Origin of the sequence: Massilia solisilvae (assembly GCF_024753215.1) — a bacterium.
Lineage (GTDB): Bacteria > Pseudomonadota > Gammaproteobacteria > Burkholderiales > Burkholderiaceae_D > Telluria > Telluria solisilvae.
Window position 1 is genome coordinate 55,524 of the sequence record NZ_JANUGV010000004.1, and the last position, 56,426, is coordinate 111,949.

Genomic DNA, 56,426 nt, shown 5'->3' on the forward strand with positions numbered 1-56,426 from the left:
CGGCGCGGCCGGCAGGTCGGGCAGCCGGTCCGGCAGCGCGTAGCTGGCGTTCTCGCCCCACAGGCCCAGGAGGCGCGTGAGCCGTTCGCGCGCCCCCAGGGCCTGGCGTTCGGCGCGCACCACGGCAGCCGCGGCCTCGGCCTGGAAGGCCTGCTCGCGGGCCAGGTCGAGCTGGCTGGCATTGCCGGCTTGCGCCATGCGGGCGGACAGCTCGGCACTGGCTTCGGCCGCCTTGTTTACCTGGCGCGCGTACGCCACGCCCTGCTGGGCAGCGACCGCCTCGTACCAGGCGCGGCGTGTCTCGGCGGCCTGGCGTTCGATCGCGGCGCCGACCAGCAGCCTGACCTGCTCGTAGCGCCGGCTCTCCAGTCGCGATGCCAGCGGCAGGGTCAGCGCGCCGATCAGGTTGACGGTGAAGGTGCGTTCGATTTCGATGTCGCCGCCGGCCCGGGTGCGCTTGAAGTCGAGCGACGGGTTCGGCAAGCGGCTTGCCTGGGCCAGGTCGGCCTGCGCGATACCAACTTCCCAGTAGGTGGTTTGCAGGCCGGGATTGTTCAATAGCGCAATGCGCACGGCATCGTTGGCGCCAAGCGGCTGGCGCAGGATCGACTGGACTGTATTGGCGATGTCGCGCTTGTCATCGTCGGTGCGCACGATGCGCGGTTCGTGGCCGATGCGCGCCTTGGTGGTCGCGGCCACCTGGCCAAAGCCGCCATCCGGCGTAACGCTGGCACAGCCGGAAAGAACGGCAAGCACGGCGGCGGCAGCAAGCGGTCGCAGCAGGATCTTGGTCATTGCTTCATTCCTTCGTGGTGCTGATGGTGTTGGTGGGCGGGCTGCGGCGCGGCCGGCTCGGGGGCGCCCATCGTCAACATCATCGAGTTGAGCGCGCCAACGCTCTGGTTCAGCGCCTTCCAGTTCTTGTCAGGGCTTGCCGCCGGCGCTTGCGGCTTGCCGGTTGGGACCGCGCTCACATAGGGCGTCGGCGGGACAGGCGCGTTCGGGTTGGCCGGATCGGGCTGTTTGTTGCCGTCGGCGGCATGGGCCAGCGTGGCGACGCCGAAAGCGACGCAAGCGGCCGCGCGGCCAAAGGTAGTAAAGGATGTCATGGAATCCTCGGTTCAAATGCGACACTGAAACCGGCCGCACCAAGGCAGGCCGGGACGAATCAGGCGCGCGCGAACCGGGGAGGTCGTTCGGGGTGTTCGGGGTCGACCGTCGGCACGTGGCCGTCGGCGAAGGGAATCGCGGTGGTCACCGGCGCGTGAGGCGCGGCGGTGGACAAGGCTTGGGCGGCGAGGGCGGCGCCCACACAGCAGAAGGAACAATTGCTGCACTTGCCGTCGTGGTGGGCGGTCTTGCCCTTGCAGTCTTGCGACGCCGCTTTGCCCGCCTCGCCATGATGGGCGGCCATCTTGCAGTCGGCGTGGCCCTGCATGGCATGCGTGGCGGGTGAAGAATGGCCCGACGAATGCGCGCACGGCATCATCGTTGCCGAGGCGAAGCCCTGGAAGGGCACCGCCAGCAACGCCAGCCACAGTATCAGCGATCGCAGGATTACATTCACTAGATCATTTTAGCATGGGCGCGACTGTGGTAGCACTAGCCGGCCCCCAGTCCTGCCGATTTGAAGTAGATGTGCTGGATGGCCGGATAGACGTCGCGCACCTTGGCTTCCAGCCGCTCGATCGCGTCCTCCACCTCGTCGATGGTCATGCCGCGCTTGAACTGCACGGCCGCGTTGAGCAAGACCTCGTCCGGGCCAAGTTGCATGGTCAGCAATCTGCCAACGGTCATGATGCTGGGGTCGGTGCGGAAGATCTCGCGCAATTTTCCGGTCTGCTCGCGCCCGATGCCTTCGCCGACCAGCAGGCCGCCGGTCTCGCGTGCCAGGGTGACGGCCGCGCCGAGCAGCAGCAGGCCCACCGCCACCGAGGCGGCCGGGTCAAGCCACGGGGTGTTAAGGAGCTGGCTGAGCGCAATGCCGGTCGCGGCAATGGCAAGGCCAGCCAGCGCCGCGGTATCCTCGATGAAGACGGTGAACACCGACGCATTCTTGCTCGACCGAACCGTTTGCCACAGGCTCGCGCCCGGGCGGCGCACTTCGTTCAGTTCCTTGCGCGAGACATTCCAGCTGTACGCTTCGAAGCCGGCCGCGATGGCCAGCACCACGTAGTTCCAGAACGGGTCGCCGATCGGCTCCGGATGGCGCAGCGCGTGCACGCCGTGGTAGATCGACAGGCCGCCGCCGAGCGTGAAGACGGACAGCGCCACGATCAGCGCCCAGAAATAGATGGCCTTGCCATAACCGAAGGGATGGCGCGGCGTGGGTGGCAGCGTGCTCATTTTTTCACCGACGAGCAGCAATAGTTCGTTGCCGGTGTCCACGGCCGAGTGAATGCCTTCGGCCAGCATCGCCGCGCTGCCGGTCACCAGGGCCACGACGAATTTGGCGGCAGCGATTCCCAGGTTCGCCAAAATTGCCGCGTAGATAACCTTGCGCGAGCCTTCCTTGGCGTCGGTTGGTTGCCCGTTCTCGTCCTGCATCACCCATTCCAGTTCTTGATTGCCCAGGTGCTAGTGTAGCTAAATCGGCAAGCGTCGATTGCACAAATGGGGGGCCACATGCCGGCTGGCGTAGAATGTAGGAAATTATAAAAAATCAAGAATATGAAGGCGGGAAAAATTTGCTTGGCGGCTGGCATCTGGCTGGCTGCATCCGCAGGGGGAGCGGCGCGGGCCGGCAATTACAACATCGGCGAAGGCTACACGGCCGGGCCGGTCAATATTGCAGGATATCTCAACCTGGTCGGGGAGAACGTGCGCGGCGGCGAGCGCCAGCTGGTCGTGGACGACATCAGCCTGTTCATGGGGGCGCGGTTGAACCGCTACCTCAACCCCTTCTTTGAAGCCGAATTCAGCGGCGCGACGCTCTGGAAGGAGCATGGCCACCTGCTGGGCGACAACCACCCGCGTTTCGTGCTCGAGCGCCTCTACAACGACATCCACCTGACGCCGGAGCTGACGCTGCGCGCCGGCAAAATGTTGAGTCCGGTCGGAGAGTGGAACAGCATCCACGCCGCGCCGCTCGTTCCCACGGTGACGCGGCCGTTGACGACACGGCGCGGCTTTCCCGAGTACACGTCCGGCGCGGCACTCCAGTACGCGCCCAACGATGAGAACAAGCCCGAGGTCAACCTCTACTGGCAACCCGGCGGCGAACTGCGTCCACGCCCGAGCGAGCGCGAATACCAGGACGTGGCCGGCGTCCACCTCAATTGGGCGACCGGGCTGACCGACAAGATCGGCCTGTCGGTGCAGCACGCGCGCGTGCGCAATACGGGCGATGCGCAATGGCTGGCCGGCGTCAATGCGCGCCAGACCTTGGGGCGACTGCAGCTCGAGACCGAGGCAACCCATATCCGGATCAGCGGCGTCAACCCGGCGCGCGTGCGAGACCGCGAGTGGGGCGCCTACCTGCTCGGCAGCTATGCGCTGGACGAACGCTGGTCGGTGCTGGCGCGTTACGAGCATTTCGCCGATCGCGGTGTGCGCTCCGGCTCGCGCAATGCGCTGGCCGGCATCTCCTTCCGCCAGCAACCATCGGTCGTCTGGAAGCTGGAGTATGTCAAGCAGTCCGGTGCGGTGCTCGACCTGCGCACCGGGGTGCAGGCATCGCTGGCGGTTCTGTTCTAGGAGGCGCCATGCGACGCTTCCTGTGCCTCTTTCTCGCGCTGCTCGGCGCTGGCGCCAGTGCCGACGAACTGCTGGTGATCGCGCATCCGAACGTGCCGGTATCGACCCTGAGCTTCGAGGCGCTGTCCGCCATCTACCTGCTCAAGACGCCCGAATGGCGCGGCGGCGACATCATCGTTCCGGTCAACCGCGAGGCGCAAAGCGCCGAGCGCATGCGGTTCTCCGCCACCGTGCTGCGGCAGAGCCCCAACGCACTGGCGGCATTCTGGAACCAGATGCACTTCAAGGGCAAGGTGCCGCCCATCGTTCAGGAGTCCGACCAGGCGGTGCTCGCTTTCGTGCAGAAGGTGCCGGGCGCGGTCGGCTACATCAGCGCGACCGTCGCGCCGAAGAACGTCAAGGTGCTGGCGCGCGTCCCATGATGAACTGGCTCTCCTGGTCGATCGGACGCAAGCTGCTGGCCTCGTTCGCGGGCATTTTTTTCGTCACATATCTGCTGACGGCAGTCGTCGTGTTCACCAGCGTGCGCACGGCGATGATGCAGGCCGAGGCCGCGGCCCTGACGCGCCTGGCGGACCAGAAGGTTGAACTGGCGGCCAACCACCTGCAAGCGGTCGCGACCAACCTGCAGGCATGGTCCCATCTCGAGGTGATGAACGACCTGGTCTCGGGCGACGTGGACAAGCGCGTGACGCGCACGCTTGAAAGTCTCAAGTCGCAATACGGCCTGGCCGGGGACATCTACGCGTTTGACTCGCAGGACCGGCTGGTGGCGGCATCCGCGCCGGTTCACCCCGAGGCGGCCCTGCCGCAGGTATGGCGCCCGCGCGCAAGCGAGCCGGCGCTGATCGACGCGCACCGCGACCCGCTGGGGCAAGGGCGGGTGCTGGCATTGAGCGTGCCGATCAAGGCCAGCTTCGCATCCAACTTCAAGCTCGGCACGCTGGTGGTGACCCTGCCATGGTCCGCCATCGAGACGATGCTCGCGGCCAGCGGCCACGCCATCGTGCTCTACAAGGCGGCGCCGCCGTCCCTGCTGTACGCGGGCGGGCTGGCACTCGACGAAGCGGCGCTGGCGCGCCTGGCGCAGCGGCCGGCGCAGGTCCAGGCCGGCGCCGGGCGCTTTGTCGCCGGCTATTCATCCGGGGCGAGCAAGCTGCTCAACGACTGGCGCGTCGCCGCGCTCAAGGACGGGGACGTCGCCGAGCAGCCGATCCGGGCGGTCGCCGTCAAGCTGGTTGTCCTGGGCTTGCTGCTGGCGTTGCCGATCATGCTGGCGGTACGCTGGTTGTCGCGCCGCCTCACCGAACCGGTCCAGTCGCTCACCAGCGTCGTATCGCAGATCACCAGTTCGGGCGACCTGTCGGCGCGGGCGCAGGTGAGCGGTCGCGACGAACTGGGGACGCTCGCGGTGTCCTTCAACGCCATGGCGGGCAACCTGCAACGCATCTCGAGCGAGCGCGAGCGCGCCCTTGCGGAGCTGGGCATGCTGAACAAGACGCTGGAACAGCGCGTCAGCGAACGCACCGCCGCGCTGGAGGCGGCCAACCTGGAGCTCAGTAGCGCGCTCGCCAACCTGAAGGCGACGCAGGGGCAGCTGGTGCAATCGGAGAAGATGGCGTCGCTGGGCCAGCTGGTGGCTGGCGTGGCCCATGAGCTGAACAATCCGATCGGCTTCATTTACGCGAACTTCCCGCACCTGGAGGAATACACCGGCGAGCTGCTGGCGCTGATCGATACGATGCGGCAGGCAGCGGACCCGGCGCAAAAGGCCATGGTCGAGGAGCGGATCAGGGCTGCCGACCTGGACTTCATCAGGGAGGACACCGTCAAGATCATCCGTAGCGGTAAGTCCGGCGCCGCGCGCATCAAGGAGATCGTCAGCTCGCTGCGCAGCTTCTCGCGCCTGGACGAGGCGGAACTGAAAAGCGTGCGGCTGGAGGACGGCATCGACGATACGCTGGCGCTGCTGCATCACCAGATCAAGAACCGCATCGCCGTCAGCAAGAACTATCGCTTGAACGAACCGGTCTTGTGCTTCGCGGGCCAGATCAACCAGGTGTTCATGAACGTCATCTACAACGCCTTGCAGGCGATGGACGGGCCGGGCACGCTGCACATCGCCACCTGGCGCGATGGCGATTTCGCTCGCGTGAGCATCGCCGACAGCGGCAAAGGCATACCGCCGGACCTGATCGACAAGATATTCGACCCTTTCTTCACCACGAAAAAGGTCGGGGAAGGGACGGGGCTGGGTTTGTCGATCTCGTACGGGATCGTCGAGAAGCACGGCGGGCGCATCGACGTGCGCAGCGAGCCGGGCACGGGCACCACGTTCACCGTGGCGATCCGCATGCGCCCACTGAAGACCGAAACGATTCACCAGGAGACCCGGAGCCATGGATAACGATAAGTTCAAGCTGCTGTTTGTCGACGACGAGCCGGACATCCTCGACAGCCTGTCGCGCGCATTCCGCCGCGAATACCGCATCTTCACCGCCGCTTCCGGCGCGGCCGGGATCGAACTGCTGCGCACGGAGAAAATCGACCTTGTGATCTCGGACCAGCGCATGCCGGACGTGACCGGCGACGAGGTGCTCAAGTTCGCAATGGAGCAGCAGCCGGAAGCGATCCGCATCCTGCTGACCGGCTATTCGGACATGGAGTCGCTGGTGCGCTGCGTGAACGAAGCGGGCATCTACAAGTACATCACCAAGCCATGGGAGCCCGAGAACCTGCGCCTGACGGTCGTGCGCGCGCTCGAAAGCCTGAGCCTGGGGCGCCGCCTGCAGGACGCCAACCGCAACCTCGAACGCGCCTATCTCGATGCGGTCTCGATGCTGTCGGTGGCCTGCGAGGGCAAGGACCTCGACACCGGCTTTCATGTGCAGCGGGTGCAGTATTTCACGCAGGCGCTGGCCACCGAGCTGGGGCTGGGACAGGACGCGGCGCACCACATGGGCGTCATGAGCATCCTGCACGACGTGGGCAAGCTGTACATCCCCGACGAGATCCTGAAGAAGCCGGGCAAGCTCACCGCCGACGAGTGGGACGTCATGAAGCGCCATCCCGAATATGGCCTGCGCATCCTCGGCGAGAACCCGTTCTACGAGATGGCGCGCGAGATCGCGGTGGGCCACCACGAGAGCATCGACGGCAGCGGCTACCCGAAGGGCTTGAAAGGCGAGCAGATTCCGCTGTCCGCGCGCATCGTGCGCGTCGCCGACATGTTCGACGCGCTGACCTCGCGCCGCCCGTACAAGGAGCCGTGGAGCGTCGAGGCGGCGCTGGAGCTGCTGCGTTCCCAGGCCGGCTCGCACCTCGATCCGGCGGTGGTCGATGCGCTCGGGCGGCTGGCCGAACGCGGCACGATCGGGACCATCATGCGCGAATACAGTCCGCAAGCCGCCGCTTGCGCGCCAGCGCGGCAATTGGCTTAGGGGACGGGATACGCCCGGTCCTCAGCGGCGAAAGCGCACGTCCACGCTCACGACCTGCGCGTCGCCCTTCGGCTTTTTCGGCTTTTTCGGCTTCTTCAGCACCTGGCCGCTGGAATTCGTTTCCGGGACGCGGTGGTCCGGCTCGAAACCGGCTTCCTCGACCCGCTTGAGGGTTTGCTTCGTCAGCTGTTCGATGGCCGCAAGCTGCTGCACCTCGTCGGCGCACACCAGCGACACCGCCTCGCCCGAGGCGCCGGCGCGGCCGGTGCGGCCGGTGCGGTGCACGTAGTCCTCGGCCACGATCGGCAGGTCGAAGTTGACGACCACCGGCAGCTCCTCGATGTCCAGGCCGCGCGCGGCCACGTCGGTCGCCACCAGCACGTTGACCTGGCCGGCCTTGAAGCGCTCGAGTGCGCGCAGGCGCGCCGGCTGCGGCTTGTCGCCGTGGATGGAATCGACGCTGATGCGCTTGGCGGACAGCAGGCCCACCAGCTCATCGACGCCCTTGCGCGTCCTGGCAAAGGCCAGCACCTGCGGCCAGCCGTGCTTTTTCATCAGGTGCAGAAAAAGCTCGGTCTTGCGCTTCTTGTCCACCGGGACCACCCATTGGCGGATCGCCTTGACCGTGGTGTTGCGCGGCGCGGCCTCGACGCTGACCGGGTCGCGCAGCAGTTTGGCGGCCAGCGCGCGGATCGGATCGGAAAAGGTGGCCGAGAACAGCAGGGTCTGGCGTTGTTTCGGCAGCGCCATCAGGATCGCGTCGAGTTCGCGCGCAAAGCCCAGGTCGAGCATGCGGTCGGCTTCGTCCAGCACCAGCGTCTGCACCTGGTTCAGCTTGAGCGCGTTCTTGGCGTGCAGGTCGAGCAGGCGGCCGGGCGTGGCCACCAGCAGGTCCACGCCGCGGCGCAGCTTCATCATCTGCGGGTTGATGCTCACGCCGCCGTAAGCCACCAGGGTGCGCAGCGGCAGGCCGGCGCCGTACGCGCGCACGCTGTCGTGCACCTGTTCGGCCAGCTCGCGCGTGGGCACCAGCACCAGCGCGCGGGTCGCGTTGCTGCTCGCCTGGCCGCCATTCATCACCAGCCGCTGCAAGAGCGGCACGGCAAAGCCGGCGGTCTTGCCGGTGCCGGTCTGGGCGGCAGCCATCACGTCGCGTCCCGCGAGCACGGCGGGAATGGCTTGCGCCTGGACGGCGGTGGGGGCCTTGTAGCCGAGCGATGCGAGGGTGCCGGCGATCTGCTCGATCAGGCCAAGGGAAGCAAACGACATGAGGGTGCCTGGCGCGTAAAAAGGCGACAGTTTACCTTGCTCGGGCGGAAAATGCTGCGGTGTTCAGGCGTGGGCCGATGCGGCCGGCACGGGCACGGTCGGCTTGACCGGCTCGTGCCTGTCCTTGCACCCGGCCGCCAGCAGGCAGGCCAGGGCCAGCGCGCACCACCGCGAAAATGGAAGGATCATGATGGTTCCTCCGGATGAAGAACCATCATAGCCGGGTGGCGCGCGCCGCGGCGCAGCGTTCAGAAACGGTAGGAGATGCTGGCGCGCAGCACCGGGTACACCTTGTACGATGAGGTGTCGCCCGCCAGGCGGGCCTGCTCGGCGGCGACGTCGGAGGCCAGTGCCTTGCACACCGTCTGCGAGGTGGCGCAACCCAGGCTGGCCAAGTGCACGTTGGCCTTGCCCTGGTAGTAGGCGCCCAGGTCGGCGTTGAACTGCAGGCGCTTGTCGGCGGCCAGCGGGTTGCCCCAGCCAATGCCGAGGTAGGGTGCCGCCTTGCGGAACTTGACCGTGCCGTTCAGCACGCCAACGTCCGCTGCCGTGTAGTTTTTGCCGTTGATGGTGAAGCCGCCCAGCGGGTCAGCCTTGGCATGGGCATCGAAATTGGTGCCGTTGTACACCAGGCCGCCGGTCAGGTGGAAGCTGCTGTTCTCGCGCAGGTACCAGTCGAACAGGACGTCGATGGTCTGCAGCTTGCCCTTCAGGTCGTAGTCGATCATGCCCGAACGCTTGGTCATGTCGTGCTTGAAGTAGTTGGCGCCGAAGCGGCCGTTCAGGTAGGTCTCCATCGGCACCACCAGGTGCAGGCCGGCGCCGGTGGTGCCGGCATCGGCGGTCACGGCAACCTGGGCCTGCGCCGAGGCGGCGGTGGCCAGCACGGCGGCCAGGACGAGCGCTTTGTGTTTCGGGAACATCGGTTGACCTTTCAAATGTGAAATATATGACTGTGCGGCATTTTATCCGCAGACCCTGCCTGTGACGATCTTTGTGCAGCAACCTGTGGCGTCCAAGCCGCTTTCGGGGTAAGCCGGGGGCACTTCGTCGGCGCCGGCGGGCCTTTGTCGCACCGGTGCCCACTGCGAAGAAAGGGGTTGCTAAGGTGGAAGCACTCCCACTACATTTGAGTTCATTATGATTTCAGCCACACTTTTCATTTTCCGGCTGCTGCTGTCCTGGATGGTGGCTTACCTGGTCGTTGCCGTCGCGCTGGGCCAAACGGTGTTCCGCTACGCGGTCAACTTCGGCGGCTACGCCGTGCTCGGCGGGTTCGCGCTGGCGCTGGTGGTCGTCTCGGTCGCGTTTTCGCACGTGCGGCGGGTGCGCCTGGTCGCCGGCGCGGTGGACTTCGACAAGCTCGCGGCGCGCCAGCGCCGCCAGATCGAGATCCCGTTCGAGGCCGGCGAGGCGTTCGACCTGGTGGACGCGGCCATTCGCGAACTGCCTGGTTCGCTGGTGATCGACAGCGCGCGCGACAGCCTGCAGGTGCGCGGCAAGATCAAACGCTTCGACCCCTACGGCAACGCGCACAGCGGGCGCAACCAGGTGCTGGTGACGGTGACGCCCAACGGCGACACCGGCACCGCGATGCTGGTGTGCGAACCGGCGCGCGCCGCCTGGACCGACTGGTTCCTGGTCGATCACGGCACCAACCTGGAAAACGCGGAGGCGATCGGCCGCGCGATCACGCGCCGCGTGGCCGAGCGCCGCCGTGGCGAGCAGGCCAGCGTGCGCGACACGGTGGCCGAAAAGGAGATCGCGGTGGCGCGCCTGAACCTGCTGCAGGCCCAGGTCGAGCCGCACTTCCTGTACAACACGCTCGCCAACGCCCAGCTGCTCACGCGCAGCGACCCGCCGCTGGCCGACAAGATGCTCGGCAACCTGATCCAGTACCTGCGCCATTCGCTGCCGCGTGCGGGCGACGGCATGTCCACGCTGGGGCAGGAGCTGGAGCGCACCCAGGCCTACCTGGACATCCTCAAGATCCGCATGGGCGAGCGCCTGAGCGCGCAGGTGCAGGTGGAGGCGACGCTGGCGCGCCATCCGTTCCCGTCGATGATGCTGCAGACGCTGGTGGAAAACGCCATCAAGCACGGGCTGGAGCCAAAACCGGGCGGCGGGACGGTCTGGGTGCTGGCACGGGTGCAGGGCGCAGCGCTGTCGGTGACGGTGGCCGACGACGGCATGGGGCTGACCGGCCACACTGGCGGCAGCGGCATCGGCCTTGCCAACGTGCGCGAGCGCCTGCGGCTGGAATACGGCGAGCGCGCCACCTTTGCCATCGGCTCGAACTTCCCCAGCGGCGTGGCGGCGACCATCACCGTGCCATACCAGATCGCTCAGGAGGCGGCGCATGCTTAAATGCGTGGTAGCGGAGGACGAGGCGCTGCTGCGCGCCGAGCTGGTGGCCCGGCTGCGCGAGGCCGCGCCCGACCTGGACCTGGTGGCCGTGTGCGAGGACGGCGCCAGTGCGCTGGAGGCGATCGCCGAGCACCAGCCGCAGTTCGCCTTCCTCGACATTCGCATGCCTGGCATTTCGGGCCTGGAAGTGGCGGCGGCGCTGGCCGAGGCGAGCCCGCAAACCCAGGTGGTGTTCGTGACCGCGTACGAGCAGCATGCGCTGGACGCGTTCGAGCGCGGCGCGGTGGACTACCTGCTCAAGCCCGTCGCGCCCGAGCGGCTGGCCGCCACGCTCACGCGCCTGCGCGCGCGCATGGGGCAGGGCGGTCCCGATCCCCGGCTGCTCGACACCCTGCTGCGCCAGCTCGGCCATTCGGCCCCGGCCAAGGCGCCGCCGCTGGCATGGATCACCGCCAGCCGGGGACAGGAGACGCGCCTCATCATGGTGGAGGACGTGGTGTACTTCCAGTCCGACGCCAAGTACACGGTCGTGATGACCGCCGACGGCGAAGCGCTGCTGCGCACGCCGCTGCGCGAGTTGCTCGCGGTGCTGGACCCGGCCATGTTCCGCCAGGTGCATCGCTCGACCATCGTGAACATGCGCGCGGTCGCTTCCGTCGCACGAGACGAAGCCGGGCGCGGGCGCATCCGGCTGAAGAGCCGCCCCGAGATGCTGACGGTCAGCCAGGCTTTCATGAGTTTGTTCCGCAACATGTGAATGTGTGTAACAGCGCACGGAATTAAACGTTGCATTTGTTAAACTTCGCGCACATTGTCCTTGTGAGGAAAACATGAAATCCCTGATCGCCGCAGCTGCCCTGGTGGCAGCATCCGTTCCCGCCCTGGCGCAGACCAACGTGAGCGTCACGATCGGCCAGCCTGGCTTCTACGGCCAAATCAACATCGGCGACGCGCCGCCGCCGGCGCTGGTGTACGAGCGCCCGATCATCATCCAGCAGGCGCCGCGCTACGTCGCCCAGCCGGTGTACCTGCGCGTGCCGCCCGGCCACCGTAAGCACTGGTCGCGCTTCTGCGGCCGCTACAACGCCTGCGGGCGCCCGGTGTACTTCGTGACTGACGACTGGTACGAGCGCACCTACGTGCCGCACTACCGCGAAGTGCATTACCGGCCCGAACCGCGCGTGGTGCGTGCGCCGGAATGGCGCGACGATGACCGCGGCGAGTGGCGCGAGGAGCATGGGCGCGGCCACGGCGAGGGCCATGGCAACGGCCACGGAAACGGGCACGGCCGCGGGCACTGAATAGCATCGCAATCCTGAATACGTCGTCCCGGCGCAGGCCGGGCCCCATGCTGAGCGTGCATTCACGCGGCCTCTGGGTCCCGGCTTTCGCCGGGACGACGTTGCTTGGGAGTATCGCGCATCCGGCAGCCGCCCGGGTCCCGGTGTAGACTTGTCCTGTTCGCCCCGGCGGGGTAGTGGAACGGGAGGCAGGTTTGCAGAGCGAGATCGTGATCGTAGGCGGTGGCGCCGGCGGGCTGGAGCTGGCATGCAAGCTCGGGCGCAGGCTCGGGCCGTCGAAGGTGGCGCTGGTCGACAGCCGCCTGTACCACATCTGGAAGCCGTCGCTGCACGAGGTGGCGGCGGGCACCCTCGACATCCACCAGGAGGGCCTGTCGTACCAGATGCTGGGGCATGACAACGGCTTCACCTTCATCCTTGGCGCGATGACCGGCCTGGACAGCGCCGGCAAGCGCATCACCGTCGGCCCCGTCAGTGGCGGGGGCGAGGAAGTGCTGCCGGAGCGGCACATCGGCTACGGCGCGCTGGTGCTGGCAGTGGGCAGCACCTCCAACTACTTCGGCGTGCCGGGCGCACGCGAACACACGATCTCTCTGAACGCCACCGAGGACGCCGAGCGCTTCCGGCTCAAGCTGCTGCGCCTGCTGGCGAGCGCGGACGAGCATCTCGAGGAAGGCCGGAAGAGCGGGCTGGACGTGGTCATCATCGGCGGCGGGGCCACCGGCGTCGAGCTGGCAGCCGAGCTGCGCGAGGCGTCCGGCGTGTACGCGGTGTATGGCTTTTCGCACCTGCAGGCGCGGCGCGACGTGCACATCACGCTGCTCGAAGGGGCGCCGCGCATCCTGGCGCCGCTGCCCGAGCGCGTGTCGAACGCGGCGTTGCGGCTGCTGAAAAAGCGCGCCATCCAGGTGGTGACCGACTGCCGCGTGACTAGCATCGAGAAGGACAAGATACACGACGGGAAGGGCAACACCTATCCCGCCGACCTGTGCGTGTGGGCCGCGGGCATTCGCGCGCCCGAGTTCCTTGGCACGCTGGGCCTGCCGACCAATCGCGGCGGCCAGGTCGAGGTGGACGGGCACCTGCGGGTCAAGGGCGTGCCGGACGTGTACGCGCTGGGCGACTGCGCGGCCTGCGTGGACGGCAATGGCAAGCCGGTGCCGCCGCGCGCGCAGGCGGCGCACCAGCAGGCCGATTACCTGCGCACGACCTTCGTGCGGCGCGCGCAGGGCAAGGCCGCGCAGGAGGCGCCTTACCGTTATCGCGATTACGGCTCGCTGGTCTCGCTCGGGCATACCACCACGGTCGGGAGCCTGATGGGGGCGCTGCGAGGCGCCTCGTGGTTCGTCGAAGGCTTCGTCGCGCGCATGATGTACCTGAGCCTGCACTTGCTGCATCACCAGGCCGTGCTGGGCTCGGTGCGCACCGCGGTGCTGGCGGTGGCGCGCTTCCTGATCCGGCGCACCACGCCGCTGGTCAAGCTGCACTGAGTCGGCTCTGCTAGTAAAACCGTCGTCCCGGCGCAGGCCGGGACCCATGCCGAGTATCCGAATTCGGAAGCGGGTTATGGGTCCCGGCCTTCGCCGGGACGACGCTGTTTGAGGGCGCGGAAATGGCGGCTCAGGCCGTGCGGTCGTGGCAATGTGGCAGCGTTAGCGTCAGCGCGGCGCCGCCATCGGGATGGGCCGCCAGCGTGAGCGTGCCGCCCAACAGGCGGGCGCGCTCGCGCAGCAGGCGCAGGTCGTGGCAGCGAAGGTCGAGCAAGGCGTCCGGGCGCGGGCCGTGGCCGTTGTCGCGCACGGTCAGCATCGCCTGCTCGCCGTCGTCGTCGAGAATCAGCTCGGCCTGGCTCGCGCTGGCGTGGGCGGCCGCGTTGCGCAGCCCTTCCTCGGCGCAGCGCAGCAGGAGCACGCCTTGTTCGCGTGTGCACTGCACATCGTCGTCCGGCAGGCTCGCGCGCGTGGCGATGCCGTGAGCGGCGCCAAAGCCGTTCGCCAGTTCCGTCAGCGCCGCCTTGATGCCGAGGAATTCGAGCTTGTCGTTCCACAGCGCGAGCTGCATCGTGCGGTTCGTTTCGATGATCGTCGTGAGCAGTTGCTTCATCTGCGCGGCGCGGTCGCGTGCCTTGCCTTCGGCCGGCAGCTGCTGCGCGAGCAGGCCCAGGTGCATGGTCAGCGCGGTCATCGACGAGCCGAGGTTGTCGTGCAGCTGGCGCGCGAGCTGGCGCCGCTCTTCATCCCAGCAGTTGGCCAGGTGGCCGAGCAGCTCGGTCAGCTCGGCCACGCGGGCGGCGAGCTGCTGTTCCAGTTCCGTGGTCGGGGCGGGGACGTTGGTCATCGTTCGTCGGTAATGTTTCCGGGATCATACATCAGCTGTCCGGACGGCGGCGCGCGCGCAACTGTGAGTCCGCGCACATACCGCGGCCGCATTTGCCGCCACCCTTGAGCTTGCGCCATTCAATCAACGAAAGCAAGGGAGCTCGTATGACCACCAAAGCCAGCGCCAACCAGGACGCCATTGCCATGCTCACCGCGGAGCACCGTGAAGTGAAGCAGATGTTCGAGCAGTTCGAACAGATGACCGACCGTGCCAAGGTGAGCAAGAAGAAGCTCGCCGACCAGATCTGCGAAGCGCTGATCCTGCACACGGCGATCGAGGAAGAGATTTTCTACCCGGCCGTGCGCGAGGCGGTCGACGAAGCCGAGGACAAGCTGGACGAGGCGCTGGTCGAACACGCCTCGGCCAAGGACCTGATCGCGCAGATTCAGGAGATGGACCCGGGCGACGAGCTGTACGACGCCAAGGTCAAGGTGCTGTCGGAGCAGGTGGAGCACCACGTCGAGGAAGAGGAAAAGGAGATGTTCCCGATGGCCAGGAAGGGCGGCCTGGACCTGGCGGCGCTGGGCGAGGAAATGGCCCAGCGCAAGCAGGAGCTGAAGACGACGCGCTGATGCCTCAGGCAGCCGGGCGCACGCTCGGCCGCGCGGTGGCCTGCTCGCCGAGCGCGTCGAGCAGCAGGCGAATGTCCACCGGCTTGACCAGGTGCAGGTCGAAGCCGGCTTCCAGTACGCGCTTCTGGTCTTCTTCCAGCCCGTAGCCGGTGAGCGCGATCAGGCGCATGTTGCGGGTGGCGGGATGCTCGCGCAGGCGGCGCGCCACTTCATAGCCGTCGATGCCGGGCAGGCCGATGTCCACCAGCGCGACATCGGGCGGCTCGGCGGTGGCGGCGGCCACGCCTTCCAGCCCGTCGCCGGCCTGGCGCACCGGGTAGTGGTAGGCGTCGAGCATGGTGGCCATCATTTCGCGGCCATCCTCGTTATCCTCGATCAGCAGCACGGTCGGCCTGGTGGCCTCGGGCTGGTGACGGCGCGGCGCGGGCGCAGCCTGCACGGCCGCGGCGATGCGCGGCAGCCGGATCTCGAACCTGCTGCCGTTGCTGTTGCCGTCGCTGTGCGCGTTGACGCTGCCGCCGTGCAGCTCGACCAGGCGACGCACCAGCGACAGGCCGATGCCCAGGCCCCCTTGTGCGCGGTCGATCGAGATCGTGCCCTGCACGAACACGTCGAACACATGCGGCAGCAGCTCCGGGCCGATGCCCACGCCGGTGTCGCTGACGGCCAGCACCACGTTGTCCTTGTCGCAGGACACCGCGATGTCGATGCTGCCACCGGCCGGCGTGTACTTGAGCGCGTTGTCGATCAGGTTCGAGGTCACCTGCTCGAGGCGCGTGGCGTCGCCCTCGACCCAGCCCGGTTCCAGCTCGACGTTGATGCGGTAGCCGGCGGTGCGGCCGGTGGCGCGGAAGGTGTCCAGGCAGGTCGAGACCAGCGTGGACAGATCGAGGGCCTTCTTCGACAGCAAAATCTTGCCTGACATGGCGCGCGACAAATCGAGCAGGTCGTCCACGATGCGCGACAGGTGCTGGGTCTGGCGCTGGATGATGACGCGGGCGCGGGCGTTGCTTTCGGCGTGCGAGCCGGGCAGGCCGAGCAGGGCGGCGGCGCTCGAAATGGCCGACAGCGGGTTGCGCAGCTCGTGGCCGAGCATGGCCAGGAATTCGTCCTTGGCGTGGCTTTTGCGCTCGGCCGCGCGGCGCTCTTCCATTTCGCGCACCAGCTGGCGGTTGGTCGCCGTCAGCTCGGAGGTGCGCTGCGACAGCTTGTCGGCCTGGCGCCTGAGCTGCTCGTTCTTGTTGGCCAGCGCAACGAACACCGAGACCTTGGCCTGCAGGATCTGCGGAATCACCGGGGTGAACAGGAAATCGACGGCGCCGCGCTGGTAGGCCTTGAGCCGGTCGATCTCGTCGGCCAAAAAGGCGGTCACGAAGATGATCGGGATGTCGGCCGAGCGCGCGCGCTGGTGGATCGCCTCCGCGGTTTCGAAGCCGTCCATGCCGGGCATGTTCACGTCGAGCAGGATGACGGCAAAGTCGTGCAGCAGCACCTGGCGCAGGGCTTCCTGTCCGGAACGCGCGGACACCACCGTGTAGCCGGTCTCGTCCGCCCATTGGTCGAGGAGGCTGGTCAGGGCCAGCAAGCTCGCGGGGTCATCGTTGACGACGAGGATTTTCGGTTTGTCGGATTTCGGCACGATGTTTCTGCTGAGGCGTAAAAAGTCGCTGGCGTTTTGTGAAAAGCATAGCAGAGCTTTGAAAAATTGCTGAAACAAAACACGCCCGCGTTGCAACAAACCATCATAACACGACAGCGATATTTGCAAAAAAGTTATCGTGCGCGCCCCCGACCGTACGCTGCCGCACATACCCGGCGCGGGCGCTTGTGGGATAGTCGGAACGTGTCCGGTTCGACCGTGTCTATGGAGAACATGGGCCATTCTTGAAAGGACAAAAATGAACATCAATAGCATCGTCAAGGACGAATTTCGCGACAAATGCCTGCGCGACCTCGTCAATTCCCCGCTGACCGCGCTGGACGGCGTGACACTGGAGCAGGCGCAGGCCCTGCGCATGGCGTTCGGGGTGAACACCATCGGTGAACTGGGCGGGCTGAAGATCGTCAAGATGGCGGAAGCGATCAAGCAGCTGGCCGCGTGCGAGATGGAAACGCCGAAGGAGGTGGCCGAGGAAGTGCTGATCGATGACGCGGTCGAGATGACCTTCCCGGCCAGCGATCCGCTGGCGGTGGCCTCGAGCGTGACCCGGATCGAGGTGCCGCCCGAGATGGTGGAGGCCAGCACCGACCACCAGAATGCCGCGGCGATCGAGGCCAACAACGAGGCGGTGGTGGGCGAGCCGGCGCTGCAGCATGCACAGGTGCGCAAGGAAGAGCATTAGGGGTGAGCGGCGCCTGCCCATTTTTTGAGTAAGTCTTGGAACGTCGTCGCGGCGAAGGCCGGGACCCATGGATAAGCTGCGCGGTCGAAATGCAGGCCAACGGTACGCAGCCTCAGCATGGGTCCCGGCCTTCGCCGGGACGACGCTTGTGGCGATGTTGGGCAGCTGGGGGGCGGGGGCACGCTGCCTTCAGCGGTGCGGCGCCAGCTCCTGGCTGCTCGGCTGCGCCAGCTTGGCCGGCTGGCGCGAGGCGGCAGTGGTGCAGAAGCGGTTCTTGCCGCTGCGTTTGGCTTCGTACAGCGCGTAGTCGGCAATGCTGATCAAGGCGTCCACCGTCTCGGCATCGTCCGGGTACAGGCTGATGCCGATCGAGGTTGACAGCCGCAAGGTCAGGTCGTTGATGAAGAACGGCTCATTGAGCACTTCGACCAGCTTGGCGGCCGGTCCCATCGCGTCGGCCAGGCTGTGCACCTCGCCCAGCACCACCATGAACTCGTCGCCGCCCAGCCGTGCCACCGTGTCTTCCTTGCGCGAGGACGACAGCAGGCGCTGCGAGACCATCTTCAGGATCTCGTCGCCGTAGGCGTGGCCATAGGTGTCGTTGATGGCCTTGAAGCCGTCCAGGTCGAGATACATGATCGCCGCCTTGGCGTGGCTGCGCGCGGCGTGCTGCAGGGCTGTTTCGATGCGGTCTTCGAGCAGGCGCCGGTTCGGCAGCCCGGTCAGGGCGTCGTGCAGCGCCAGTTCCTGCTGGGCGCGGCTGTACTGCGCCAGCTCCTTGTACAGCAGGCGCACTTCCAGCATGTTGTGGATGCGCTTGTGCACTTCCAGCAGGTCGAACGGCTTGCTGATGAAGTCGCGCGCGCCCGCTTCCAGCGCGGCGATCTTGAAGCTCGGCTGCGCGGTCAGCGCCAGCACCGGCAGGTAGCCGCCCTGTTCGATTTCCTTGAGCCCCTTCATGACCTGGAACCCGTTCAGGCCCGGCATCTGCAGGTCGAGCAGGATCAGGTCGTAGTTGTGCTCACGGTGCAGCGGGCATACCTGCTCCGGTTCCATGGTCGAGCTGACGCACGTGTAGCCCTCCTCGCGCAATATCTCTTCCATCAGCTCGATATTGTCGGGCGAGTCGTCCACGATGAGGATCTTTGCGTTCAGGATGTCTTGTCTGCTCGGCATGCGATTTCTCTTCCAGGGGTTCGAGTTCCAGGTTGAACCCCGTCTTACCCATCTGCGCTAGTCTAGCAAACGGGGGGGAATTTCTTGTAGGACAGCGCCGCGTGCGGGGGTAGGAACATGAATGACTGCGTCACGCATGCCCTGGCCGCGCCCCGCGCTTGCCGGCGACGAGCGGGGCGGACGGGCCGACGATGCCGGCCACGGCGGCAATCAGCTCGCTCGGTTCGACCGGTTTGGAGATGTGGGCCGAAAATCCCGCTTCAAGCGCACGCAGGCGGTCCTCGGAGTGCGCGAACGCGGTCAATGCAATGGCCGGCAGGTTGCCGCCGTGCTCGCGACCGAGCCCGCGCACCCACTGCAGCAGTTCGAAGCCGTCCACCTCGGGCATGCCCAGGTCGCTGACCAGGATGTCGGGCAGGGCTTGGCCCAGCATGGCGAATGCCTCGCGCGCGCCGGACGCGGTGCGCACCGTGGCGTGGCAGTCGGCCAGGATGCGCGCCATCAGGTCGCGCGCGTCGCGGTCGTCGTCCACCACCAGCACGTCCACGCCGGTCAGGTCGCGCACCGCCATCTCGTGCGCCTGCGGCGCCGGCTGCGGCACCGGGTTGCGCCCGAAGCGCTGGTTCGGCGTCTTTGGCGGCGCCACCGGCAGTTCGATGGTGAAGCGCGCGCCCAGCCCTTCGCCGGCGCTTTCGGCGCGCACCAGCCCGCCGTGCTGCTCGACCAGGTTCTTGACGATGGACAGGCCCAGTCCCAGGCCGCCGTGGCGGCGCGTGGTGGAGGCGTCGGCCTGGCGGAAGCGCTCGAACACGTGGGTGATGAATTCGGGCCTGATGCCAAGGCCGGTGTCGCTGACGCTGATGTCCACGTGGCCGTCGCGGCGAGCCAGGCGCACCGTGACCTGGCCGCCCTTGGGCGTGAACTTGATTGCGTTGGACAAGAGGTTCCACACCACCTGCTGCATGCGCGCCGGATCGCCCGCGACCAGCCCCGCGTCCTTGTCGTAGCGGCGCTCGAGGCGGATGCCCTTGGCCTGGGCCGCCGGGCGCACGGTCTCGATGGCGGCGTCGATGAAGACGGCCGGGTTCAGGGGCTGGATGTCGAGCAGCACCTTGCCCGAGGTGATGCGGCTCATGTCGAGCAGGTCCTCGATCAGCTGGGCCTGGGCGCGCGCGTTGCGCTCGATGGTCTGCAGGCCGCGCTGCAGGTCGGCGCCGTCGCGGCTGGCGCGGCGCAGCACCTGGGCCCAGCCGAGGATCGCCGACAGCGGGGTGCGCAGCTCGTGCGACAGCGTGGCCAGGAATTCGTCCTTCATCTGGCTGGTGCGCTCGGCTTCGGTGCGCGCCTCGCGCTCGCGCTCGAGCAGCACCTTGCGCTCATCCGCCGCTTGCTGCGCGGACTCGTACAGGCGCGTGTTGTCGATGGCGATCGCGGCCTGGGCGGCGATGCCGGCCACGATGCGTTCGGTGCGCTCGCTGAACACGCCCGGCTCGGGGTGGCCGAAGAACATGCTGCCCAGGACCTCGCCCGAGCGCGCGATCACCGGCACGGCCAGGTAGCTGCGCACCGCCGGATGGCCGACCGCCAGGCCGAAATAGGGCTGCTGGCCGGCGTCGCGCGGCTCGTGCGCGATGTCGACCGAGCGTACCGGCCCGGTCGCGGACAGGCTGGGGCCGAACAGCGCGGTGGCCTGGTGCTCGCCGAAGCTCTCGAACCGGGCGGGGGTGGCGCCGGACATGGTGTACAGCGTGAACAGGCGGCCGTCGCCGGCCGGGCCGTGGTAGAAGAAGGCGCCGAAGCGCGCACCGGCGATGCCGGCGGCGGCGTCGGTGGCGGTCTGCAGCAGCGAGCGCAGGTCGCGGGTGGAGGCCAGCGCCGCGCCAGTGCTGTTGAGCAGCTCGAGCACGTGCGACTCCTCGCGCAGCGCGCGCTCGGCGCGCTTGACCTCGTCCACGTCGGTGTCGGTGCCGAACCAGCGCGACACGCGCCCGTGCAGGTCGCGTACCGGGTTGGCGCGCGAGAGAAACCAGCGGTACTGGCCGTCGGCGCCGCGGATCGGGTATTCGATTTCGAACGGTTCGCCGCTGGCAAGGCACGCCTGCCAGTGTTCCAGCACGGCAGGCAGCGCGTCAGGCTCGACCAGCCGCTCCCAGCCCCAGCCGCACACGTCGTCGGGCGAGGTGCCGGTGTATTCGTACCAGCGCTCGTTGAACCAGACCATCGCACCATCGGCGCGCGCCATGAATGCCAGTTGCGGAATCGTGTTGGCCAGCGCGCGCAGCACTTCCTCGCTCTGGCGCAGCGTGTCCTCGGCGTTCTTGCGCACCGTGATGTCCTGCACCACGCCGGTGATGCCGAGCACGTTCTCGCGCGCGGCCGGGTCGTAGTCGGCGCGGCCCACCAGCGCGATCCAGCGCGTGCCGCCGTCCGGGCGCAGCCGGCATTCGAGGTTGACCTCGGAATGGCTGGCGAAGGCGTGCAGGAAGGCGCGCCGCACCTGCTCGCGGTCCGGCTCGTCCAGCCGCTCGCGCAGCGCCGCCCAGGCGATCGAGGTATCGGCCGGCAGGTCGAACATGGCCGCGGCACGCGCGCCCAGCGTCACCTGGTCGGTGGCGGCATCCCAGTGCCAGTCGCCCAGCCCGCCCGCCGACAGGGCCAGCTGCAGGCGCGCATTGCCGTCGATGAGGGCCTGCTGGTCGGCCTTGCGTTGGGTGATGTCCTGTACATAGATTGTCAGGCCTTCGCTGGACGGGAAAATGCGCACGCCCAGCCAGCCGTTGATGCGCGGGTAAAAGAACTCTTCGCTGACCGTTGCGCCGGCCTGCATGGCGCGGCGGCAGGCGGCGCCGAACGGGCCTTGCGCCAGCTCGGGAAATTCGTCCCACAGCGCGCTGCCGAGCAGTGTGGCGCGCGAGGCATCGGGCGCGGCCAGCATCTCGATCGCGCGGCCATTGAGGTAGGTGAGGCGCCAGTCGTGGCCCACCGCGCAGATGCCGTCGGTCAGGCTTTCGAGCATGCCCTCGATGCGGGCGTTGGCGGCGCGCAGCGCCTCCTGGGCGGCAACCACGCCTTGCTCGGCGCGGCGGCGCGCGCCCACCATGCCCTCGGGCTGGTCGGGCCGGGATACCTTGCGTTGCTCGTTCACCCGGGCGCCTCCGTGCACGCGCGCGCGGTGGCAAGTGACGGTGGGGGAGGGGGGCGCGCAACGGCGCCAGTGATCTGTTTTGCGGGCATCGTGCTGTTCTCTGTGGGCGCCGCGGCCCTCCAGCAGGGATGGCGCGGCCGGCGCATTGGCCGATTCTAGCCCAGCACGCCGCTGGCCCCCCACACGGTTGACCGGCTAGCGCGGCGTGCGGCGCGCCCGTTCGACCTGCGCCAACGCGCCCTGCAACTGGTCGATCTCGTAGGGTTTTTGCAGCGACAGGTAGGGAAAGTCGAGGTGGCGCAGCAGGGTGTCGCCGTAGCCGGAGGCAAAGATGACCTGGATGCCGGGCTGGCCGGCGAGCGCCTCGCGCGCCAGCTCGACGCCGGACATGCCGGGCAGGCTGACGTCGGAGAACAGCACGTCGTAATGCCCGGCTGCAAGACGCGCCAGGGCATCGTTCGGGTGGCCGACCCCGTCGGCCTCGTAGCCGAAGGCGCGCAGCATCTCGCACACCAGGTATTGCGCGTCGAGGTTGTCCTCGACGACCAGCACGCGCAGGGCGCCCTCCGGCTCCGGCGCTGCCGGCTCGCCGCTGGCCGGCGCCAGCGTGCACAGCACGCCACCGATGCCGCCCTCGGCGTCGCGCAGCGGCGTGAGATAAAGGTCGCGGGTTTCCTCGGCGCGGCCGCCGGCGCGCACGAATACCAGGGCGGCGCGCGGCTGCAGCGCCGGCTCGCCACGCAGCGCGCGCTCCATTGCCTCGCGCGCGGCGGCCAGCGGCGGCGGCATCACGGGCGGGACGTTGCCGCCCGGCGCCCGGCCGTAGCCGGGGCCGGCCAGCGCGCCATAAGCTTCGTTGAACAGCACCAGCGGCTCCGGCCCCCAGGCCAGCAGCGCCGGCAGGGGAGAGTTGAACAGCAGGTCGGCGGCCACGCGCAGCGGCAGCGGCCAGGCGGCGGGGCTGCCGAGGCGGGTGGACGACCAGTCGTAATCGGTGACGGAGCGGGCGGTGGTGCCGGTTGTGGCCATGTTTCTGTGATGGGAACGTAAAGGGAGGCCAATCCTACACCAAAGCCCGCGCACGGCGCGCGACGCCGCGTTCGTGCCGGCCGCGGCAGCGGGCAAAAAATGGTTCGTCACGGACTGCCGGCAAACGCGGCTTTGATCTTCAGGAAGAAGAACGACGATACGCGGTCACCCGCCCACCCCAGCCAGCGAAAGCAATTTCCCCTCCGCGAAGGGGGGAGTGGTTCCTTCACTCTGAAACTGCCTATTGCAATTACACAAAAGCAACAAACTCACATCATTCACTGAATCATTGTGACGCCGTGTGACAGTTGTCTTGAATTTTGTTGCAATTTCGCGTCCCCCACGTGGCTATCCTCCACTTGTCGTTTGGCACCAATACGGCAACGTCTTTTTCCAGAATTTACATTTTGGCCCGGCGCCGCCGGAGAAGGAGTTGGCATGGTTGTTCGTCAAAAGTTCGCGCAGCCGCACCCTGGCCGTGTGCGGGGAAACGATGCGTAAGACCCTGTTTCGCGCCGAAGCCTTGCAGCAGCCCGAGCAGGGCTGGATGGGCGAAGTGCTGCTGGTGCAGCCGTTGTCCCTGCGCCTGGCCGCGTGGTTCGGGGTCGCGGTCGCGGCAGCCGCGCTGGCCTTCGCGTGCCAGGCCCAGTTCACGCGCCGGGTTGCGGCGGACGGCACGCTGGCGCCGGACGCCGGCCTGCTCAAGGTGCAGTCGCCGCGCGCCGGCGTCGTGCTCCAGCGCCTGGTGCGCGAGGGCGAGCGGGTGCGGGCCGGCCAGCTGCTGTACGTGATCTCGTCCGAGGTCGCTTACCTGCCCGATGCCGGTCCCGGCGCGGCAGGGGTTGCGGCGCGCACGCTGGAAACGGTCAGGGCGCGCGAGCAGCTGCTGGGCCAGGAAGTGCAGGGGACCGCGGCCGCCGCCCGGCAAGAGCGCGCCGGGCTGGCGGCGCGGGTGCGCGGCCTGCAGGACGAGGTGGCGCAACTGGATGCCGAACTGGCCGTCGAGCGCGAACGTCTTGGCGCCCGCGAGGCCCAGTACCAGCGCTACGTGCAGGCGCGCCAGGATGGTTTCCTGTCGCCGATTGGCCTGCAGCAAAAATACGACGAGGTGCTCGACCAGCGCTCCCGGGTGCAATCGCTGCTGCGCACGCGGCTCGGGCTGGAGCGCGACCTCGCCGGCGCCAGGGCCGAGCTGGCGGGTGCAGACAGCCGGGCCGGCGTGGCTCGCTCGCAGCTCGAACGCGAGACGCTGGAGGCGCGCCGCATGCAGGCCGAGCAGGAGGCCACTGGCCACATCGCGGTGATCGCGCCGGCGGCGGCAACGGTTGGCGCGGTGCTGGCCGAACCGGGCCAGCGGGTCGACGGCGACACCCTGCTGACGCTGCTGCCGCAGGGCGCGCGGCTGGAAGCGCAGCTGCTGCTGCCGTCCAGGGCGATCGGCTTCGTGCGCGAAGGCGACCCGGTGGACTTGCAGGTGGGGGCGTTCGCCAACCAGTTCGGCGCGCGCCTGCGCGGCGTGGTGACCCAGGTGTCGCGCAGCGCGCTCGGCGGCGCGGAGTTGGCCCGGCAAGACCTGGCGCCAAGCCAATCCGACCAGGCGCCGCGCTACCGGGTGCGGGTCAGACTGCCGGCGCAGGACATGCTGGTCGATGGCGCGCGCTGTCCGCTGCGCGCCGGGATGGAGGTAACGGCATCGTTCCCGCAGGAGCGCAAGACCCTCATGCAATGGCTGTTGCTGCCGCTGGCGCGCGCGCGGGAGGCGATGTGAGAGCCTTCGATCACCTGCCGCGCCTGGAATTTGGCGGGCGCCGCCTGCCGGTCATCCTGCAGGGCGAAGCGGCGGAGTGCGGCCTGGCGTGCATGGCCATGGTGGCCGGCTACCACGGCCACGACATCGACCTGCTGAGCCTGCGGCAGCGCTTCTCGTTCAGCCTGCGCGGCGCCAGTTTCAGGCACCTGGTCGAGATCGCGGCTGCGCTGCACCTGTCGGCGCGCGCCATCAAGGTCGAACTGGACGACCTTGCGCACCTGCGCACGCCGTGCATCCTGCACTGGAACATGAGCCATTTCGTGGTGCTCACGCGGGTGCGCACCGACCTGCGCGGCAGGCTGCTCGGGGTCGAGCTGCACGATCCGGCGCGTGGCAAGGTGCGCGTGCCGGCGGCGGAAGTGTCGGCCGCCTTCACAGGCGCGGCGATGGAGCTGGCGCCCGCCGCCGGTTTCGCGCCGCGCGCCCTGCGGCAGCGCCTGCGCCTGTCGGAACTGGTGACGCGCGCGGTCGGGCTGCGCCCGGCGATCGCGCAGGTGTTCGCGCTCGCGGTGGCGCTCGAACTGATCGCGCTGCTCTCGCCGCTGTTCCTGCAGGCCGTGGTCGACGGCCCGCTGGCATCCGGTTCGGCCGACATGCTGGTCACGCTGGCGCTGGGGTTCGGGTTGCTGGTCCTGATCCAGTCCGCGCTGAGTGCGGCGCGCTCGTGGATGGTGCTGTATGTCGGCAACCACCTGAACCTGCAGTGGGTGTCGAACATCTTCGCGCACCTGTTGCACCTGCCGCTGTCGTACTTCGAAAAGCGCCACCTGGGCGACGTGCAGTCGCGCTTCAATGCCATCCATTCGATCCGCGATACCCTGTCCGGGAAATTCGTCGAAACCGTCCTCGACAGCGTGATGGCCGTGGCGGCGCTGGCGGTCCTGTTTGTGTACAGCCCGGCCCTGACGGCGGTCGTGCTGGCGGCGGTTGCAATCTATTTGGCCATGCGCAGCGCGCTGTACCTCGCGCTGCGCGACGCCACCGAGGAGCAGCTTGCCTTCAAGGCCAGCGAGCAGACCCTGTTCCTCGAATCGATCCGCGGCATCCAGGCGATCAAGCTGGCCAACCACGAACCGGTGCGGCACGCGCGCTGGCTCAACGCGGCCGCCGCCAGCATCAACCGCAACATCCGCACCGACAAGCTGAACCTGCTGTTCCAGTCGGCCAGCAAATTCCTCGGCGGCCTTGAGAACGTCGTGGTGGTCTGGCTCGGCGCGCGGCTGGTGCTGGGAGGGCAGTTTTCGGTCGGGATGCTGTATGCCTTCCTCGCGTACAAGATGACCTTCACCCAGCGTGCCTACGCGCTGGTGGACAAGATCCAGGACCTGCGCATGCTGTCCCTGCAAGGGGAACGGCTGGCCGACATCGTGTTGTCGCCGCGCGAGCCGGACGACGTGCATGGGCCGGCGCAGGAGGACCGCGAGCTGCCCATCGAGCTGCGCGACGTCTGGTTCCGTTACTCGGACGCCGACCCGTGGGTGCTGCGCGGGGTCACCCTGACGATCGTGCCCGGGCAGTCGGTGGCGATCGTGGGCGCCTCGGGCTGCGGCAAGACGACCTTGCTGAAACTGCTGATCGGCATCCTCACGCCGACCCGTGGCGAGATCCTCGTCGGTGGCGTCCCTTTGGCCCGCTTCGGCGCGCGCCGCTACCGCGCCAACGTGGGCGCGGTGATGCAGGACGACCACCTGTTCGCCGGCACGGTGATGGAGAACATCTGCTTCTTTGATAAGCAGGTCGACATGGAATGGGCGGCGCAGTGCGCGCGCGCGGCCCACATCGCGGCCGACCTGGCTGCCATGCCGATGGGCTACCAGACCCTGATCGGGGACATGGGCGCGAGCCTGTCGGGCGGGCAGAAGCAGCGGGTGCTGCTGGCGCGCGCGCTGTACAAGCGGCCGCGCATCCTGTTCCTGGATGAGGCCACAAGCCACCTCGATACCGACAACGAGCGCGGCGTGAACGAGGCGATCCGCGCGCTGTCGCTCACGCGCGTGCTCGTCGCGCACCGGCGCGAGACCATCGCGACCGCCGAGCGCGTGGTCGAACTGTGGGAGGGGGCCGTGGTGCGCGACTTCCTGCAGGCGCCCGGCAACGACGCCGCCGCCCCGGCGCCGGTCCTGGAGACAGCCGGATGAACGTCGCCGCCCTGGTGAACGGCGCCGCGCACGCCATGGTGTTTGCCATCTTTGCACTTGCCTGGCTCGGCAAACTGCTCGGTTGCACCGGCGCCGTTCGGTCTCTGTGCGCCAGGGCGGCCGTGGATTTCGCGCTGGCCGGCCTGGGTTTGCTGCCATGGGCGCCAGCAGAGGTGGTGTGCGGTGTGCTGGCGTTGGGGATCGGCACCGGCGGCTGGGCAGCCGAACGGCTGCGCCGCAACCCGGTGTGCCGCTGCTTCGGCCTGTTGAACCGGGGACTGCACGGCCAACGCAACCGATTCCGCGCCGGCCTCGTGCTGGGCGGCGTGCTGCTGGCGGCGACGGCGGGCCACGGCGGCGGGGCAGCGGCCTGGTGGGCCGGGGCGGCATGCGTGCTCGCGGCGCTGCTGTTGCTGGTGGCCGCCGCATTCGGGACTGCGCGAGGCGACAAGCCGCTGCCGAAGGGTGCGCCCGTCGTCGTGCCGGAACCGCTGGTGCAGTGCACGCTCGATGCCGCCCTGCAGCTGGGGCAAACGCAGGAAGGGCGCATGGTCACGCTTGGCGAGCTGCCGCGTGACGACGGCCCGCTCGCGCTGTTGCTGACGCTGCCGGGCTGCGGGGAGTGCGACACCGTCAAGGCCGAGTTCTTGCCGTTTCGCTCCCACTTCCGCTTTCCCTTGTTGGTGCTGGAAAGGGGCGGTGGCGGCGGCGAGGCGGGGCACTTGCTGGACACCGGCGGCCACCTGGCCCGGCGGCTGCGCATCGGCGGGTTCCCGGCGCTGGTGGTGATCGATCCGGCCGACCTGACGCTGGCGTCGCCAGTGGCGTTCGGGGCTGCCGCCATCCGCAAGCGGCTGATGCACATGATTTTCGATGACCGGGCAAGACAAGTCATTTCTAATCGATGAAGGGATGAGCGGCATGAACAAGATCCTGATTGTGGCGCCACGCGCTGACCTGCACGCGAGCGCAGTGGACTGGGGCCTGCGGCAGCTCGGCCTGCGACCGGTGCTGTGGGACTGGGCGGAGTTCCCGGCGAACCAGACGGTATCGTTGTCCGTTGGCGCGGACGGCCAGGCAAGCCTGCGCCTGACCGTGCAGGGCGAGCAGCACGATGGCCCGTTCGATGCGATCTGGTGGCGGCGCCGTACCAGGCCGGTCGCCCCCGCCGGTGCCCACCCCGACGACGTGAAGGTGATTGAACGGCAGTCCGAGCAGTTCCTGCGCGCCGTACTGCCCCTGGCGGCCCATGGCGGCACGCTGTGGGTGAATGAGCCGGGCGCCGCCCGCTCGGCCGACAACAAGGCCCTGCAGCTGGTGGCGGCGCAGCGGGTGGGCTTTCGCATCCCCGCCACGCTCATGGGAAACGCGCCGGACACGGTGCGCGCCTTCCTCGCGGCCCAGGGCGGCACGCTGGCGCACAAGGGCTTCGCGCCCATGCGTTGGGAAAACGAGGATGGCACCCTGACTTTCGACCGCACGGCCCGGGTGGGCGCGGCCCAGCTCGCCAGCGATTTCGCGCTTTCCGCCTGCCCGTCCATCTATCAGGAGTTGTTGGCCAAGCAATACGAGCTGCGTGTGACGGTCATGGGGCGGCGCGTGCTGGCCACGCATGTGGACAGCCAGCGTGACGGACCCACGACCGACTGGCGCTACGAGGGCGACCGCGGCCGCCGCAGCCTGTCGGCCGCGCAGTTGCCGGCCGAGCTGGAAGACCGCTGCGTGCGCCTGTGTGCGGAGCTCGGGTTGAGTTTCGGCTGCATCGACCTGGTGGTGACACCGGACGGCGAGGTCGTCTTCCTCGAGGTGAACGAGGCCGGGCAGTTCGTCTTCAACGAGTCGGTGGATCCGTCGATTCCGATGCTCGACGCGTTTTGCCGCTATCTCGGCGGTATCGCGAACGACCGCGGACAGGGCGCAATCAGCCTGCGTGCCTATAAACAATCCGACGTCGCGCGGCAGCTGTTTGGGGCGGCCTAGGAAGAATTTCAAATCGGGGTAACTGCCCGCCGTCCGGTTGCCCTGGTTCATTCAGACGGCAAACAAAAGGAGATATGAGATGAAAAAAGAAAGCGTAGTCGAGCGTATCCTCGCCAAGGTCGTGGGCACCGAGATGTCGGTGCAGGAACAGGAACGCGTTGCCGGCGGCATGTTGTGGGAGTGCATGGAGTGGTCGCAGCAGCCGCCGCAGATGACCGAAGTCTGCGACCGCTGGGACCCGGCCTGATTGCCGACCTGAAATGAAAACAGCCCGCCCGGCTTGCGCCTGGCGGGCTGTTTTTTTGGGGAGATGAACGGTGAAGCCAGTGAAGAACCAAAAAAAAAGCCCGCGGCTTGCGCTGCGGGCTGAATCTATTTCCCTTGAAGGAGATAGAGGAGACAGGAAGAATGATGCTGCATTGCGGCAAAGGTTTCCAATTTATATTGGTAATGGTTGCCATCATGTAGCCGAATATGGCGCGCAAGGCAGCGCAATCGTGCTCCGCTTGGTGCATCAGAGAAAATGTTCTACGATTGCAAAATATGCGAAATAGTTTCCTGACGATCTACGCGGGCGCCGGGCTCATCGCCTTGTGGGCGATGGCCGCGCACGCGTCCGACCAGGATGAGGCGCTTGCGGACTACACGCTCGAACAGCTGTCCAGCGTGGTCGTGACCTCGGTGGCGCGCCAGGAGACCAGGCTGGCCAATGCGCCGGCCTCGGTTTATGTCATTACCGGCAGCGACATCGCGCGTTCGGGCGCCGCCACGCTGCCCGAGGCGCTGCGGCTGGCGCCGAACCTGCAGGTGGCGCGGCGCGACGCCAGCGGCTACGCGATCAGCGCGCGCGGCTTCTCGACCACCCTGTCGAACAAGATGCTGGTGCTGATCGACGGGCGCAGCGTGTATTCGCCGCTGTTTTCCGGCGTGTTCTGGGAAAGCCAGGACGTCAAGCTGTCGGACGTCGAGCGCATCGAGGTGATCAGCGGCCCGGGCGGCACAGTGTGGGGCGCCAACGCCGTCAATGGCGTCATCAATATCATCACCAAGTCCGCCAGGGATACGCAGGGCGGCCTGCTCAATGCCGGCGCCGGCACGTACCAGCGGGGCGGCGCGGTGCGCTACGGCGGGCAGCTGGGCGAGGGCAGCTGGTACCGCGCCTATGCCAAGGTCACCTACGACGAGGACACGATGGACCCGGCAAGGGGCGATGCGCAGGTCGGGTGGCGCCGGTCGCAGGCCGGCTTTCGCATCGATAGCGAGGGCCAGGGGCGAACCGTGACGGTCAGCGGCGACGTCTATGACGGCCGCTTCGGGCAAGCGCGCGCGGGCGACATCGTCACCGCCGGCGCCAACCTGCTGGGGCGCCTGACGCGCCAGCTCGACAGCGGCGGTGAACTGAAGGTGCAGGCCTACATCGACCAGACCCGGCGCGACCAGCCGGCCGCGGCCCAGCGCCTGTCCACCTTCGACCTGGAGGTCCAGCACGCGCTGCCCATCGGCGAGCGCCACCACCTGGCCTGGGGCGGCGGCTACCGCTACAGCCTTGACCGGATGACCAACGGGCGGCAGCTCATCTTCATGCCGGCCGAGCGCCATTTGCAGTGGTCCAACCTGTTCGTGCAGGACGAGGTCGCGATCACGGCGGCCTTGCGCGCGACCGTCGGCGTCAAGCTCGAACACAATGTGTACAGCGGGAGCGAGACCATGCCCAGCCTGCGGCTGGCCTGGAACGCGACCCCCGCCAGCATGCTGTGGGCCGGCGCCTCGCGCGCGGTGCGGGCGCCGGCGCGCATCGACCGCGACGTGATGCAGCTGGCACCGGGCCGCAAGTCAGGGCCGCCGTGGGCCGTCGCCGGCGGCCCGGACTTCGATTCCGAGAGCGCGCGGGTGCTGGAGCTGGGCTACCGCGCCCAGCTTGACGGCAAGCTGTCGTGGTCCGCAACCGCGTTCGCCAGTCATTACGACGGCCTGCGCACGCTGGAGCCGGGCACGGGGCAGGGCGCGCTGTTCCAGAACCTGGGCAAGGGCCGCGTGCGCGGCATCGAGCTGTGGGGCGCATGGCAGCCGCTGCGCAGCTGGCGGCTCAGCGCCGGCGGCGTGGTGCAAAACGCCGAGTTCAGCCTGAAGCCCGGCAGCAGCGACCTGGCGCGCCAGACTTCGCTGGCGAGCAATGACCCGCACAGCTACTGGTCGGTGAAAAGCTCGCACGACCTGCCGGGGAACCTGCGCGCCGACCTGAGCTTGCGTCACGTGGGCCAGCTGCCCAACCCGGTGGTGCCGGCCTACACCGAGCTGGATGCGCGCCTGGCATGGCCGGCCAGCGGCCGCGTCGAACTGGCGCTGGTGGGGTGCAACCTGCTACATTCCACCCATGCCGAATTCGGCGATGCGCGCACGCGGCAGGTGTTCGCGCGCTCCGTGATGCTCACCGCCGCCGTGCGGTTCTAGAAGGAGACCCATGCGAACATTGCTCCTTCCAGCCGCAGCGCGCCCCTGGCGCCAGCGCCTTGCGCAACTGGGGCTGGCGTGGTGCGCGGCAGTGTTTGCCGTGCTCGCGTGCGCCGCCCAGCACGCGCAGGCCGAAGCGACGGCATCGGGGCCGAGCCTGGAACGGCGCGTCAAGGCGGCCTTCCTGTACAAGTTCCTCGGCTATACCGAATTTCCCGCCAGTGCGTTCGCCGACCCGGCCAGTCCCATCACGATCCTGGTGTCCGGTTCCGACGAGATGGTGGCCGAGCTGGCCGCGCTGACCGCCGGCCGCAGCGTGAACAGCCGGGCGATCGTCGTGCGCGCCCTGCGCGAGACCGAGCCGGCCCTGGCGCACCTGCTGTTCGTGGCCGGCAGCGACTGCGCGCGGGCCGGGCGCGTGATCCGCGCCGTGCGCGCGCTGCTGGTGGTCACCGAGTGCGATACCGGCCCGCAGCAGGGCAGCGTCATCAACTTCCGGATCGTGGACGAGCATGTCCGCTTCGACGTCTCGCTCGAAGCTGCCGACAGTAACGGCGTCAAGCTCAGTTCGCGCCTGCTCACCGTGGCCAACCACGTGCAGAAGGGGGCGCCATGAGCAGGTTGTTCGATACCGGCACCGTGCGCGGCAAGCTGATGCTGATGGCCGTGTCGACCACGCTGGCGGCGCTGCTGGTGACGTCGGCGGCCATGCTGCTGTTCGACGTGCGCACCTTCCAGCGCTACTGGGTGGATGACCTGAACACCCAGGCCGACATCATGGCGCGCGTGACGGCCCCGGCGCTTGCGTTCAACGACGCCAAGACCGCGCAGCAGAACCTGGCCGTGCTGCGGGTGCGGCCGCAAATCCTGGTCGCGGCCGTGTACACCGCCAGCGGCGCGCTGTTCGCGTCGTACACGCCGCAACCCGGCGAGCATCCGGTGCCGGCGCGCCCTGGTGCGCCGGGCTACCGGATCGAACGCGGCGAACTGGTCGTGTTCCACCCGGTGGTCGAGAACGGCGAGCCGCTGGGCACGGTGTACCTGCGCTCGCGCTATGGGCTGGTGGACCGGATCTTCAGTTACGGCGGCATCCTGGCGGCGGTGATGCTGGCGGCGCTGGTGGTGGCCGCGCTGGTGGCGCGCAAGCTGCAGGCCGGGATCACGCAACCGCTGCAGACGGTGACCCATGTCGCGCGCGAGGTCATGCAGCGGCGCGACTTTTCCTTGCGCGTGCCTGACCACCAGGGCGGCGAGATCGGCGTGCTGGTGGACGCCTTCAACGACATGCTGGCCGAGATCGGGCGCCGTTCGGACGCGCTGCAGCAGGCCAACCGCACCCTCGAACACGAGATGCACGTGCGCGAGCGCGCCGAGGAAGCGCTGCGCATCGCCGACAAGCGCAAGGACGAGTTCCTGGCCACGCTGGCGCACGAGCTGAGGAATCCGCTGGCGCCGATCCGCACCGGCCTGGATATCCTGCGCATACGCAGCGGCGACGCCCAGGCGACCCAGCGCGCCACCGACATCATGGAGCGCCAGCTGCGCCAGATGGTGCGGCTGGTGGATGACCTGCTGGACGTTTCGCGCATCAACACCGGCAAGCTGGCGATCAAGATGGGGCGCGTGGAGCTCAAGGCGGTGGTCAACGACGCGCTGGAAGTGGTGCGCTCGTACATCGAGCTGCACGGCCACGAACTGGTGATCGACTTGCCCGACCGTCCGGTGTTCCTGCACGGTGACGCCACGCGGCTGGCGCAGATCCTGTCCAACCTGCTCAACAACGCGGCCAAGTACACCAACCGCGGCGGCCGTGTGTCGCTGTCGGCGCGGGTGGACGACAAGACGCTGGTGCTGGAAGTGAGCGATACCGGCATCGGCATCGCGCCCGAGATGCTCGACTCAGTGTTCGAGATGTTCGTGCAGGTCGATTCCACGCTCGAGCGCAGCAACGCCGGCCTGGGCGTGGGCCTGTCGCTGGCGCGCCGGCTGGTGGAGCTGCACGGCGGGACGATCACGGCGGCGAGCGACGGACTGGGGCGCGGCAGCCGCTTTACGGTGCGCCTGCCGATCGTGGTGGAGCCGGAGCCGCCGACCAAGCCGACCCCGGCCGCGTTCATCAGCGCCGAGACCTATCGCATCCTGCTGGCCGACGACAACGTCGATTTTGTGAACAGTATCGGGGCGCTGCTCTCGGCAATGGGGCACAGCGTGGTGATCACCCATAACGGACCGGACGCGCTGACGGCGGCCGCGCGCTTCTGCCCGGACTATGCCTTCCTGGACATCGGGCTGCCGCAGATGTCCGGCTACGACCTGGCGCGCGCGGTGCGCAACCTGCCGTGCGGGCCGATGACCGTGCTGATCGCGGTGACCGGCTGGGGCCAGGAAAAGGACCGCCAGCTGGCGTTCGAGGCCGGGTTCGACCATCACATGGTCAAGCCGGTGCGCTTCGAGCAGATCGAAGAAATCCTCGGCAACCGCACCATCGTCGACAAGCGTCGCCGGTAGGCGCAAAAAAAAACGGAAGCCTTGCGGCTTCCGTTTGCATCAAGGACGATGCGAGGAGAGGCCAGGCATCAGGCCTGTTTTGCTTTGCGGCGGCGAGCCAGGAAGCCGAGCACGCCCAGGCCGCCGAGCATCATGCCGTAGGTTTCCGGCTCCGGAACCGGGGCAGCCATCATCTGGGCCGCGCCACCGAACGATGCGCCGGTGGTGCCGACCATGTTGCCGCTCACCTGGATGTAGTAGTTACCAGCAACCAGGTTGTTGGCCGACAGGGTCCACACGTCGGCCGAGCCGCTCGACTTCATCACGCCGCTGGCGATCAGGCTGCCGGTGCCGGAACCGCTACCGGTGCCGGTGCCCGAGCTGCTGGCGCCGTACAGGGCCAGGCCGGTGATGTCCAGGCCGGTGCTGGCGGTGTGGCTGATCGAGGAGATGATGGCGTCCAGGCTCATCGGGGTGGTGCCGGACACCGAGAAGGTGAATTTGTCCGCAAAGGTCGCACCCTGGTGGTTGGCGCCCAGCACGTCACCAAAGAAGCCGGCGTTGTCCGTGAAGGTCAGGGTCTGCGGCGACAGACCGATGACATTCGAGCCGGTGGTGGTTTGCGCCATGGCAGCGGTACCAAAGGTGGCCAGCACGATTGCAGCAAGCAAAGTCTTTTTCATGTCTAAACCTCTCAGAAAAACAGCCGCGTCCTGCAGCTGGGTTGTTCAAGAATCGGGGGACTTCATCGTAGCGCAGCCGTGTCCAAAATCGCCATACGCGCACGGATAAGGCCGCTTCTTCGCGGAAAACTTCCCCTAGTCAAATGATTTCCGGCAGGCCAGCAAGCGAACCCAGCCTTCATAGGAGAAGTGCGTTGCTTCTGCTTGATGGAGGGAAAATTCCGGCGGTGTTGCCGAAAAAGCGTCAGGTTTGTCCTACAAGAAGAGAAGAGCGAATCCGGTGCGGTACGGACACTGTGGAGGGCGATTTTCTGAACACCCGGAAAGTTTTGGCACAACGTCGGGCTTTGCCGGGCAATTTTCGCTAACTCGGCAGTCGGCGGGGAGAGGGGAGAAAAGAAAAATGGCTCAGTGTTTCCACTGAGCCATTCTTGTATAGTTGGTGCGGCTGGCAGGAATCGAACCCACGACCCCTTGGTTCGTAGCCAAGTACTCTATCCAGCTGAGCTACAGCCGCCCGAGGCACGCATTATAGCAGCACTGCCGCAAATGGCAAAGTGCCATGGTGCGCGGCGATCCGTGGGCACTCCCGGCACGGTGCTACAAACAAAAAAGGGACCAGGTTTTGCAACCTGGTCCCGATGTTGTGTGGTGCGGCTGGCAGGAATCGAACCCACGACCCCTTGGTTCGTAGCCAAGTACTCTATCCAGCTGAGCTACAGCCGCCCGAGGCACGCATTATAACAGGCATGTCCGGATTGGCAAAGTGCGGTCAACGTACGGCTGGCGCACCGGCCCGGAAAACAAAAAAGGGACCAGGTCTTGCAACCTGGTCCCGATATTGTTGGTGCGGCTGGCAGGAATCGAACCCACGACCCCTTGGTTCGTAGCCAAGTACTCTATCCAGCTGAGCTACAGCCGCCCGAGGCACGCATTATAGCAGCGCGATTCGCTTTCCGGAAGCCTTAATTTCTTTCATTTCCGCAATCCGATCTGGTAGATTAAGACATCGCAATTCTGAGCGGGACGACATGTTGGCCAGCAGCAGGCATTCCGGGTTGGGACAGGGGCGGCGCATCGTGCGCTGGCTCGCTGGAATGGTGCTGGCGCTGGCCGCCGCCGCAGCGCTCGCCGCTGGCCCGCGCAGCCTGCGCTTCGAGCGCCTGGGCCTGGAGCACGGACTGTCGCAGGAGTCCGTGCTGACCATCCTGCAGGACCGGCATGGCTTCATCTGGTTCGGCACCCAGGCGGGACTGAACCGCTTTGACGGCTACACGATGACCGTGTACCGCAACGACCCGGACGACCCCGGCAGCCTTCCCGACAACTTCGTCACCGCGTCGTTCGAGGATGATGCGGGCCGGCTGTGGTTCGGCACCAAGGGCGGGCTGGCCCGGTTCGACGAGGCGAGCCAGAAGTTCGTGCGCTACCGGCCGCCCGCGACCTCGGGGGCCGCCGCCATGCTGGGGGTGAGCGCCATCTGCTCCGATGGCAGCGGCGCTCTGTGGCTGGGCAGTCCTTCGGGGCTACGCCATTTCGATCCGGCGAACGGTCGCTTCACGACGCTGCGCCATGATGCCGGCGACAGCGCCAGCCTGGCCGAAGATCACGTCAACGCGCTGGCGCTCGACGGCAGCGGCGCGCTGTGGGTCGGCACCGGCGCGGGGCTGGACCGCCTGCCCCGTGGCGCGCGCCGGTTCGAGCACTTCCGCGTCGATCCCGAGCACGACGCGCGCCGCAATACCATCCTGTCGCTGTCGATGGGGCCGCGCAACACGCTGTGGGTCGGCACCCGCGCGGGGCTGGAGGCCTGGCGCCTGGGCGAAGGCGCGCCACAGCGGCGCCACGTTGGCGAGCAAGAGGGCATGGCCGACGTGCGCGTGCTCGCCCTGTATCACGACGCTGGCGGCACGCTGTGGGTCGGCACCGAGCTGGATGGGCTGAAGTGGCGCGATCCTGCCGCGGGCCGCTTCGTCAGCTACCGCAGCGAGCCGATGGACCGCCACAGCCTGTCCGACAACCAGGTAGGCGCGATCCTGGTGGACCGCACCGGCACGCTGTGGGTGGGTACCCTGTTCGGCGGCGTGAACCGGGTGGACCTGGCCAGCGGCGGCTTTGCGCGCTATACCTACAGTCCCGGCCAGCCGGGCGGGATCGGCAGCAACAAGGTGCGTGCGGTGGCCGATGCCGGCAACGGCCGGCTGTGGATCGGCACCACCGGCGGCGGCCTGACGCGCTTCGACCCGGCCAGCGGACTGGCCGAGCACTACCGGCATGAGGCGGGCCGCGGAGCGAGCCTGCCGGACGACACCGTGACCTCGCTGGCCAATGGCGACGGCGGCCTGTGGGTCGGCACCGCCGTGGGCCTGGCCTGGCGCGATGCGGCAAGCGGCGGCTTCACGCCGGTGCCGCTGGGGGACAGCGACAACTACGTGCAGGGATTGCGCGTGGGGCGCGACGGCACCTTGTGGATCGCGACCCGCAACGGGCTGTTTGCGCGCGGGCCCGACGGCAAGGTGCGCGGCTGGCGCCATAGTCCGGAGGATGCGCGCGGCCTTGGCGAGAACTACGTCTATTCGGTGCTGGAAGACCGCAAGGGCGCGATCTGGATCGGCACCGACAGCGGCCTTGACCGGCTGGACCGGGACACCAACACCTTCACCCACTTCCGCCACGATCCGGCCGATCCGGACAGCCTGCGCCACAACCGCGTGTACTACCTGCACGAGTCGGCGCGCGGCGAGCTGTGGGTCGGCACCGCCGGCGGCCTGCACAAGATGGCGCTGGGGCCGGACGGGCGCGCGCGGTTTTCGATGCTGCGCATTGCCGACGTGCGCGATACGGTGCCGGTCGGCGCGATCCTCGAGGACATCACCGGCCAACTCTGGGTGAGCAGCACGCTTGGCCTGTCGCGGGTGGACCCGGTCAGCCGCAAGTTCAAGCTGTACACCGCAGCGGACGGGCTGGTCGATGGCTCGTTCTTCGTCGGCTCGGCCTGGCGCTCGCCGCAAGGGGAGCTGTATTTCGGCGGCGTGAACGGCATGACCTCGTTCATGCCGTCAGAGGTGCGCGACAACCCGTACGCGCCACCGGTCCTGATCACCGACTTCCAGGTCGATAACCGGCCGCGCGCGCTCGGTGTGCCTCCCTACGATGCGCGCGACATCACCCTGTCGTACCGCGATGCCACGTTCTCGATCGAATTCGCGGCGCTGCACTATGCCGATCCGCGCGCCAACCGCTACGCCTACCGGCTCGACGGCTTCGACCAGGGTTGGGTCGACACCGGCGCCGCCAAGCGCTTTGCCACCTACACCAACCTGGACCCGGGCCGCTACGTGTTCCGGGTCCGCGCCAGCAACAAGGATGGCGTCTGGAGCGAGGCGCCCACTTCGCTCGTCATCACCATCACGCCGCCGTTCTGGAAGACCTGGTGGTTCCGCACCGTGGCCGCCGCGCTGGCCTTCTCGGCGGCGTACTGGGGCTACCGCCTGCGGGTGCGGGTGCTGGTGCAGCAGAAGGACCGGCTCGAGCGCCAGGTGAGCGCGCGCACCGCGGAACTGGTGCTGCAGAAGGAAGCGGCCGAGCGCCGCAGGCTCGAGGTCGAGCAGCAGAAGGAAGTGGTGGAGCAGGCGCAGCGCAATATCGCGCGGCTGTCGGAGCTGGGGCGCATGCTGACCGCGAACCTGGACAGCGAATCGATCATGGGCACGTTGTACGAGCAGGTGCGCGCGCTGATGGATGCGCCCGTCTTCGGCATCGCCCTGGTCCAGCCGGAGCGCGGCGTGCTGGCCTACCCGTTCACGGTGGTGGGCGGGCAGCGCTGCCCGCCGTTCGAGCGGCCATTGGCCGCGCCATACCAGCTGGGTGCGTTGTGCGTGGCGACCGGGCGCGAGATCTTCATCGGCGACCTGGAGCAGGAATGGCGCGACTACCTGCCGGATGCGCCGGTGGAGCGCGCCGGTGAGATGGCGCTGCCGTGCGCGCCGCTGGCGCAGGGCATGCCGCGTTCGGTGCTGATGGTGCCGGTGACAGCCGGCGCGCGCGTGCTGGGACTGGTGACCGTGCAGGGTTTCGGGCGCAATGCCTGGCGCCGCGTGCACCTGGACATGCTGCGCACCCTCGCGGCCTACGTCGGCGTGGCGCTGGACAACGCCCACGCCTACCGCCAGCTCAAGGACACCCAGGCGCAGCTGGCCGCGCGCGAAAAGCTCGCTTCGCTCGGCTCACTGGTGGCCGGCGTCGCGCATGAACTGAACACCCCGATCGGCAACAGCCTGCTGATGGCCAGCACGCTGCGCGAAAAGACCGACGCGCTGGCCGAGCGTTTCGAGGCGGCCCAGCTGCGCCGCTCGGAACTGGAACACTGGATCGCCGCATCCACCGAAGCGTCGCACCTGATCGAGCGCAGCCTGCACGGCGCGGCCGACCTGGTCAACAGCTTCCGGCAGGTTGCGGTGGACCAGGCCAGCGCCCAGCAGCGGCGCTTCGACCTGGCCCAGGCCTGCCAGGAGATCGCCGCGACCATGATGAAGCAGGTGCGGCTGGCGGGGCACACGCTGGAGCTGGCGGTGCCTGAAGGGATCGTGATGGACAGCTTTCCCGGACCGCTTGGCCAGATCGTGATCAACCTGGTTAACAACGCCTTGCTGCACGCGTTCGGGCAGCCGGGCGGACACATGCTGTTGTCCGCCGAATCGGTGGAGCCCGGACGGGTGCGTATCACGTTCCGCGACAACGGCCGCGGCATCGATCCGGCCCACCTGGCGCGCGTGTTCGAGCCCTTCTTCACCACGCGCATGGGCAGCGGCGGCACCGGGCTTGGCCTGAACATCGTGTACAACATCGTCACCAACCTGCTGGGCGGGACCATCCGGGCCGAAGGCGAACCCGGGAAGGGAGCGCTGTTCGTGCTCGACCTGCCGCTTTCCGTGCGCGCGGCGCACATCGCAACCACCGACTAAGGGAACCATGACCACCATTACCAACATCGAAGACCTGCGGATTTTGGCCCAAAAGCGCGTGCCGCGCATGTTCTACGACTACGCCGACGCCGGTTCATGGACCGAGTCCACGTACCGCGCGAACAGCGAGGACCTCCAGAAGATCAAGTTTCGCCAGCGCGTCGCGGTGAACCTGGAAAACCGCAGCACCAAAAGCACGCTGATCGGCGAGGAGGTGGCGATGCCGGTCGCGCTTGCGCCCACGGGCCTGACTGGCATGCAGCATGCGGATGGCGAGATCCTTGCCGCGCGCGCGGCCGAGAAGTTCGGCGTGCCGTTCACGCTGTCGACGATGAGCATCTGCTCGATCGAGGACGTGGCCGCGCACACCACCAGGCCGTTCTGGTTCCAGCTGTACGTGATGCGCGACCGCGACTTCATCCATCGCCTGATCGAGCGCGCCCGGGCCGCGCGCTGCTCGGCGCTGGTGCTCACGCTCGACCTGCAGGTGCTGGGCCAGCGCCACAAGGACATCCGCAACGGCATGAGCGCGCCGCCCAAGCTCACCATCAGGAACATGCTCAACCTCGCCACCAAGCCGCGCTGGTGCCTGGGCATGCTGGGCACGCCGCGGCGCCAGTTCGGCAACATCGTCGGCCACGCCACCAGCGTGTCGGACCTGTCCTCGCTGTCGTCGTGGACCAGCCAGCAGTTCGATCCGGCGCTGTCCTGGGCCGACGTGGAGTGGATCAAGCAGCGCTGGGGCGGAAAGCTCATCATCAAGGGCATCATGGACCCGGAGGATGCGCGGCTGGCGGTGGAGAGCGGGGCGGACGCGCTGATCGTGTCCAACCATGGCGGGCGCCAGCTCGATGGGGCGCAGTCCAGCATTGCCGCGCTGCCCGCGATCGTGGACGCGGTGGGCAAACAGATCGAGGTGCACATGGATGGCGGCATCCGCTCGGGGCAGGACGTGATCCGTGCGCTGGCGCTCGGCGCCAAGGGCGTGCACATCGGCCGCCCGTTCCTCTACGGCCTGGGCGCGATGGGCGAGGCGGGCGTGACCAAGTGCCTGGAGATCATCCGCAACGAGCTGGACCTGACGATGGCGTTCTGCGGACTGCGCGACGTGCGCGACGTGGATCAGAAGATCCTCCTGCCTGGCAGCTTCTGAACCGTAGGGTGGGCAGGAAACCCACCCTATAACATCTACACGAGGTTTTGCGGCCGCCCCTCGGCCCAGGCCTCGATGTTATCGACCAGCATATCAGCCAGCGTCTGCATGGCGCCCGCGCTGGCCCAGGCCACGTGCGGGGTCAGGATGAAGTTCGGCAGGCGCAGCTGGAGCAGCGGGTTGGCAGGCACCGGCGGCTCCTTGCTGAGCACATCGAAGCCCGCGCCGCCGATCACGCCGTTGGCCAGCGCGTGCGCCAGCGCCGCTTCGTCCACCAGCCCGCCGCGCGCGGTATTGATCAGGAGCGCGTTCTTCTTCATGAGCCCCAGTTCGCGCGCGCCGATCATGCCGCGCGTCTGGTCGTTCAGCGGCAGGTGCAGGCTCACCACGTCGGAGGTGCGCAGCAGCTCTTCCAGCGGCAGCGCCTCCACGCCCGGGTCTTGCGGCGGCGTGCGGGTGGCCACTGCAATGCGCATGCCGAACGCGCGGCCCAGCTGCGCCACTTTCTGGCCCAGGGCGCCATAGCCCACGATCCCCAGCCGGCTGCCGGCCAGGTCCGCGATCGGGTGGTCCAGCAGGCAGAAACGGGACGACTGCTCCCACAGCCCGGCCTCGACGTCGGCCCGGTAGGCGGCCAGGTTGCGGCGCAGCGCGAGCATGAGTGCGAACACGTGCTCGGGCACTGCCACCACCGAGTAGTTACGGATGTTGGCCACCGCGATGCCACGCGCGCGGCAGGCGGCCAGGTCCACGTTGTCGGTACCGGTTGCGGCGACGGCGATCATCTTCAGCCCCGGGAGCTGCGCAATGGCGTCCTCGCGCACCGGGACCTTGTTGGTGATGGCGATGGTCGCGCCGGCCAGGTGCGCGACGACGTCGGCCGGCTCGGTGCCGGGGTAATCGGTCCAGCCGTGCTCGAAGCGTGGGCGGCGGACGTTGGCGACCAGGCTGTCGCGGTCAAGGAAAACGATATGGTGCATGGCATGCCTTTCGGTGTATCCGCCGATTGTAGAGCATGCAGGAACGAAAAAGACAGGCCGGAGCCTGTCTTTTGGGATGGTGGGACTTGAGCGCTTATTTGTTGGTCTGTGCCTCGGCCTGGTTTTCGGCTTTTTCTGCCTTGGCTTCAGCTTTTTTCTTCTGGGTTTTCTTGTGGGCCTTGGCCTTCGATTTGTGGGCTTCGGCCTTTGCGGTTTCAACGTCGGATTTCGCTTCCGCCTCTTTCTTCTCTACCTTGGCGTTGGCCTTGGCGGCTTCCTTGGTTTCGTTGGCCTTGGCCTTGCTCACGTCCTGGTCGGCCTTGGTCGTGGTCGATGCGGCCGGGGTAGTGGTCTGGGCCGGGGCGGTGGTGGTCTGGGCAGCGAACACCGAGGTTGCGAAGAGGCCAGCGATCAGGGTAGCGACGATTTTGCTCATGGTAAATTCCTTCGGAAGTTGATCAATGTGGGGGAACGAGGCCCCGTGCTACTGAGCTCAAAAACGGCGCGGCGCATGCCAGCGTTGACGGCTTTTACATCCGCTTACAATCGCCGCGCAGCAATGTTTCACGGTTAGCTGGCGTACAGTCGCGCGCTGCCCGCAGCGCTAGACTGGGCAGCATCGCCGTTCGCGCAGGTGCCGCCATGCCAGACGCACTCAAGGTGTACAAACAGAAGCGCAATTTCTCGATCACGTCCGAACCGGCCGAGGGCGGCGAGCCGTGCAAGAACGGGCTGTCGTTCGTGATCCAGAAGCATTGGGCCAGCCGGCTGCACTACGATTTCCGGCTGGAGCTCGATGGCAGCATGAAAAGCTGGGCTGTGCCCAAGGGGCCCAGCTACGACACGCGCGACAAGCGCATGGCGGTGCACGTGGAAGACCATCCGATCTCGTACAACGAGTTCGAGGGCACGATCCCGGAAAAGCAGTATGGCGCCGGCAAGGTCATCATCTGGGACAAGGGCACCTGGGAGCCGCTCGAAGACCCACGCCAGGGATATGAGAAAGGCAGCCTGAAGTTCGAGATGCACGGCCACAAGATGCACGGCAAGTGGGCGCTGGTGCGCATCAAGAACCGCAGCGACGAGAAGCAGGAGCCGTGGCTGCTGATCAAGGAAAAGGACGACTTCGCGCGCCCGGTGGAGGAATTTTCGGTCGTGGACGAAATGCCCGACAGCGTGCGCGAGCTGCCCCTGCCGCCGGATGCAATCAAGCCCGCAGCTGCGGCCAGGCCGAAGGCGGGCAAGCGCGGCGCGATGCCGGCAGGGGCCGCCAAGGCGGCGCTGCCGGCGGAATTTGCGCCCGAGCTGGCCACCTTGGTCGACAAGCCGCCGACCACGCCGCAGGACTGGGTGTTCGAGGTCAAGTTCGACGGCTACCGCATGCTCGCGCGCGTCGAGGGCAAGTCGGTGCGCCTGATTACCCGCAACGGCAACGACTGGACCGACAAGCTCAAGCCGCTGCAGCAGGAGCTGCTGCGCCTGAAGCTGGCGGACGGCTGGTACGACGGCGAGATCGTGGTCAACGACGAGCAGGGGCGGCCGAATTTCGGGATGCTGCAACTGGCCTTCGACGGCTCCAACACGGCGCAGATCGTGTACTTCATCTTCGACGCGCCTTTCCTGCGCGGCTACGACCTGCGCGAAGTGCCGCTGGACGAGCGCCGCGCGCTGCTGCAGGCAGAGCTTGAGAAAAAGCCGTCCGGGACGGTGCGCTTTTCGGCCGAATTCGGCGAAGACCCGGTGCAGTTGATGGAGGCGGCCTGCAAGCTGGGCCTGGAAGGCGTGATCGGCAAGCGGCGCGACTCCCGGTACGTGTCGCGCCGCTCGCCGGACTGGATCAAGCTCAAGTGCCAGCAGCGGCAGGAGTTCGTGATCGGCGGCTACACCGACCCGCAGGGATCGCGCATGGGCTTTGGCTCGCTGATCCTGGGCTACCACGACAAGGATGGCGTGCTGCAGTACGCGGGCAACGTCGGCACCGGCTTTAACGACACGACGCTGCGCGCGCTGATGAACAAGCTCAACGCGCTCGCCACGGACGAGAACCCGTTCCCGCCCAAGGCCGTGCCGGGGCGCAAGAACCACTGGGTCAAGCCCAAGCTCATCGCCGAGGTGAGCTTTTCGGAGTGGACCAAGACCGGCTCGATCCGCCATCCGTCCTTCCAGGGCTTGCGTACCGACAAGCCGGCGAAGAAAATCACTCGTGAGGAGGCGAAAAGCGTGGAACAAGTCGAACCCCGGCACTTGAAGGCTGAGGCGAAGGCGGCCCCAGCCACAACGCTGCCGCCGACCATGAAGGTGACGCATGGCGAGCGCGTGGTGGACCCGTCCACCGGCGTGACCAAGCTGGAGCTGGTGCGCTACTACGCGCTGGTTGGCGAGCTGATGCTCGAACACCTGAAGGGCCGTCCGCTCGCGCTGGTGCGCGCGCCGGCAGGCGTGGGCGGCGAGCTGTTTTTCCAGAAGCACGCGGACGTGCGCAAGCTGCCGGGCGTGGTGCACATGCCGGAAGAGCTCGATCCGGGCGACCCGCCGATGCTCGAAATCGTGTCGGTGGAAGGCATCCTGTCCGCCGCGCAGTGGAACGTGGTCGAGTTCCACACCCAGAACGCGACGCGCAAGGCCTACCAGAAACCGGACCGGATGGTGTTCGACCTCGACCCCGGCGAGGGCGTGCAGTGGAAGGCGATGCAGGAAGCGGCGCAGCTGATGCACGCCTTCCTCGACCAGCTCGGCCTGCCGGCGTTCCTCAAGACCAGCGGCGGCAAGGGCTTGCATGTGGTGGTGCCGGTCAAGGGCAGCCTGGGCTGGGACGAGGTCAAGGGCTTCTCGCAGGCGGTGGTGCGGCACCTGGCCTCCACGCTGCCGGACCGGTTTGCGTTCAAGAGCGGCGCGCGCAACCGGGTCGGCAAGATCTTCATCGACTACCTGCGCAACGGGCAGGGCGCAACGACGGCCAGCGCCTGGTCGGCGCGGGTGCGGCCGGGACTGGGCATTTCGGTGCCGGTGGCGTGGGACGAGCTGGCGCACCTCAAGTCGGGCGACCAGTGGAACGTGCAGAACGCGCACACGCGGCTGGACAAGGGCAACGAGCCGTGGGCGGGGTATGCGAAAGCGGCCAGGACCTTGACGGCGGCCATGAAACAGCTGGGGTTTTCGGGCTGATCGGGCATCGCTCTGCGTCTGCGGTAGGGTGGGCGGGTCTCCTGCCCACGCGTCCAGCTGCAGTTTGCGCCGCCGCGCCTCTATTTCGTGGCTGAACGCGTGGGCAGGAAACCTGCCCACCCTACGTTGGCTGCGCTTTCAGCCCACGCGGACGCACCACGCGCGTGACACTGCGTCTGCGGTAGGGTGGGCGGGTCTCCCGCCCATGCGTCCAGCTGCAGTTTGCGCCGCCGCGCCTTTATTTTGTGGCAGAACGCGTGGCCTGCGCTTTCAGCCCACGTAGGGTGGGCTCTCGAGCCCACGCGGACTCACCGGGCGCGTGAAACACGCGTGGGCTCAAGAGCCCACCCTACGTCCCATCTAGGCCGCGCCTCAGGATTCGTTCTTGATGATGCCGCGGATATTCGTACACATGAGCGCCACCTGCAGCGTGATCAGCGCCCAGGCCTCGTCGTGCCAGCCCCAAATGATCCACAGAATATTGCTAAGGATGAACATGGAGAAGCCGAATACCCGCCGTTCGGCGCGCCTGGAGCCGATCAGGTAGGCGGCGAACAGGGTCACCGCCATCGCGGGCCATTGGAGCAGGTCGAGCAGCTCGTCCATGCCCCCTCACGCCGCTTTCTTGCGGCGCGTCGGCGTTTTGGCAGGAGCGCTGGCCTTGGCGGCGCTGCTTGTCTTGGCGGCCGCGGCGCGCCGTGCCGGCGGCTTGTCCTCGTTGGCGGCCGCGGCGCGCCTGGCGGGCGCCTTGCGCGCCTTGGGAGCGGGCGCCTGGCCCTCCCCGGCGTCGCCGGCGGGCGCGTTCCTGGCCGGTTTCTTGCCCAGGCTGGCTTGCAGCAGCGACACCAGATCGATGACGTTCGAGCTGGCAGCGCGTTCCTTCTCCGGCCCCGGCATCGTGAGCGTGTGGGTTTCGTTGGCGGCGATCTTCTTCTCGATCAGCGCCATCACGTCCTCGCGGTAGGTGTCGTGGAATTCCTCGGGGTTCCAGTCTTCGCTCATGCCTTCGACCAGGGCGGTGGCCATCTTCAGCTCCTTGTCCGACAGCGCGGCCGATTTGGCGTTCGGCTCGGGGATCTTGAGTTCGCCCGCGTCGCGGATTTCGTCGGCGTAGCGCAGCGTGTTGAGGACGATGGCGTCGCCCACGCACACCAGCGCTGCCAGGTGCTGCTTGACGCGGATCACCACGCGCGCGATGCCGATCTTGCCGGTCTGCTTGAGCGTCTCGCGCAAGAGCGCGTACACCTTGTCGCCGCCCTTGCCGGGCGCCAGGTAGTACGGCTGGTCGTAGTAGAGCAGGGGCACCTGGTCGGCATCGACAAAAGCGACGATGTCGATGGTCTGGGTGGCCTCGGGGTTGGCGCGGCGCAGGTCTTCCTCGGACAGCACCACGTACTCGCCCGGCGTGTACTCGTAGCCCTTGACGATCTCGTCCCAGGGCACTTCTTTCTGGTTGCTCTTGTTGTAGCGCTTGAAGCCGACCGGCGAGAAGTCGCGGCGATCCAGCATGGTCAGGTCCAGTCCCTTGTCACTGACCGCCGGATACATCTCGACGGGAATATGCACCAGCCCGAAGCTGATCGCGCCTTTCCACATGCTGCGTGCCATGGCCGGCCTCCTTTCCCTTACTCACCCACGGTGCCGGTGACCGGGAGGATCACGCCTGTAATGTAGCTCGAACATGCGGAAGATGCGAGGAACACGTAGGCGGGTGACAGTTCTTCCGGCTGGGCCGGGCGCTTGTAGGTGGTGCCGGCGCCGAACTCCTTGATCTTGTCGGGCGACTGGTCCGCCGGGTTGAGCGGCGTCCACACCGGTCCCGGGGCCACGCAATTCACGCGGATGCCCTTGTCGATCAGGTTGGCGGCAAGCGACATGGTGAAGGCGTGGATGGCGCCCTTGGTCGCCGAGTAGTCGAGCAGTTTTTTCGAGCCCTTCAGGCCGGTCACCGAGCCGGTGTTGATGATGGCCCCGCCGCGCTTCATGTACGGAATGCAGGCCTTGGCCATATGGAAGTAGCCGTAGATGTTGGTGCGGAAGGTTTCGTCGAAGCGGTCCTCGGACAGGTCGGTGATGTCGCTGGCGTGTTCCTGGAACGCGGCATTGTTGACCAGCACGTCCATGCGGCCCCATTCGGCCACGATCTTGTCCACGGCTTCCTGGCAGAACTCCATGTCCTTGACGTCGCCCGGCACGGTCAGGCAGCGCTGGCCTTCGGCCTCCACGCAGCGGCGGGTTTCGGCGGCGTCCTCGTGCTCGTTCAGGTACAGGATCGCCACGTCGGCGCCCTCGCGCGCGAACAGCACCGCCACCGCGCGCCCGATCCCGGAGTCGCCGCCGGTGACGATGGCCACCTGTCCCTGCAGCTTGCCGCTCCCTTTGTAGTGCTCGGCCATGAACCTGGGCTTCAGGTCCATCTGCGCTTCCAGCCCGGGCTTGACCAGATGCTGCTCGGGCATCGGCGGCGCCGGCTGCCGGGCGCCGGTCTGCACGGGCTGCTCCTGCTGCTCCTTCTGCATGCTGCCGTCGCGCTGGTCCTGGCGGCTCTGGATCGATGCCTGCTGCTTCGCTACGTCATCCTGGTTTGCCATGTCGTTCGTCTCCTCTGTGCATTCGATTCCCGTAGCGGGAAAGTATTCGCGCCACACAGGCGAAAGACGGTGCGCTCCCACACACAGCGTCGCGATTGCCTTGACGCATCCGTCCAAGCGGGGGATCGCGCCGCTGTGGCGCCGTAAAGACAAGCCGGCCCGGCCGGTGGTGCTTGTTGTTGATTAATCATTATCGAATAGTTAATATCGGTCCGTTGCGGACGGGAATCGGCCACCCGGCGCGGTTCCCAGGCTGAGCGATGGTCTTTCGCGGAAAGGGCAAGCATGAACCGGTTCCGGACGAGGCGCGTGAGCCGCGCCGATGCGGTCATGGCGGTGGCCTTGCTGGCTGCGTTTCAGGCTGCCTGCGCGGCCGACGTGCATGTGAGCGGGCGCGTCGTTTATGGCGCGGTGTACCGGGTCGAGGAGAGCGACCCGGCGCTGATCACCTCCTTGAACGGCGCGGCCATCGGCCTGGTTGGCCGGGCCAGCGGCGGCAACGCGGACGACGCCAACCTCAACTACCGGCGCGGCGACGCCGCCTCGCGTGCGCTCAAGGCCTACGTCGACGTCGCCGCGAGCGCGGGCGACTGGACGGGATTGGTGCGCGTGAAGGCGTGGCACGACTACGCCTTGCTCGGCGACGCACGTCCCTGGGGCAACTCGCCAAACGGCTATACGCCGGGCGCGCCGCTGTCCGATGCCGGGGCGCCGCTGCGTTCGCGGTTTTCGGGGCTTGCCCTTGGCGAAGCGTGGGTGCAGCAGCGCGCCACCTTCGGCGCCACCCGGCTGACCACCCGCCTGGGCCAGCAGAACCTCAACTGGGGCACGCGCTTTGCCACCCCGGGCGGGCTGGAAGCGCTCAATCCCAGGGATCTGCCGGCGCTGCACCGGGCCGGCGCCGTCCCGCAGGAGACCAGGGTGGCCGTGCCGATGCTGTTTGGCCGGCTGGACACCGCCGGTGGCAGCGTGGTCGAGGCGTATTACCAGACCGGCTTTCGCGGCAACGTCTTCGATATGTGCGGCAGCTTCTGGGCGATCAGCGACTATGTAACGGACGGCTGCAACAAGGTCATGTCCGGCCAGCCGCAGGTGAGCGACCGCGCGCGGCTGCCGCTGGGCGCCTACATGGGCCGCCTGCCCACGCCCAGGCCGGGGCGGGCGGAGTACGGGGTGTCGGTCGGCTGGCAGATTGCGCCGGGCCTCGAGGCGGCGCTGTACCACGCCCGCTACAACTCGCGCATCGCGCTGCCGAGCCTGCGCCGCAGCACGCGGCCGAACGGCCCCGCACTCATCCCGGGCGACCCGGACGGGCGCAACATGGCCTATTTCACCGAATACCCGGAAGGGCTGGCGATCAGCGCGGCGAGCTTCACGCGCAAGGCGGGCGCAAACACCGTGTATGGCGAGCTGTCGTGGCGTCCGCGCACGCCGTTCATGATCTCGCCGGGCGACGTGGTGCCGCCGTTCCTGAGTCCGACCGCAATCGCTTTGCTGCGCGAGCGCGCCAACGCCGTGCCGCCCGGCGGCTTGTTCCATGGGTTCGACCTGCACGCGCTGGCGCAGGCGCAGCTTGGCGTGCAGCAGGAATGGACGCTTGGCGCAACCGGCCTGACGCTTGGCGCGGAGGTGGTGGCCAAGCATACGCCCGGCCTGCCGGACCAGGCGCTGCAGCGCTACGGCCGCAGCGACATCTTCGGCGTTGGCCCGGTGCAGGGCGTATGTCCCTCGCCCGTCGGCGACCCGGTCCGGCAGTGCACGCTGCGCGGCTACACGACCGCCGACTCGTTCGCCTACCGGCTGCGCGGCGAGCTGCGCCTGCCGCCGCCGGCGCCCGGACTGGCCGCCAGTGCCAGCCTGGCGTTCGCGCATGATGTGCGGGGCTGGTCGGGTGACTTGCTGATCAATGAGGGACGCAAGGTCGCCGTGGTGGCGCTGCGTCTCGAGTACCTGCAGCGCTATGTGGCCGATGTCAGCTACATGCCGGTCTGGGGCGGCGACTACAACGTGACGGCGGACCGCGACGCGTTCGCACTATCGCTGGGCATCAAGTTCTGAGATGGCGCACGCACGCACCGATTTGGTGCAACATCGCCCGGCGTAAGGACGGCCAAGGGCTGGCACGCATCCTGCGACAAGCGTGGTTGTTCATGATTTCCGCTTTCGACAGATGATCCAGACCCGCAATCTGGCCGCGCAGGATGTGCAGGCCATTCTCCCCGACCTGATGGAATTGCTGGCCGACGTGGTCGAGCATGGCTCGTCGGTCGGTTTTCTCGCGCCGCTCTCGGCCAGCGAGGCGCGCGCCTATTGGACTGGCGTGGAAAAGGCCGTGGCCGAGGGCAGCCGGGTGCTGCTGGTGGCCGTGCGCAATGGCGAGCTGCTGGGCACGGTGCAGCTCGACCTGTGCCAGAAGGCCAACGGCCGCAATCGGGCCGAAGTGCAAAAGCTGATCGTGCGCAGCGGTGCGCGCCGTGCCGGTGTGGCCAGCCTGCTGATGCGCGAAGCCCAGGCGCAGGCGCTGCAGCTGCGGCGCGGCCTGCTGTTCCTCGATACCGAGGCCGGGTCGGGTGCGGAGCGGTTCTACCAGTCGTGCGGCTTCACGCGGCTGGGCGAGCTGCCCGACTTTGCCTGCAATACCGACGGCGAGTGGCGCGCCACCGCGATCTACTTCAAGACGCTGTTCACGCCGGAGCGCCTCGAGCCGGCCGACTCTTAGGCCTGCTCGCGCGTGCCGTTCTTTTCGCGCGGCGCCAGCCGCACCGGGGCGGCGTTGGCCGGGTAGAGCGCCTCGTGTCCTTCGTACACCCGGGCGATGGCGGCCATGTCGGCCTCCTCGTCGCCGCTCAAGGTCATGTAATCGACCACGCTCAGTTCCTTGGCGCGGTAGTCCATGTACACCAGCAGCACCGGCACCTTGGCGGCCAGCGCCAGGCGGTAGAAGCCGCTCTTCCAGTGCGGGCGGTAGCTGCGCGTGCCCTCCGGCGTGATCGCCACCCAGCACCACTTCGAGGACAGCATGGTCTGCGCCAGCTTTTGGGTGGCGCCTTGCGGCGCGCTGCGGTCCACCGGCACGCCGCCCCAGTAGCGCATCACCGCGCCCATCGGCCCCCGGAACAGCGAATCCTTGGCCAGCCAGCGGAACGGCAGGCCGATCGCCCACTTGCCGAACAAACCGACCAGGAAGTCCCAGTTCGACGTGTGCGGGTACACCACCGCGATGCCGTGCGGGCCGGGCAGGGGCTTGAAGCGCAGGCGCCAGCCGAACAGGTTCAGCACGCGCAACGCGGTGCGCTGGCCCCAGGTCGGCAGGTCCTCGGGGCGCAGCAGGTAATCGCTCATGGTGTCTCCGGGGCCTTGCGGCCAGATATCAGGTTTCGCCGGTGCGCACGTATTGCGCCGTGGAAATCAGCGCGAATTCTATAGCGATCAGGAATGGCCGACAAGCAAAAACACTGGCAGGGCGGGGTGTGGCGCGGGTATGATTCGCCACGTTGAAACTCTTGCATCGGAGAGCCCATGTCCACCACGATCTACCACAACCCGCGCTGCAGCAATTCACGCAACGCGCTGGCGCTGCTGCGCGAGAACGGCATCGAGCCGGCCGTCGTCGATTACCTGGCCAATCCCCCTTCGCGCGAGGCACTGCGCGACCTGATTTCGCGCGCCGGGCTGTCGGTGCGCGACGCGATCCGCTCCAAGGAAGCGGTGTATGCCGAGCTGGGGCTGGATGACCCGACGCTGTCGGACGAGGCGCTGCTCGACGCGATGGTCAAGCACCCGGTGTTGATCAATCGCCCGTTCGTGGTCACGCCCAAGGGCGTGCGCCTGTGCCGCCCGCCCGAGCTGGTGCGCGAGATCCTGTGAGCTAGTGCTGCACGGCGCCGATATCGACCGCGGCGCCGCGCGGCTTGTCCTCGAAGTCCTGCTCGGCCGATTCACCGCCGCGCAGTCCCTTGCCCACGGCCGGCGACTTGACGGTGAGCCGGAAGTCCGGCGTGCCCTTGCGGTCGTAGGAGAGAAAGCCCGGCGGCGCGGCCACAGTGCCGGTGTGGGTCATGCCTTCGGACAGTTTCCAGTCGCCGGCGCTGTTCTGGAAGACCAGGTTGTTGCGGTAACTGTTGTGCGCGCCTGTCGCGCCTTGTTCGACCACGCCGGCCTTGTTGTCGTACACGATGTTGTTGAATACCTGGGTGCGGTCGTTCGGCCCCTGGGTGTGGTAAAAGTCGCCGCCGCCAACGATGATGCCGACGTCCGAGGCGGTGACCGTGTTGCCCGAGATGATGACGTTGTTCGCGTCATGCCACAGGTGGATGCCGGCGCCGGAAACGCGGTACACGATGTTGTTCTTGACCGACGCGGACGTGCTCACGTAAATGCCGTGCACGAAGCGGCAGCTGTCCGGCCCGATGTCATGCACGCTGTTGCGCACCACCTCGGACTTGATGCCGCGATAGTAGCCATCCACCCCGATACCCGCGCCCCCGCCACTCTCGCACGGCACGTCGTTGGCGATATGGTGCACGTGGTTGGCGCGGATGCTCACGTACGAGCCGCCGTTGTAGATGCCCGAGAGCCATTTGGCCCCGCCCTGGTACTGGCTGCCATCGATCTCGAAGCCGATGATGTCCACGAAGTTGCCGCGGTTCTGCCACGCGGTGGACGAGCTTGAGTTGAGCGGCGGCACGATCTTGGCGCCCCAGCGCTCGGTGGATTCGTACACGATGCGGGCCTCGGGGCTGCCGCTGGCGGTGGTCTTGAAGCCGCCGGTGTACACGCCCGGCGCGACGTGCACCGTGGTGCCCGGCGTGACCACCTGGGCCGCGCGCAGGATGGTGCGGAACGGCTCTTCCTCGCTGCCCGGGTTGCTGTCCGAGCCGTTGGGCGACACGTACAGGTTGGCGCGCACGACTTCCGGGATGACCATTTGCTCGGACGTGGTGTCGCGCATGCGGCAGGCGGACAGCATCACCATGAGGCAGCAGGGCAGCACGGTCAGCGCGGCACGGGCGAGCCGGCCGGGGGATGGGATTGGGGGCATGGCAAAATCCTTCTGCACGGGCACCCGTCCAGTTTTACTGACGACAACACCCACCGGTGCCGCATTGCGCAAACTTCGCTTTGCGCTTGCGCAAGCGCACGCGAGCCGTTCTGTGCGTGCAGGGCAGGTTCATGCCAACTCCAGAAGCATCGCCTGGTGGTCCGAACCTTCCTCGCTGCCGTCCACCCGCACCTGGCGCACGCGCCCGGCCAGGTCGGCGCTCACAAAAATGTAGTCGAAGGTGAAGGGCAGGCTGGCATTCGGCGCGTCGGCGTGCAGTCCCACGGTGGGGGCGTGGTGGCGGCCGGGGTGCGCCAGCTGCCAGGCGTCGCGGTAGGGCAGCGTGCCGTCGGCAAACGAGGCCAGCATGCGCAGGTACTCGTCGGAATGCGGCAGCATGTTGAAGTCGCCAGCCAGGATCGCGGGCGCCGCGCGCGGCACCGCCGCGAACGGACCGCCGCCCGGATCGCCCGGGCGCTCGCCGACCGCGTGCGCCCACGCCTCACGGTGCAGCTCGCGCAAGCGCTCGACCTGGACCATGCGCTGGTGCTCCGAAAAATATTCGAGATGGGCGGTGGTCACGCGCAGCGGGCCGCCGGGCGCCTGGAGCGTTGCTTCCAGCGCGCCGCGCGGCATGCTCATCACCTCGGGGTCGGGCGGCCAGGGCAGGGAGTGGCGAAAGCACTGCAGTACCGGCAGCCGCGAGAAGATCATGCTCCCCAGGCGGCGCCGTGTGCCGGCGGGGCCGAGGGTGTCCGTCCATACGCCTTCGACGCCCGTGTAGCCCGGCAGCCGGCGCGACAACGCCAGGAACTGGTCGCCCGCGTCGCTGCCGTCGCGCGCGGGAAAGCCGCTCGTGACCTCCTGCACGCACAACACGTCGAAATCGGAGAAACGGTCGAGGCAAGCGATAATGCGGTCAAGGTTGGCGCCACCGGCCTGGGTGCGGGCGCCCTGGATATTCCAGGTGATGAGCTTGAGCATGAACGGGCCTTTCAGTGCAGGTCGAAAAGTCCGCTCAGGCTATCGGATGACGGCAGGTGGGCCATGATGCAGCGCAGGCGTGCGCGTCGGACGGCGTTTTGGGAGGATGCGATGTTTACGATGATCTTGATGCTCTACCTGCAGCAGGGGCTGGACGTCACCCTGCAAAGCGCCGCGCCGCGCGGGCAGTTCGCCACGCGCGCGCAATGCGAGGCCGCCGCGGTGCGGCTGCGCGGGCCGCTGCCTGTGCCGCATGGTTACAAGGCCGCGTGGCAGGACGTGAGCTGCATGCCGATCCAGCGCAATGTGCGGGTGAACGATACGCCGCAGCCGGACCTGGCCAAGGTGCTGCGCGAGCAGCCGGCGACGGGCTGCCAGGCCGAGGGAGCGTGGCGGCGGGTGGCGGAAATGTGCCAGGGCGCGCCGCGCTGACGCGCTTTTGCAGTTTTTGCAGGGTGGGCAGGTCTCCTGCCCACGCGTCCAGGCACCGTATCAGGGACACGAGCGCGCGGAACGCGCTGCCACCCTGCCGGGGCCCGGCGGCCTATTTCCTTTTCCAGTCGCGCGCAATGTCCGAGCACAGCGTTTCGCCGGCTTCGCCGCTCATGCCCAGCGTCTTGGCGCTGCCGGCGCCGGCGCGGATGTCGTTTTCGCTGCGCCACGGCGCCGGCGCGCCGACACTGCCCGACTGCCGGCAGCTCACGCGGTCGCCGACGCGCTTGCGGTACAGGACTTCACCGTCCGGCCCGACGTACTCCTCCAGCGATCCGGTACGCGAACCGTCGACGTGCGCCCCGGCGATCGCGCGCTCGAACCGGTTCCCGTCTTGCATCTTCATGGTGCCGCCGCTCTTGCCGCGCAGGTCGCGGTCGATCTTGCCAACGTCGCGCCGTGCCGCGGCCAGGATGTCCCCGGCAGAAGGCGCCACCGGCGCCTGGGACGTGATGGGCGCGGGCTCGGCCCTGACGGGTACTTCGGCGGGTGCGGCGCGTGCACTCACCGCAGCCGCAATGGCGGGCTTGCCCCGGCCGTCGCGTTCAGGCGAAGGGAGCGGGGCGGGCGCGCGCAGCGCCGGCGGCGTGACCAGCAGCCGCACCGTGAATTCGCGCCGCGCTTGCTCGCCAGCCGGCGGACGGCTGGCCGAGTGCAGCCACGCCCCGGCCAGCAGCGCGTGCACGGCCAGCGACACCACGAGCGGCCAGTGCCGCTTCGCGCCGCCGTGGTAATGCAGGCCCGTCATCCGCTCAGGACTTGGGCACCGTCAGCGCGTTCTTGATCGTCACGCAGCGCTGGTCTTCCTCGAGCGCATCGATCAGCGAGCGGCGGGTGCCGGCCGACAGCGCGGTCATCTTCGCTGCCGCCTCCGACAGGCGCTTGACACTTGCGCTCGTGCAGGCGGTCGGGATCATGCTGTACGAGTACGAGCGCATGTACACCGGGCCGGCGCTCTTGTCCATCTCGGGCAGCTTGTCCAGCCGCGCTTGCGCGCTCTGCTCGCTCAGGTCTACCTGTTCGGCCGGGAACAGGTAGCCCATCGCGGTGCGGATCTTGGAGAACGGCAGCTTGGTCTGCAGGTCGCCGGTGATGGCGAGCCATTCGGCCTTGGTGGCCGGGTCCGGACGCGCGACGGTGGCCGCCAGCGCCGCGGCCTGGCCGGCGTCGGACTTGTCGCGCACCAGCTCGGCCTGCACCAGCTGGGTGCTGCCCGGCCAGTTGTGGCGGTTCAGCTGCTGGATGATCTTCCAGCGCAGGTCCTGGTTCACGTCCAGGCCCTCGACCTTGGTGCCGCCATCGAGCATCGATGCCAGGCGCGTCAGCGCTTCCTTGCTGCCAGCCAGGTCCACGTACAGGCCGAACCAGCGGCGCTGGAAGTTGTCATCGCCACGGGCGGCGGCGGTGGCGTTCCAGGCCATGTCCTCGAGCGCCTTGCCGGTCTGCTGCGCCCACGCGCCTGTCAGGCCCATCTTGCCGATGTACTCGTGCGAGGCGGCGATCTTGCCCAGCACGTCGCCCAGCAGCGTGTAATCCTTCTCCTGCGGCGCGTTGTTCAGTGCTACCGACAGGAAATCGTTGAGTGGCAACTTGCCGTCGCGCACGCCATCCCACAGGCTCTGCCATAGCATGGTGCGCAACAGCGGGTCGCTGACGGCGGCCAGGTGGCTGCGCGCGGTTGCGAACGAGCGCTGGTCGAGCTGGACCTTGGCAAAGCCCCAGTTCTGGTAGTTCGGATAGACCAGGTCCGGGCATGCGCTGCCCACCAGCTCTTTCACGCGGGTCTGCTTGCCCGAGTAGGTGACGGCCACGTTCCTGACCAGTTCGAGCTGGTCGCCGTTCATGCGGAAGCTGCCGACCTGCACGCGCTGCTCGCGCAGGGTCGGGAACCGGCTGGTGGCGCTCTGGTCGATGGTGAACGAAGCGATCTTGCCGCCCTGGCAGCTGTAGCTGGCCGCGATGGTGTTCACGCCCGGCTGGTACAGCCATTCGCGCGTCCATTTCGACAGGTCGCGGTGCGCGGTCTGGCCCAGCGTGCCGATGAAGTCGTCCAGCGTGGCGTTGCGGTACTGGTACTTGACCAGGTAGTTGTGCACGCCCTTGCGGAACACGTCTTCGCCCAGCAGGTGGCGCAGCTGCATCAGCGTGGCCGCGCCTTTCGAGTAGGTGATGGAGTCGATGTTGTCGAACGCGTTCTGGGTCGAGGCGACCGGCACCTCGATCGGGTGCGTGGTCGATTTCTGGTCCTGCACGTAAGCGCCGGCCTCGCGCTGCGAATAGAAAGCCTGCCAGGCGTCCTTGAATTCGGTGGCCTCGGCGGTGCCGAGCACGCCCATGAATTCGGCAAAGCTTTCGTTCAGCCACAGGCCGTTCCACCACTTCATGGTCACCAGGTCGCCGAACCACTGGTGCGCCATTTCATGCATGATGACCATCGCCAGCGTCTGGCGCTGGCCGGCCGTCATGTCGGCCTTGAACATGAAGCCGTTCTCGGCAAAGGTGATCGCGCCGGCGTTTTCCATCGCGCCGTACAGGAAGTCCGGCACCAGGATCTGGTCGTATTTCTCCCACTGGTAGGGAATGCCGTAGTACTGGTCGAAGAATGCCAGGCCCGCCTTGGTGTAGCGGAACCATTCGGCCGGCTTGATCTGCGCGGCCACCGACTGGCGCGCGAACAGGCGCATCGGGTATTTGCCCGAGGTGTCTTCCCACATCTTGTAGGGGCCGGCGTGCAGCGAGAAGTTGTAGGCGGACAGCTTCTTGGTCTTCGGGAAGATCCAGCGGCGGGCAC

48 protein-coding genes, 3 tRNA genes and 1 pseudogene (2 of these 52 cut by a window edge) are annotated in these 56,426 nt (G+C 67.6%); 26 read left to right on the forward strand and 26 right to left on the reverse strand.

Going from position 1 to position 56,426, the window contains the following annotated elements; all coding sequences use genetic code 11:
• The 4 genes in view from NX773_RS15280 to NX773_RS15295 are tightly spaced (at most 59 nt apart) and all read right to left on the reverse strand, a layout consistent with a single transcriptional unit that may run on beyond the window.
• A protein-coding gene (locus tag NX773_RS15280) for a TolC family protein (RefSeq protein WP_258857186.1) crosses the window boundary here: on the reverse strand, window positions 1–795 show its 5' portion. Its footprint begins 588 nt before the window's first position; the window shows 795 of its 1,383 coding nt (coding positions 1–795); it begins with the start codon at window positions 793–795; the stop codon falls past the left edge of the window.
• Window positions 792–1,109, reverse strand: coding sequence for a hypothetical protein (locus tag NX773_RS15285; RefSeq protein ID WP_258857187.1), 318 nt, complete (start codon window positions 1,107–1,109; stop codon window positions 792–794). Before NX773_RS15285 ends, NX773_RS15280 begins: the two co-directional genes overlap by 4 nt.
• Window positions 1,110–1,168: 59 nt before the next feature.
• Window positions 1,169–1,567, reverse strand: coding sequence for a DUF2946 family protein (locus NX773_RS15290; RefSeq protein ID WP_258857188.1), 399 nt, complete (start codon window positions 1,565–1,567; stop codon window positions 1,169–1,171).
• 35 nt (window positions 1,568–1,602) lie between these two features.
• Complete coding sequence (locus tag NX773_RS15295) at window positions 1,603–2,547, reverse strand: cation diffusion facilitator family transporter (RefSeq protein WP_258857189.1); 945 nt, start codon at window positions 2,545–2,547, stop codon at window positions 1,603–1,605.
• A gap of 144 nt (window positions 2,548–2,691) precedes the next feature.
• On the opposite strand from NX773_RS15295, the gene NX773_RS15300 reads away from it, so the two are divergent.
• From NX773_RS15300 to NX773_RS15315, 4 genes are read left to right on the forward strand one after another with little or no spacing between them, the layout of a single operon-like run.
• Window positions 2,692–3,696, forward strand: coding sequence for a porin family protein (locus tag NX773_RS15300; RefSeq protein ID WP_258857190.1), 1,005 nt, complete (start codon window positions 2,692–2,694; stop codon window positions 3,694–3,696).
• A gap of 8 nt (window positions 3,697–3,704) precedes the next feature.
• The gene (locus tag NX773_RS15305) at window positions 3,705–4,118 is read left to right on the forward strand and encodes a type 2 periplasmic-binding domain-containing protein (protein WP_258857191.1); all 414 of its coding nucleotides are present in this window, start codon (window positions 3,705–3,707) and stop codon (window positions 4,116–4,118) included.
• The gene (locus NX773_RS15310; RefSeq protein ID WP_258857192.1) at window positions 4,115–6,103 is read left to right on the forward strand and encodes a sensor histidine kinase; all 1,989 of its coding nucleotides are present in this window, start codon (window positions 4,115–4,117) and stop codon (window positions 6,101–6,103) included. The genes NX773_RS15305 and NX773_RS15310 overlap by 4 nt, the downstream gene beginning before the upstream one ends.
• Window positions 6,096–7,136 (forward strand): HD domain-containing phosphohydrolase, encoded by a 1,041-nt coding sequence (locus NX773_RS15315; protein WP_258857193.1) that lies wholly within the window; start codon window positions 6,096–6,098, stop codon window positions 7,134–7,136. Before NX773_RS15310 ends, NX773_RS15315 begins: the two co-directional genes overlap by 8 nt.
• 21 nt (window positions 7,137–7,157) lie before the next feature.
• On the opposite strand, the gene NX773_RS15320 is transcribed toward NX773_RS15315, so the two are convergent.
• The 3 genes from NX773_RS15320 to NX773_RS15330 all read right to left on the reverse strand — a co-directional run bounded on the left by NX773_RS15320 (window position 7,158) and on the right by NX773_RS15330 (window position 9,328).
• A complete protein-coding gene (locus tag NX773_RS15320; protein WP_258857194.1) occupies window positions 7,158–8,405 on the reverse strand; it encodes a DEAD/DEAH box helicase in 1,248 nt (415 codons plus the stop codon).
• 63 nt (window positions 8,406–8,468) lie between these two features.
• Window positions 8,469–8,594, reverse strand: a complete 126-nt coding sequence (locus NX773_RS15325) for a hypothetical protein (protein ID WP_258821764.1) — start codon at window positions 8,592–8,594, stop codon at window positions 8,469–8,471.
• 59 nt (window positions 8,595–8,653) lie between these two features.
• Window positions 8,654–9,328 carry a hypothetical protein gene (locus NX773_RS15330; protein WP_258857195.1) on the reverse strand — a complete coding sequence of 225 codons (675 nt, stop codon included), beginning with the start codon at window positions 9,326–9,328 and terminating at the stop codon, window positions 8,654–8,656.
• A 217-nt stretch (window positions 9,329–9,545) separates the two neighbouring features.
• Here NX773_RS15330 and NX773_RS15335 point away from each other — a divergent pair, with 217 nt between their 5' ends.
• From NX773_RS15335 to NX773_RS15350, 4 genes are all read left to right on the forward strand, one after another.
• Window positions 9,546–10,772 (forward strand): histidine kinase, encoded by a 1,227-nt coding sequence (locus tag NX773_RS15335; protein ID WP_258857196.1) that lies wholly within the window; start codon window positions 9,546–9,548, stop codon window positions 10,770–10,772.
• Window positions 10,765–11,529, forward strand: coding sequence for a LytR/AlgR family response regulator transcription factor (locus NX773_RS15340; RefSeq protein WP_258857197.1), 765 nt, complete (start codon window positions 10,765–10,767; stop codon window positions 11,527–11,529). Before NX773_RS15335 ends, NX773_RS15340 begins: the two co-directional genes overlap by 8 nt.
• A 73-nt stretch (window positions 11,530–11,602) precedes the next feature.
• Window positions 11,603–12,073, forward strand: a complete 471-nt coding sequence (locus NX773_RS15345; protein ID WP_258857198.1) for a hypothetical protein — start codon at window positions 11,603–11,605, stop codon at window positions 12,071–12,073.
• 194 nt (window positions 12,074–12,267) lie between these two features.
• Entirely contained in the window at window positions 12,268–13,563 is a 1,296-nt protein-coding gene (locus NX773_RS15350) for an NAD(P)/FAD-dependent oxidoreductase (RefSeq protein WP_258857199.1), read from the forward strand.
• 130 nt (window positions 13,564–13,693) lie between these two features.
• Here the strand turns inward: NX773_RS15350 and NX773_RS15355 are convergent, their stop codons facing one another.
• A complete protein-coding gene (locus NX773_RS15355) occupies window positions 13,694–14,410 on the reverse strand; it encodes a sensor histidine kinase (protein WP_258857200.1) in 717 nt (238 codons plus the stop codon).
• Between the two features lie 146 nt (window positions 14,411–14,556).
• Here NX773_RS15355 and NX773_RS15360 point away from each other — a divergent pair, with 146 nt between their 5' ends.
• A complete protein-coding gene (locus NX773_RS15360) occupies window positions 14,557–15,024 on the forward strand; it encodes a hemerythrin domain-containing protein (protein WP_258857201.1) in 468 nt (155 codons plus the stop codon).
• 4 nt (window positions 15,025–15,028) lie between these two features.
• Here NX773_RS15360 and NX773_RS15365 read toward each other — a convergent pair whose 3' ends face one another.
• A complete protein-coding gene (locus NX773_RS15365) occupies window positions 15,029–16,663 on the reverse strand; it encodes a response regulator (RefSeq protein ID WP_258857202.1) in 1,635 nt (544 codons plus the stop codon).
• A gap of 259 nt (window positions 16,664–16,922) precedes the next feature.
• Between NX773_RS15365 and NX773_RS15370 the strand changes: the two genes are divergently transcribed.
• Window positions 16,923–17,366 carry a hypothetical protein gene (locus tag NX773_RS15370; RefSeq protein WP_258857203.1) on the forward strand — a complete coding sequence of 148 codons (444 nt, stop codon included), beginning with the start codon at window positions 16,923–16,925 and terminating at the stop codon, window positions 17,364–17,366.
• Window positions 17,367–17,555: 189 nt separating this feature from the next.
• Here NX773_RS15370 and NX773_RS15375 read toward each other — a convergent pair whose 3' ends face one another.
• The 3 genes from NX773_RS15375 to NX773_RS15385 form a co-directional block, all read right to left on the reverse strand.
• A complete protein-coding gene (locus NX773_RS15375) occupies window positions 17,556–18,542 on the reverse strand; it encodes a GGDEF domain-containing response regulator (protein ID WP_258857204.1) in 987 nt (328 codons plus the stop codon).
• A gap of 130 nt (window positions 18,543–18,672) precedes the next feature.
• Window positions 18,673–21,687, reverse strand: a complete 3,015-nt coding sequence (locus NX773_RS15380) for an ATP-binding protein (protein ID WP_258857205.1) — start codon at window positions 21,685–21,687, stop codon at window positions 18,673–18,675.
• Between the two features lie 195 nt (window positions 21,688–21,882).
• Window positions 21,883–22,716: a response regulator gene (locus tag NX773_RS15385; RefSeq protein WP_258857206.1), complete on the reverse strand. Its 834-nt coding sequence runs from the start codon at window positions 22,714–22,716 to the stop codon at window positions 21,883–21,885.
• Window positions 22,717–23,209: 493 nt separating this feature from the next.
• On the opposite strand from NX773_RS15385, the gene NX773_RS15390 reads away from it, so the two are divergent.
• From NX773_RS15390 to NX773_RS15430, 9 genes are all read left to right on the forward strand, one after another.
• On the forward strand, window positions 23,210–24,484 hold the full coding sequence (locus tag NX773_RS15390) for an HlyD family secretion protein (protein WP_258857207.1): 1,275 nt from the start codon (window positions 23,210–23,212) through the stop codon (window positions 24,482–24,484).
• Window positions 24,481–26,664 carry a peptidase domain-containing ABC transporter gene (locus tag NX773_RS15395; protein ID WP_258857208.1) on the forward strand — a complete coding sequence of 728 codons (2,184 nt, stop codon included), beginning with the start codon at window positions 24,481–24,483 and terminating at the stop codon, window positions 26,662–26,664. The genes NX773_RS15390 and NX773_RS15395 overlap by 4 nt, the downstream gene beginning before the upstream one ends.
• On the forward strand, window positions 26,661–27,572 hold the full coding sequence (locus NX773_RS15400) for a thioredoxin domain-containing protein (protein WP_258857209.1): 912 nt from the start codon (window positions 26,661–26,663) through the stop codon (window positions 27,570–27,572). Before NX773_RS15395 ends, NX773_RS15400 begins: the two co-directional genes overlap by 4 nt.
• 13 nt (window positions 27,573–27,585) lie before the next feature.
• Window positions 27,586–28,644 (forward strand): ATP-grasp domain-containing protein, encoded by a 1,059-nt coding sequence (locus NX773_RS15405; RefSeq protein ID WP_258857210.1) that lies wholly within the window; start codon window positions 27,586–27,588, stop codon window positions 28,642–28,644.
• 79 nt (window positions 28,645–28,723) lie between these two features.
• The gene (locus NX773_RS15410; protein ID WP_258857211.1) at window positions 28,724–28,891 is read left to right on the forward strand and encodes a hypothetical protein; all 168 of its coding nucleotides are present in this window, start codon (window positions 28,724–28,726) and stop codon (window positions 28,889–28,891) included.
• Between the two features lie 70 nt (window positions 28,892–28,961).
• Window positions 28,962–29,198 carry a hypothetical protein gene (locus tag NX773_RS15415; protein ID WP_258857212.1) on the forward strand — a complete coding sequence of 79 codons (237 nt, stop codon included), beginning with the start codon at window positions 28,962–28,964 and terminating at the stop codon, window positions 29,196–29,198.
• The gene (locus NX773_RS15420; protein ID WP_258857213.1) at window positions 29,188–31,095 is read left to right on the forward strand and encodes a TOL_0244 family TonB-dependent receptor; all 1,908 of its coding nucleotides are present in this window, start codon (window positions 29,188–29,190) and stop codon (window positions 31,093–31,095) included. The genes NX773_RS15415 and NX773_RS15420 overlap by 11 nt, the downstream gene beginning before the upstream one ends.
• 10 nt (window positions 31,096–31,105) lie before the next feature.
• The gene (locus NX773_RS15425) at window positions 31,106–31,711 is read left to right on the forward strand and encodes a TOL_0243 family YfiR-like periplasmic protein (protein WP_258857214.1); all 606 of its coding nucleotides are present in this window, start codon (window positions 31,106–31,108) and stop codon (window positions 31,709–31,711) included.
• Window positions 31,708–33,603, forward strand: a complete 1,896-nt coding sequence (locus NX773_RS15430) for a sensor histidine kinase, YfiR-like protein-associated (protein ID WP_258857215.1) — start codon at window positions 31,708–31,710, stop codon at window positions 33,601–33,603. The genes NX773_RS15425 and NX773_RS15430 overlap by 4 nt, the downstream gene beginning before the upstream one ends.
• 68 nt (window positions 33,604–33,671) lie before the next feature.
• Here the strand turns inward: NX773_RS15430 and NX773_RS15435 are convergent, their stop codons facing one another.
• The 4 genes from NX773_RS15435 to NX773_RS15450 form a co-directional block, all read right to left on the reverse strand.
• Complete coding sequence (locus NX773_RS15435) at window positions 33,672–34,265, reverse strand: FxDxF family PEP-CTERM protein (RefSeq protein ID WP_258857216.1); 594 nt, start codon at window positions 34,263–34,265, stop codon at window positions 33,672–33,674.
• 440 nt (window positions 34,266–34,705) lie between these two features.
• Window positions 34,706–34,782, reverse strand: a tRNA-Arg gene (locus NX773_RS15440).
• A 132-nt stretch (window positions 34,783–34,914) separates the two neighbouring features.
• A tRNA-Arg gene (locus tag NX773_RS15445) sits at window positions 34,915–34,991 on the reverse strand.
• A gap of 119 nt (window positions 34,992–35,110) precedes the next feature.
• Window positions 35,111–35,187, reverse strand: a tRNA-Arg gene (locus NX773_RS15450).
• Between the two features lie 109 nt (window positions 35,188–35,296).
• On the opposite strand from NX773_RS15450, the gene NX773_RS15455 reads away from it, so the two are divergent.
• Together NX773_RS15455 and NX773_RS15460 are read left to right on the forward strand one after the other, a co-directional pair.
• Complete coding sequence (locus NX773_RS15455) at window positions 35,297–39,229, forward strand: sensor histidine kinase (RefSeq protein WP_258857217.1); 3,933 nt, start codon at window positions 35,297–35,299, stop codon at window positions 39,227–39,229.
• A gap of 7 nt (window positions 39,230–39,236) precedes the next feature.
• Entirely contained in the window at window positions 39,237–40,382 is a 1,146-nt protein-coding gene (locus NX773_RS15460; protein ID WP_258857218.1) for an alpha-hydroxy acid oxidase, read from the forward strand.
• A 35-nt stretch (window positions 40,383–40,417) separates the two neighbouring features.
• On the opposite strand, the gene NX773_RS15465 is transcribed toward NX773_RS15460, so the two are convergent.
• Entirely contained in the window at window positions 40,418–41,362 is a 945-nt protein-coding gene (locus NX773_RS15465; RefSeq protein WP_258857219.1) for a D-2-hydroxyacid dehydrogenase, read from the reverse strand.
• Window positions 41,363–41,456: 94 nt separating this feature from the next.
• A complete protein-coding gene (locus NX773_RS15470) occupies window positions 41,457–41,798 on the reverse strand; it encodes a hypothetical protein (RefSeq protein WP_258857220.1) in 342 nt (113 codons plus the stop codon).
• Between the two features lie 206 nt (window positions 41,799–42,004).
• Here NX773_RS15470 and ligD point away from each other — a divergent pair, with 206 nt between their 5' ends.
• Window positions 42,005–44,527 (forward strand): DNA ligase D, encoded by a 2,523-nt coding sequence (gene ligD / locus NX773_RS15475; RefSeq protein ID WP_258857221.1) that lies wholly within the window; start codon window positions 42,005–42,007, stop codon window positions 44,525–44,527.
• A 372-nt stretch (window positions 44,528–44,899) separates the two neighbouring features.
• Here the strand turns inward: ligD and NX773_RS15480 are convergent, their stop codons facing one another.
• From NX773_RS15480 to NX773_RS15490, 3 genes are read right to left on the reverse strand one after another with little or no spacing between them, the layout of a single operon-like run.
• Window positions 44,900–45,133: a hypothetical protein gene (locus NX773_RS15480; RefSeq protein ID WP_258857222.1), complete on the reverse strand. Its 234-nt coding sequence runs from the start codon at window positions 45,131–45,133 to the stop codon at window positions 44,900–44,902.
• 6 nt (window positions 45,134–45,139) lie between these two features.
• On the reverse strand, window positions 45,140–46,135 hold the full coding sequence (gene ku, locus NX773_RS15485; protein WP_258857223.1) for a non-homologous end joining protein Ku: 996 nt from the start codon (window positions 46,133–46,135) through the stop codon (window positions 45,140–45,142).
• Window positions 46,136–46,152: 17 nt separating this feature from the next.
• The gene (locus NX773_RS15490) at window positions 46,153–47,118 is read right to left on the reverse strand and encodes an SDR family oxidoreductase (RefSeq protein ID WP_258857224.1); all 966 of its coding nucleotides are present in this window, start codon (window positions 47,116–47,118) and stop codon (window positions 46,153–46,155) included.
• Window positions 47,119–47,403: 285 nt separating this feature from the next.
• Between NX773_RS15490 and NX773_RS15495 the strand changes: the two genes are divergently transcribed.
• Both NX773_RS15495 and NX773_RS15500 read left to right on the forward strand, forming a co-directional pair.
• On the forward strand, window positions 47,404–49,176 hold the full coding sequence (locus tag NX773_RS15495) for a DUF1302 domain-containing protein (protein ID WP_258857225.1): 1,773 nt from the start codon (window positions 47,404–47,406) through the stop codon (window positions 49,174–49,176).
• 112 nt (window positions 49,177–49,288) lie between these two features.
• Window positions 49,289–49,837 carry a GNAT family N-acetyltransferase gene (locus NX773_RS15500; RefSeq protein ID WP_258857226.1) on the forward strand — a complete coding sequence of 183 codons (549 nt, stop codon included), beginning with the start codon at window positions 49,289–49,291 and terminating at the stop codon, window positions 49,835–49,837.
• Here NX773_RS15500 and NX773_RS15505 read toward each other — a convergent pair.
• Window positions 49,834–50,460 (reverse strand): 1-acyl-sn-glycerol-3-phosphate acyltransferase, encoded by a 627-nt coding sequence (locus NX773_RS15505; RefSeq protein WP_258857227.1) that lies wholly within the window; start codon window positions 50,458–50,460, stop codon window positions 49,834–49,836. The genes NX773_RS15500 and NX773_RS15505 overlap by 4 nt on opposite strands.
• 177 nt (window positions 50,461–50,637) lie before the next feature.
• On the opposite strand from NX773_RS15505, the pseudogene arsC reads away from it, so the two are divergent.
• Window positions 50,638–50,982: pseudogene (arsC, locus tag NX773_RS15510) on the forward strand (arsenate reductase (glutaredoxin)); the annotation flags it as partial.
• A 4-nt stretch (window positions 50,983–50,986) separates the two neighbouring features.
• Here the strand turns inward: arsC and NX773_RS15515 are convergent.
• Both NX773_RS15515 and NX773_RS15520 read right to left on the reverse strand, forming a co-directional pair.
• Window positions 50,987–52,159 (reverse strand): DUF1565 domain-containing protein, encoded by a 1,173-nt coding sequence (locus tag NX773_RS15515; protein ID WP_258857228.1) that lies wholly within the window; start codon window positions 52,157–52,159, stop codon window positions 50,987–50,989.
• A 129-nt stretch (window positions 52,160–52,288) separates the two neighbouring features.
• Window positions 52,289–53,143 (reverse strand): endonuclease/exonuclease/phosphatase family protein, encoded by an 855-nt coding sequence (locus tag NX773_RS15520; protein WP_258857229.1) that lies wholly within the window; start codon window positions 53,141–53,143, stop codon window positions 52,289–52,291.
• Between the two features lie 111 nt (window positions 53,144–53,254).
• Between NX773_RS15520 and NX773_RS15525 the strand changes: the two genes are divergently transcribed.
• On the forward strand, window positions 53,255–53,575 hold the full coding sequence (locus NX773_RS15525; RefSeq protein WP_258857230.1) for a hypothetical protein: 321 nt from the start codon (window positions 53,255–53,257) through the stop codon (window positions 53,573–53,575).
• Window positions 53,576–53,687: 112 nt separating this feature from the next.
• Here NX773_RS15525 and NX773_RS15530 read toward each other — a convergent pair whose 3' ends face one another.
• Together NX773_RS15530 and pepN are read right to left on the reverse strand one after the other, a co-directional pair.
• The gene (locus tag NX773_RS15530) at window positions 53,688–54,383 is read right to left on the reverse strand and encodes a hypothetical protein (RefSeq protein WP_258857231.1); all 696 of its coding nucleotides are present in this window, start codon (window positions 54,381–54,383) and stop codon (window positions 53,688–53,690) included.
• Between the two features lie 4 nt (window positions 54,384–54,387).
• On the reverse strand, window positions 54,388–56,426 hold the 3' portion of the coding sequence (gene pepN / locus NX773_RS15535; RefSeq protein ID WP_258857232.1) for an aminopeptidase N. Its footprint extends 610 nt past the window's final position; 2,039 of the gene's 2,649 nt are visible here — the last part of the coding sequence; the start codon falls outside the window, past its right edge; it ends in the stop codon at window positions 54,388–54,390.

Excerpts from the sequence above, each read along its gene's own strand:
- NX773_RS15285 (WP_258857187.1), bottom strand. The coding sequence starts at position 1,109 with ATGACATCCTTTACTACCTTTGGCCGCGCGGCCGCTTGCGTCGCTTTC.
- NX773_RS15295 (WP_258857189.1), bottom strand. The coding sequence starts at position 2,547 with ATGCAGGACGAGAACGGGCAACCAACCGACGCCAAGGAAGGCTCGCGC.
- NX773_RS15305 (WP_258857191.1), top strand. The coding sequence starts at position 3,705 with ATGCGACGCTTCCTGTGCCTCTTTCTCGCGCTGCTCGGCGCTGGCGCC.
- NX773_RS15310 (WP_258857192.1), top strand. The coding sequence starts at position 4,115 with ATGATGAACTGGCTCTCCTGGTCGATCGGACGCAAGCTGCTGGCCTCG.
- NX773_RS15315 (WP_258857193.1), top strand. The coding sequence starts at position 6,096 with ATGGATAACGATAAGTTCAAGCTGCTGTTTGTCGACGACGAGCCGGAC.
- NX773_RS15320 (WP_258857194.1), bottom strand. The coding sequence starts at position 8,405 with ATGTCGTTTGCTTCCCTTGGCCTGATCGAGCAGATCGCCGGCACCCTC.
- NX773_RS15325 (WP_258821764.1), bottom strand. The coding sequence starts at position 8,594 with ATGATCCTTCCATTTTCGCGGTGGTGCGCGCTGGCCCTGGCCTGCCTG.
- NX773_RS15330 (WP_258857195.1), bottom strand. The coding sequence starts at position 9,328 with ATGTTCCCGAAACACAAAGCGCTCGTCCTGGCCGCCGTGCTGGCCACC.
- NX773_RS15335 (WP_258857196.1), top strand. The coding sequence starts at position 9,546 with ATGATTTCAGCCACACTTTTCATTTTCCGGCTGCTGCTGTCCTGGATG.
- NX773_RS15340 (WP_258857197.1), top strand. The coding sequence starts at position 10,765 with ATGCTTAAATGCGTGGTAGCGGAGGACGAGGCGCTGCTGCGCGCCGAG.
- NX773_RS15345 (WP_258857198.1), top strand. The coding sequence starts at position 11,603 with ATGAAATCCCTGATCGCCGCAGCTGCCCTGGTGGCAGCATCCGTTCCC.
- NX773_RS15355 (WP_258857200.1), bottom strand. The coding sequence starts at position 14,410 with ATGACCAACGTCCCCGCCCCGACCACGGAACTGGAACAGCAGCTCGCC.
- NX773_RS15360 (WP_258857201.1), top strand. The coding sequence starts at position 14,557 with ATGACCACCAAAGCCAGCGCCAACCAGGACGCCATTGCCATGCTCACC.
- NX773_RS15370 (WP_258857203.1), top strand. The coding sequence starts at position 16,923 with ATGAACATCAATAGCATCGTCAAGGACGAATTTCGCGACAAATGCCTG.
- NX773_RS15375 (WP_258857204.1), bottom strand. The coding sequence starts at position 18,542 with ATGCCGAGCAGACAAGACATCCTGAACGCAAAGATCCTCATCGTGGAC.
- NX773_RS15385 (WP_258857206.1), bottom strand. The coding sequence starts at position 22,716 with ATGGCCACAACCGGCACCACCGCCCGCTCCGTCACCGATTACGACTGG.
- NX773_RS15390 (WP_258857207.1), top strand. The coding sequence starts at position 23,210 with ATGCGTAAGACCCTGTTTCGCGCCGAAGCCTTGCAGCAGCCCGAGCAG.
- NX773_RS15400 (WP_258857209.1), top strand. The coding sequence starts at position 26,661 with ATGAACGTCGCCGCCCTGGTGAACGGCGCCGCGCACGCCATGGTGTTT.
- NX773_RS15405 (WP_258857210.1), top strand. The coding sequence starts at position 27,586 with ATGAACAAGATCCTGATTGTGGCGCCACGCGCTGACCTGCACGCGAGC.
- NX773_RS15410 (WP_258857211.1), top strand. The coding sequence starts at position 28,724 with ATGAAAAAAGAAAGCGTAGTCGAGCGTATCCTCGCCAAGGTCGTGGGC.
- NX773_RS15420 (WP_258857213.1), top strand. The coding sequence starts at position 29,188 with ATGCGAAATAGTTTCCTGACGATCTACGCGGGCGCCGGGCTCATCGCC.
- NX773_RS15425 (WP_258857214.1), top strand. The coding sequence starts at position 31,106 with ATGCGAACATTGCTCCTTCCAGCCGCAGCGCGCCCCTGGCGCCAGCGC.
- NX773_RS15430 (WP_258857215.1), top strand. The coding sequence starts at position 31,708 with ATGAGCAGGTTGTTCGATACCGGCACCGTGCGCGGCAAGCTGATGCTG.
- NX773_RS15435 (WP_258857216.1), bottom strand. The coding sequence starts at position 34,265 with ATGAAAAAGACTTTGCTTGCTGCAATCGTGCTGGCCACCTTTGGTACC.
- NX773_RS15455 (WP_258857217.1), top strand. The coding sequence starts at position 35,297 with ATGTTGGCCAGCAGCAGGCATTCCGGGTTGGGACAGGGGCGGCGCATC.
- NX773_RS15460 (WP_258857218.1), top strand. The coding sequence starts at position 39,237 with ATGACCACCATTACCAACATCGAAGACCTGCGGATTTTGGCCCAAAAG.
- NX773_RS15465 (WP_258857219.1), bottom strand. The coding sequence starts at position 41,362 with ATGCACCATATCGTTTTCCTTGACCGCGACAGCCTGGTCGCCAACGTC.
- NX773_RS15470 (WP_258857220.1), bottom strand. The coding sequence starts at position 41,798 with ATGAGCAAAATCGTCGCTACCCTGATCGCTGGCCTCTTCGCAACCTCG.
- ligD (WP_258857221.1), top strand. The coding sequence starts at position 42,005 with ATGCCAGACGCACTCAAGGTGTACAAACAGAAGCGCAATTTCTCGATC.
- NX773_RS15480 (WP_258857222.1), bottom strand. The coding sequence starts at position 45,133 with ATGGACGAGCTGCTCGACCTGCTCCAATGGCCCGCGATGGCGGTGACC.
- ku (WP_258857223.1), bottom strand. The coding sequence starts at position 46,135 with ATGGCACGCAGCATGTGGAAAGGCGCGATCAGCTTCGGGCTGGTGCAT.
- NX773_RS15490 (WP_258857224.1), bottom strand. The coding sequence starts at position 47,118 with ATGGCAAACCAGGATGACGTAGCGAAGCAGCAGGCATCGATCCAGAGC.
- NX773_RS15495 (WP_258857225.1), top strand. The coding sequence starts at position 47,404 with ATGAACCGGTTCCGGACGAGGCGCGTGAGCCGCGCCGATGCGGTCATG.
- NX773_RS15500 (WP_258857226.1), top strand. The coding sequence starts at position 49,289 with ATGATCCAGACCCGCAATCTGGCCGCGCAGGATGTGCAGGCCATTCTC.
- NX773_RS15505 (WP_258857227.1), bottom strand. The coding sequence starts at position 50,460 with ATGAGCGATTACCTGCTGCGCCCCGAGGACCTGCCGACCTGGGGCCAG.
- NX773_RS15515 (WP_258857228.1), bottom strand. The coding sequence starts at position 52,159 with ATGCCCCCAATCCCATCCCCCGGCCGGCTCGCCCGTGCCGCGCTGACC.
- NX773_RS15520 (WP_258857229.1), bottom strand. The coding sequence starts at position 53,143 with ATGCTCAAGCTCATCACCTGGAATATCCAGGGCGCCCGCACCCAGGCC.
- NX773_RS15525 (WP_258857230.1), top strand. The coding sequence starts at position 53,255 with ATGTTTACGATGATCTTGATGCTCTACCTGCAGCAGGGGCTGGACGTC.
- NX773_RS15530 (WP_258857231.1), bottom strand. The coding sequence starts at position 54,383 with ATGACGGGCCTGCATTACCACGGCGGCGCGAAGCGGCACTGGCCGCTC.